The sequence below is a fragment of the Streptomyces sp. NPDC002676 genome, from assembly GCF_053592455.1.
This window is the reverse complement of the sequence record NZ_JBSFVT010000026.1, coordinates 1-57,671: the sequence shown is the minus strand read 5'-3', so window position 1 is coordinate 57,671 and position 57,671 is coordinate 1. Positions and strand designations below refer to the sequence as shown.

Below are 57,671 nucleotides of genomic sequence, written 5' to 3'. Positions count from 1 at the left end.
CGGCATCGGCGAGAACGCGGGCGTGGTGGACGTCGGGCAGGGTTACGCGGTCACCTTCAAGGTCGAGTCGCACAACCACCCGTCGTACGTCGAGCCCTACCAGGGCGCGGCCACCGGTGTCGGCGGCATCGTCCGCGACATCATCGCGATGGGCGCCCGCCCGGTCGCCGTGGTCGACCCGCTGCGCTTCGGTGCGGCCGACCACCCCGACACCAAGCGCGTCCTGCCGGGCGTGGTCGCGGGCATCGGCGGCTACGGCAACTGCCTGGGTCTGCCCAACATCGGCGGCGAGGTCGTCTTCGACTCCTGCTACCAGGGCAACCCGCTGGTCAACGCGGGTGCCATCGGCGTGATGCGGCACGAGGACATCCACCTGGCCAAGGCCTCCGGCGCCGGCAACAAGGTCGTCCTGTACGGCGCCCGGACCGGCGGCGACGGCATCGGCGGCGCCTCGATCCTCGCCTCCGAGACCTTCGACGACGCCAAGCCCTCGAAGCGCCCGGCCGTCCAGGTCGGCGACCCCTTCCAGGAGAAGCTCCTCATCGAGTGCACCCTGGAGGCCTTCCGGGAGAAGCTCGTCGTCGGCATCCAGGACCTGGGTGCGGCCGGCCTGTCCTGCGCCACCAGCGAGCTGGCGTCGAACGGCTCCGGCGGCATGCGCGTGACCCTGGACGACGTCCCGCTGCGCGACTCCACGCTCTCGCCCGAGGAGATCCTCATGAGCGAGTCGCAGGAACGCATGTGCGCGGTCGTCGAGCCGGAGAAGGTCGAGCGCTTCCTGGAGATCTGCGAGAAGTGGGACGTCATCGCCACGGTCATCGGTGAGGTGACGGACGGCGACCGGCTGGAGATCTTCTGGCACGGCGAGAAGATCGTGGACGTCAACCCGCGCACGGTCGCGCACGAGGGCCCGGTCTACGAGCGCCCGTACGCCCGCCCGGACTGGCAGGACGCCCTCCAGGCCGACGACGCGAACAAGCTGCCCCGGCCCGCCGATGCGCAGGAGCTGAAGCAGCAGGTCCTGAAGCTGGTCGGCTCGCCGAACCAGGCCTCCAAGAAGTGGATCACCCAGCAGTACGACCACTTCGTGCAGGGCAACACCGTCCTCGCCCAGCCGGAGGACTCCGGCATGATCCGCGTGGACGAGGAGACCGGTCTCGGCGTCGCCATCGCGACGGACGGCAACGGCCGCTACGCCAAGCTGGACCCGTACGCGGGCGCGCAGCTGGCGCTGGCGGAGGCCTACCGCAACGTGGCGACCACGGGCGCCAAGCCGCTCGCCGTCTCCGACTGCCTGAACTTCGGCTCGCCCGAGGACCCGGCGGTCATGTGGCAGTTCGCGGAGGCCGTCCGCGGCCTGGCGGACGCCTGCCAGCAGCTGGGCACCCCGGTCACCGGCGGCAACGTCTCGCTCTACAACCAGACGGGCGAGGTGGCGATCCACCCGACTCCGGTTGTGGCGGTCCTGGGCGTCATCGACGACGTGGCCCGCCGCACGCCGGTCGCCTTCCAGGAGGAGGGCCAGCTGATCTACCTCCTCGGCGACACGCGCGAGGAGTTCGGCGGCTCGGCCTGGTCCCAGGTGGTCCACGACCACCTCGGCGGTCTGCCCCCGCAGGTCGACCTGGAGCGCGAGCGCCTGCTGGCCGAGATCCTGATCTCCGCCTCCCGCGACGGCATGATCGACTCCGCGCACGACCTGTCCGACGGCGGTCTGGTCCAGGCCGTGGTCGAGTCCGCCCTGCTGGGTGGCAAGGGTGCCCGCCTGGTCGTCCCGGACGGCCTGGACGCCTTCACCTTCCTCTTCTCCGAGTCGGCCGGCCGCGCGATCGTCGCCGTGCCGCGCTCGGAGGAGGTCCGCTTCAACGACATGTGCGGCGCCCGGGGCCTCCCGGTCACCCGCATCGGTGTCGTGGACGGCGACGCGGTGGAGATCCAGGGCGAGTTCGCCCTCTCCCTGACGGAGCTGCGCGAGGCCCACGAGGGCACGATCCCGGCGCTGCTGGCGTAAGTCCCTTGTAGCCAGGGAGATATGAAGGCCCCACCCGGATTCACGCTTCCGGGTGGGGCCTTCTCGGCCTGCCGGCTCGGCGGACGTAGTTCTTGAGGATCTCGGTGTCGAGCTCGATGTTCATCGGGTCGGGGAGGGACACCTTCTCGCCGAACTTCGCGGTGTGGATGTCGCGATAGCCACCGACCCTGCCGGTCCGGACCGCCGTCGGTCGGTGTCCGAGTCGTACGAGGTGACCTCGACGCTTCGCCCTGCCCTCTCGGTACGCATCGACCCGGCTCGGCGCTCATGCTCCCGCCGGAGGCCTGGGCAGATTTCGTGCGAGGCGTTTGTCAGTGACCGTCGGTCCGCCCGCCGGTCACTGCGAGGCTGGGCTGGTGGAAGGCAGCCGGGGGCCCTCAACCGGTGACTCCGGCTCCGAAGCGGGGCGTACCCCGTGGGACCTCGGCAGTCGCAGGGCGAGGAGCAGGCACAGGGTCATCAACCCGGCTCCGCACAGGAACACCGTGTCCATCGCGGAGACGTACGCCGTCACGCCCGCCGCGCGCTCCGGGCCGCTGAGGCCGGCGAGGGAGCCCACGTCGCCCGGGCCGTCGTAGAGGCGGTTGAGGAGGGTGCCGAAGAGGGCGGCGCCGAGGGCGGTGCCGAGGGTCTGGAAGAAGCGGATCGAGGTCGTGGCCACGCCGAGCTGGTGGCGCGGGGCCGCCTGCTGAACCAACTGGATCAGCTGGCCCAGGAGTTGGCCGAAGCCGAGGCCGACCAGCAGGAGGGCCGCGCGCAGCTGCCACAGGGAGGTGTGGGTGCCGGTGGTGGCCAGCAGCAGGAAGGCGGCCGTACCGACGACGCAGCCGCTGATCACGAACGTCCGCTCGGACCAGCCGCGTTCGGTGAGCCGGCCGGTGGCGATGCCGACCGCCATGATGCCCGCCGCCATCGGGATCAGATACAGACCGGCGGAGGAGCTGGTGATGCCGCGGACGAGCTGGAGGTAGACCAGCACGTAGTAGATCGCGCCGGTCATGGCCGCGCCCATCAGGCCCTGGACCGCGAAGCCCAGGCGCAGCTCGGGGATGCGGAAGAGCGAGGGCGGCAGGATGGGTTCGGCGGCGGTGAACTGGCGGCGCAGGAAGAGACCGAGTGCCAGGACGGAGGCCAGGACCACGCCTATGACCTGCGGGGACGTCCAGGCATACTGCTTGCCGCCCCACTCGGTGACCAGCAGCAGCGCGGTGGAGAACGTGGCGGCTAGCGCGGCGCCGGTGAAGTCGACCGCGCGGCCGGCGGCCTGGCGGGGGAGCTTCAGGACGACCACGGCGGTGGCGAGCGCGGCGATGCCGAGCGGCAGGTTGACGTAGAACGCCCAGCGCCAGCTCGCGTGGTCGGCGAGGAAGCCGCCGAGCCAGGGGCCCACGGCGATGCCGCCGCCCGCGACGATCCCGCCGGTGCCGGCGCCCTTGCCCGTCCTGTCGCTGGGGCCCGCGAGCTGGGCGATGACGACCATCGTCACGCTCATCAACCCGCCCGCGCCGAGGCCCTGTACGGCCCGGGAGGCGATCAGCCAGCCCATCGAGGGAGCCGCGCCGCACAGTGCCGAGCCGGTGAGGAAGGCGCCGAGGGCGCCGAGGAAGACGGGCTTGGCGCCGATGACGTCGCAGAGCCTGCCGTACAGCGGGAGCATCGCGGCCGAGGCCAGGGAGAACGCGCTGACCAGCCAGGGGATCTTGTCGATGCCGTGGCCGGGGTCGAGGTCCCGGACGATCGGGACGGTGACGGCGGACACGATCTGCGTGTCCAGGACGGCCAGGACGATCGTGATCAGGCAGACGAGGAAGCCGATTTTGCGCTGGGTGTCGGTCATGGGCAGCACCATGCCCCCCATGCGTGTACCGAGTCAATGTTTTTTCTCGGCTCAGATTTCATCCTGGCCTAAATTTCGCCTTGGTAAGGTGCCCGCATGGCTGAGGTGATGGGGCTTCGGGAGCGCAAGAAGCGGCAGACCGCGCTGCGGATCTACCGGACCGCCATCGGTCTGTTCGCGGAGAAGGGGTTCGACGCGGTCTCGGTGCAGGAGATCGCCGATGCCTCCGAGGTCTCCAAGATGACTGTCTTCAACTACTTCGGCAGCAAGGAGGACCTGGTCTTCCGGCCGATGGAGGAGCACTTCTCCGATGCCGCCCGTGCCGTGCGCGAGCGGGCGCCGGGCGAGTCCGCGGTGGCGGCCGTACGCAGGCAGTTCCTGGAGATGATCGAGGCGCGGGACCCGTCGGTCGGTCTGAACGCCGAGCCGTTCGCCCGCCGGATCCGCGAGGTCATCTTGGCCACGCCGGTCCTGAGGGAGCGTGCGTACGTCGCCTCCGAGCGCGGCGCACGGGAACTGGCCGTCGTGCTCACCGAGGAGACCGGCGACCCCACGCTGGCCCTGATCGCCGCCGCCACGCTCAACATCACCCGCACCGCGCTCGTGGAGGAGCACCACCGCCGCATCGACGACGGCGAAACCCCCGACCAGGTCGCCGCCGACGCCGCCGAACGGGCCCGGCGCGCCTTCGACTTGGTGGAAAACGGGCTGAAGGGCTACGCCGTGAAGGCATAGGCTCGCCCGTATGCCCCCGGCCAGGAAGCGTGCCCGCAGTTACGACCCCGCCAAGACCCGCGCGGCGGTCCTCGCCCAGCTCGGCAACGTACGGGAGGCCGTCCGCGGCCTCACCCCGGAGCAGCTCGCGCTGCCCACCCGGCTCGGGGAGTGGACCGTACGGGAGCTGGCCGTGCACATCGGGATGGCGGTCACCGCCGTCCACCGCGCGCTGGACGCGCCGGCCCCGGCGAAGCAGGACGTCACGCTCGTCGAGTGGCCCTCCGGCACCGCCGTCAACGCCGCGGCCATCGACGACTTCACGCGGAACCTCGCCGCGGACCACCCCGACGTCGACGCGTACCTCGCCCACGTCGAGAGCAGCCTGCGGGCCCTGCTCGACGAGCACCCCGGCACCCGGCTGCTGGCCACCAGCGTCGGCGCGATGCCCCTGGACGACTACCTGGTCACCCGGACCGTCGAACTCGTCGTCCACACCGACGACCTCAACGCCGCCGTCCCGGGCCTCGACGTGCCGTTCGACCGGCAGGCCCTGGCCGCCGCCACCCGGCTGCTCGCCGACGCGCTCGCCCTCAAGGCGCCCGGCGGCTCCACCGAGGTGCGCGTGCCGCCGTTCGCCGTCGTGCAGTGCGTCGAGGGGCCCCGGCACACCCGCGGCACCCCGCCCAACGTCGTGGAGACCGACCCGCTGACCTGGGTGCGGCTCGCCACCGGGCGCGTGGCCTGGAAGGACGCACTGGACGAGGCCAAGGTCAGCGCCAGCGGGGAGCGTGCGGACATCGGGGGGCTGCTGCCGCTGATGGCCTGAGGGAACCGGCGTCCCAAGGGGTACGTCGAATGCGTATGAAGCGGTACATACGATGCGCAGTTCCGATGGCGGCGGCGCTCCTTCTCCCGCTCGTGGTGGCCTGCGGCGGCGGAAGGGCGGACAGTGGTGCCGTGGCCGTACCCGAACCCGTGACCGGCGTGGAGTGGCGGGTCGACAGCGTCACCGCCGACGGCGTCATCCACCCCGCGCCCGCCTCCGGCTCCCCCCGCCTCCGCATCGACGCCGACGGCCAGGCGGCCGGCAACCTCGGCTGCAACCTGTTCAGCGCCCAGGCCGCCGTACACGGCGACCGGATCACGTTCGGGGACCTCCGTACGACCAAGATGGCCTGCGGCCGGGAGCGGATGGACTTCGAGCGCGCCCTCGCCCGCACCCTCACCACCGGCACGCTCACCGCCCGGGTCGACGACGGCAAGCTGACGCTCACCGACAGCGACGGCGACCTCGTCCACCTCAGCCATGGCGCGCCCGAATGATGTGCGACGCCTCACTCATGCACGCGGCGAAGACGCCCGGCAGGACGTTGCAGAGGGTGCCCCGTGGGGGGTCCGCCCGCTGATTCACCCCATCTGACCTGCGGAAACCGAGAAACCGCCAAGATGGTCACCGAGTCGTGATCCGTTACGGGTGCGTATCCCCAATTCGGACCAGTGGTCGACCTCGCCTACACTCGGTGCCGTGCCACGTGGTGACGGTCGACTCAATCACGATCTGCTTCCCGGCGAGAAGGGCCCCCAGGACGCTTGCGGCGTCTTCGGTGTCTGGGCTCCGGGCGAAGAGGTCGCAAAGCTCACGTACTTCGGGCTCTACGCCCTCCAGCACCGGGGTCAGGAATCCGCGGGAATCGCGGTCAGCAACGGCTCCCAGATCCTTGTCTTCAAGGACATGGGCCTCGTGTCCCAGGTCTTCGACGAAACCTCTCTCGGTTCGCTCCAAGGTCATATCGCGGTCGGTCACGCCCGCTACTCGACCACCGGCGCCTCCGTGTGGGAGAACGCCCAGCCGACGTTCCGCGCCACCGCGCACGGTTCGATCGCGCTCGGCCACAACGGCAACCTGGTGAACACGGCGCAGCTCGCCGAGATGGTCGCCGAGCTGCCGAAGGACACCAACGGCCGCTCCACCCGGGTCGCGGCCACCAACGACACCGACCTGCTGACGGCCCTGCTGGCCGCCCAGGTCGACGAGGACGGCAAGCCGCTGACCATCGAGGAGGGCGCACACGCGGTCCTCCCGAAGGTGCGGGGTGCCTTCTCGCTCGTCTTCATGGACGAGCACACCCTCTACGCCGCCCGCGACCCGCAGGGCATCCGCCCGCTGGTCCTCGGCCGCCTGGAGCGCGGCTGGGTGGTGGCCTCCGAGTCCGCTGCCCTGGACATCTGCGGCGCCAGCTTCGTCCGCGAGATCGAGCCGGGTGAGTTCGTCGCCATCGACGAGAACGGTCTGCGCACGTCGCGATTCGCGGAAGCGAAGCCCAAGGGCTGTGTCTTCGAGTACGTGTACCTGGCCCGCCCGGACACCGACATTGCCGGCCGGAACGTGTACCTCTCCCGCGTGGAGATGGGCCGCCGGCTCGCCAAGGAGGCCCCCGCTGAGGCCGACCTGGTCATAGCGACCCCGGAGTCCGGCACCCCGGCCGCCATCGGCTACGCGGAGGAGAGCGGGATCCCGTTCGGCGCGGGTCTCGTCAAGAACGCCTACGTCGGCCGCACCTTCATCCAGCCCTCGCAGACCATCCGCCAGCTCGGTATCCGGCTCAAGCTGAACCCGCTGAAGGAAGTCATCAAGGGCAAGCGCCTGGTCGTCGTGGACGACTCGATCGTGCGCGGCAACACCCAGCGGGCCCTCGTGCGCATGCTGCGTGAGGCCGGGGCCGCCGAGGTCCACATCCGGATCTCCTCGCCGCCCGTGAAGTGGCCCTGCTTCTTCGGCATCGACTTCGCCACCCGCGCGGAGCTGATCGCCAACGGCATGACCATCGAGGAGATCGGCACCAGCCTCGGCGCCGACTCCCTGGCGTACATCTCCATCGACGGCATGATCGAGGCGACCACCATCGCCAAGCCGAACCTGTGCCGCGCCTGCTTCGACGGCGAGTACCCGATGGAGCTGCCGGACCCCGAGCTGCTCGGCAAGCAGCTGCTGGAGACCGAGCTGGCCGCCGGGCCGGCCGCCACGGCCGCGGCCGACGCGATCCGTCGCCCGTAAGCCCCGTAGAAACCAACCCGAAAGATCCCAGGCAATGTCTGAGAGCCGTTCCACCGGTGCTTCCTACGCGGCTGCCGGAGTCGACATCGAGGCGGGCGACCGCGCCGTAGAGCTGATGAAGGAGTGGGTGAAGAAGACCCAGCGCCCCGAGGTCCTGGGCGGCCTCGGCGGCTTCGCCGGGCTCTTCGACGCCTCCGCCCTCAAGCGTTACGAGCGTCCGCTGCTGGCCTCCGCCACGGACGGCGTCGGCACCAAGGTCGACATCGCCCGGCAGCTGGGTGTCTACGACACCATCGGCCACGACCTGGTCGCCATGGTCATGGACGACATCGTGGTGTGCGGTGCCGAGCCGCTGTTCATGACGGACTACATCTGCGTCGGCAAGGTGTACCCGGAGCGGGTCGCGGCCATCGTCAAGGGCATCGCGGAAGGCTGTGTGCTGGCCGGCTGCGCCCTGGTGGGCGGCGAGACGGCCGAGCACCCGGGCCTGCTGGGCGCGGACGACTTCGACGTCGCCGGCGCCGGTACGGGCGTCGTGGAGGCCGACCGGCTGCTGGGCCCGGATCGTATCCGCAAGGGTGACACCGTGATCGCCATGGCGGCCTCCGGGCTTCACTCGAACGGGTACTCCCTGGTCCGCCACGTCCTGCTGAACACCGCGGGCCTGTCCCTGGACGCGGAGATCGCGGAGCTGGGCCGCACCCTCGGTGAGGAGCTGCTGGAGCCGACGAAGATCTACTCGCTGGACTGCCTGGCGCTGACCCGCACGACGGACGTGCACGCGTTCAGCCACATCACCGGCGGCGGGCTGGCGGCCAACCTGGCGCGTGTGATCCCGGACGAGCTGCACGCCACCGTGGACCGCTCCACCTGGACCCCGGGCGCGATCTTCGACCTGGTCGGCCGGACCGGGAACGTCGAGCGCCTGGAGCTGGAGAAGACCCTCAACATGGGCGTCGGCATGATGGCGATCGTCCCCGAGGAGTCCACGGACGCGGCCCTGGCCACACTGGCCGACCGCGGTGTCGACGCCTGGGTGGCCGGCGAGATCACCGAGCGGGGCGACAAGGAGACGGGCGCCGAGCTGGTGGGGACGTATTCAATCTAAAGGCGCCGCCGCCTGATCCGGCGGACGGTGACCGTGCAGACAGCACAGAAACCGGTCGGTGGCTCTGCCACCGACCGGACTGGTCACTGCAAGGTCAAGCGCCGCGACGATGCTGTTGGTGAGGATCGTTGTCGTCCTCTTCCTCGTCGTCGTCCTCGTAGAGGTCGGCGTAACGAGAGTAGAGATCGTCCTCGTCGTTCTCATCGTCCTCGAACGGCTCGCCGTTCGGCGGCTGGTTCGAAGTCGATGCGCCCAGTTCACTGGCCAGACGTGACAGGTCAGTCCCACCGCTGTTGTACTTCAGCTGGCGGGCGACCTTTGTCTGCTTGGCCTTGGCCCGGCCGCGCCCCATGGCTCGACCCCCTCGGTGACAGGGGCTCGATGGCCCCAGAGTCTGACACGCGTTCATGATCCGGAACGGACCCTCCGTAGAGAGGCCGGTCCGTAGGGCTTCCACGGTACCTGAGCCCGCGCCCATACGGTACGTCGCCCGCACTACGCGCGTGTGCACAGGACCGTCAAGGCGCCCTGTCCTTGCTGGTCAGTGCCGATTTTAACCACTTCTTGGGGCCCGACCCGCCGGTGGAAGTGAGAGTTCTCTCTAAGTTCCCGCCGGCGGGTACCGCTCAGCTGTACGAATCAGCGCGCGGCGCGGGCCTCCGCCATGCGCTGCTCGGCGATCCGGTCGGCCGCGGCGGCCGGCGGAATCCCGTCTTCCTTCGCACGTGCGAAGATCGCCAACGTGGTGTCGAAGATCTTCGCGGCCTTCGCCTTGCACCGGTCGAAGTCGAACCCGTGCAGTTCGTCGGCGACCTGGATGACACCGCCCGCGTTCACCACGTAGTCCGGCGCGTAGAGGATCCCGCGGTCGGCGAGGTCCTTCTCCACACCCGGGTGGGCGAGCTGGTTGTTGGCCGCGCCGCAGACCACCTTGGCGGTGAGCGCCGGCACGGTGTCGTCGTTCAGGGCACCGCCCAGGGCGCAGGGGGCGTAGATGTCGAGCCCCTCGACGCGGATCAGGGCGTCGGTGTCGGCGACGGCCGTGACCCCCGGGTGCTGGTCGAGGATCCGCTGCACGGCGTCCGCACGCACGTCGGTGATCACGACCTCGGCACCCTCGTCGAGCAGGTGCCGGACCAGGTGGTGGCCGACCTTGCCGACGCCCGCGATGCCGACCTTGCGACCGCGCAGCGAGGGGTCGCCCCACAGCTGCTGGGCGGAGGCGCGCATGCCCTGGTAGACACCGAAAGCGGTGAGCACCGAGGAGTCGCCGGCGCCGCCGTTCTCGGGGGAGCGGCCGGTGGTCCAGCGGCACTCGCGGGCCACGACGTCCATGTCGGCGACGTAGGTGCCGACGTCGCACGCGGTGACGTAGCGCCCGCCGAGCGAGGCGACCATGCGCCCGTAGGCGAGGAGCAGCTCCTCGGTCTTGTCGCGCTCCGGGTCGCCGATGATCACGGCCTTGCCGCCGCCGAGCTCCAGGCCGGCCATGGCGTTCTTGTACGACATTCCGCGCGAGAGGTTGAGGGCGTCGGCGATGGCCTCCGCCTCGGTCGCGTAGGGGTAGAAGCGGGTGCCGCCGAGGGCGGGGCCCAGGGCGGTGGAGTGGATGGCGATCACGGCCTTGAGGCCGCTGGCGCGGTCCTGGCAGAGCACGACCTGCTCGTGGCCGCCCTGGTCCGAGTGGAACAGGGTGTGCAGGACGTCGGCAGGTGCGCCAGTTACGTCGGTCACTGTGGTGACTCCTGAGTAAGTAGCGGCGGGTGGGGAGCGGCTCCCGTACAGGTGGCGGAGGCCGTGGCATGAGCGTAGAGCCTGCGGTCACCCGCCATGGGCCCAGTGTTCAGGATCACCCTCGCGAGCCGCTTGTGCACGCATGACCGTGGCACGATCTGCAGTGGTTGAGCGGCGGGTCCGGTGGGGAGGGAGCAGGCGTGCCCAAGGTGTCCTCGGTGATCGTCCCCTATGCCGCGTACCTGCGCGTCTACGAGCCGCTGGCCGCCTTCCCGGAGCCGGAGCGCACCCACTGGGCGCGCTACGCCCGCCGCGTCGACCGCCCCTCGTACCAGGACGAACTGCGCCGCTCCCTCGCCGACTTGCTGCCCACCCCGCCGATCGCGGTGCCGGTGCAGGAGAGCGGCGACGCCTTCGTGCTGGAGACCGACGGGGTGGTCTGTGTGTGCCCCTGGCGGACCCGGCTGCGCGGCTGGCTGGCGCTGGAGGACCTCACCGCGGAGCTGCCGCCGCCGCTGCTGGACGCGGTGCTGCCGGAGGTGGTGCGCAACCAGGCCGCGCAGGACTACGAGCGCTGGCTCGCCCGGAACCCGGACGCCCGCCCGTGGATCCGCACCGCCACCTGGCAGGTGCCGCTGAACTGGTTCGTGCTGGTCTCCGACGAGGAGCGCCGGTACGAGAAGGGGACCGGCGAGGTGCCGCCGCTGCTGCGGTACCGCACGCCGATGGTGCAGGCCCGGCGGCGGGTGGCGCGGGCGCTGCGCACGCTGAAGGACACGGTCGGGGAAGGGCCGCTGATCGACGGCCTGGTGGACGTCGGCCGCTGGCTGGAGGAGTTCCACCCGCGCGCGCTCGTGGAGCTGGACTACGGCGGCCTGGTGCACGTGGTGCCGGCCGGCGAACTGGAGGACGACCACTCGGCGGCGGATGTGGCCGCCGGCATCGAGGCGTTGAGCCAGGGCGACGGCACGGCCGCGGGGGAGGCGTACGCGCGGCTGGTGGAGCGGTGGCGGGCGGTGCGGGACCTGCGTTCCGCGAACTGAGTCGAACTGAGTCGCGCAAAGTGACGTGCATCACGGTCGAAATGGCATCGAACGGCGTACCGTCTACGCACTTAGACCACCTGACGGGACGTAGGTCCCGATCCGGGCTTTTGTCTCAAGGGTGATGGACGGCACTTACGCGGCTCTTGCGCCTCTTGCCGCCCCTCATGCCAAAATAGGACAAGGGGCCCGGGGAGGGTCCCGTCCGTCCAACTATGCTCCACCATGGGCGGAATCTCAGCATTGCACGCTTTGGGGGGTCTGGTGACTCCTGATCGTCCTGTGACTGATCGTCACAGTGGCGTGACTGTCCGCTATGGCATGGTCCATCGGCTTCCGTCGCTGATGAACACCTGGGAGGGCAATTCCATCGGTTTGGCCGACGCGGCTGGACAGATGGTGTAGTTGTAGTGCCGAGGACAAGCCGTTCGTCCTATAACCGACTCGACTCGCGTCCGCCATTTCGGGCAACGCGGGTCAAGGTGCAGAATTTAGAGGAAAGAACCGAGAAGGTTCGGTTCTCCCGAGGAGGCCGCTCATGACCGCTCGCACCCCTGATGCCGAGCCGCTGCTGACCCCGGCTGAGGTCGCCACCATGTTCCGCGTCGACCCCAAGACGGTCACGCGGTGGGCGAAGGCCGGCAAGCTCACGTCCATCCGTACGCTCGGCGGGCACCGCCGCTACCGCGAGGCCGAGGTTCGCGCTCTGCTCGCGGGTATCCCGCAGCAGCGCAGCGAGGCCTGAACAACCGAATAACCGGGCAAAGCGGCTGGTCCCCCATCCGGCCGAGGCGCCCGAAACCCTAGCTCCAAGCGACGCGGGAACTGCCCCAACAGGACCCACGCCCGAGCCGAACAAGACTTTCAAGGCAAGCGACACAGGGTGCGTCGTCGATCGCGCTGGACTCCGCCGGGTCCAGCGCGATCTTTTTGTGTGCCGGGCCTGCGCGTTGGGCGTGTGTGCTGGTGACGGGAGTGGCGGGTGTGGCAGGGGATGCCGCGAGCGCCGTGCAATTGCACATATTAAATTGACCTGTTGTAGGGCAGGGGTAAAAGCGGGAGTTTCAAAAACTGGTTCGGTGACTCCCGTCACACGAGCGGCGCCTTGCTGCCTCTGCCTGACGTGCGCTAGTGGAACCGCGCATTCCAGCGTCCCACGCACACAAGGGTGTTGGGGCCGCCGTCCGCTCACGCGCTACGCGGACTCTCGTCCCCGCCGGCCTCCCCCTCGGGGCGCTCCGGGGCGTGCGGGACGGAGTCCATCGCCAGCCGCTGCAGGTGAAGGCAGATCGGGCAGCGGCGGGTCAGGTGCCGATAGGACGAGGCGGCCGACAGATGGGCCCTCAGGAGCGCCCGCGTCTCATGCCTGACCGATGCCGCCATACGCCACCTCCGGGGGCCGCACAGGGGAACGGGGGGCCTGGTTTCTAGGTACCGAGCGAACGTGCCACCGTCAACCCCGAGGACGGCTGCGCCGGGAACAGCAGAAGGGCCCCCGATTCGGGGGCCCTTCCTTACTGTGCGGTCCTGACGGGATTTGAACCCGCGGCCTCCACCTTGACAGGGTGGCGAGCACTCCAAACTGCTCCACAGGACCAGGTTTCGCGGCGCTTGGCTTGCTGCGTTGCGCTGCGAGAAGGACTGTACAGGAGGGTGAGGGCCCTGGTCGAACTCACCCCCTGTACACGGGTGATTACGGGACGGCCGCGTCGATCGCCTTCACGATCCGCTTGTCCGAGACGGGGTACGCCGTGCCCAGCGCGTGGGCGAAATAGCTGACCCGCAGTTCCTCGAGCATCCAGCGGATGTCCAGCACCTGCTGCGGCACCGGCCGTCCCTGCGGCAGCTGTTCCAGGAGCCAGGCGTACTCGTCCTGCATCTCGTGGACCTTCTCCATGCGGGTGGTGTCCCGCTGGACCCCGGTCGGCATCTGCTGCAGGCGCCGGTCCGCGGCCACCAGATAGCGCATCAGGTCGGGCAGGCGGCGTATCCCCGCCCACGTCACGAAACCGGGCTTCACAAGGGCGTCCAGCTGCTTGCGGACGTCCGTGAGGTTCGCCAGCAGCGCGGGGCTGCGCACGGCCTTCAGACGGCGCTCACAGGCCTGCCAGGCCGCCAGGACCTGCTGCACCTGGGCGACCGTACGGACCGTCGTGTCCACGATCTCCGCGCGCACCTTGTCGTACAGCTTCCGGTACGACTCCTCGTCCCACACCGGCCCGCCGAAGTCGGCGATCAGCTTGTCCGCCGCCGCCATCGCACAGTCGTCGAACAGCGCCTGGATCGAGCCGTGCGGGTTCGAGGACAGGGCGAGCTTCTGGGCGTTCGTCAGCTTCTCCGAGGCGAACTTCGCCGGGTTCACCGGGATGTTGCGCAGGATCAGCCGGCGCGTGCCCTTCCACATGGCTTCCGCCTGCTCCGCCTCCGTGTCGAAGAGGCGTACGGAGACCGTGTCGCCGTCGTCCACCAGCGCCGGGTACGCCTTCACCGGCTGCCCGGCCCGGCGCGTCTCGAAGACCCGGGTGAGGGTCCCGATCGTCCAGTCGGTCAGGCCCTTGCGCTCCAGGGACTCCCCGCCCTGGCGTTCAGCGGTCGCTGCCGCCGCCTGGGAGAGAGCCTGCCTCGCCTTCGGCTTCAGGCGCAGCTTCAGCGCCTCCAGGTCCTTGTCCTCCGCGAGCTTGCGGCGCCGCTCGTCGACGATCCGGAAGGTGATCCGGAGGTGGTCGGGGACCCTCGCCCAGTCGAAGTCGTCCGCCTCGAAGGGCACGCCGACCATGCGCTTCAGTTCCCGCGCCATCGTCACCGTCAGCGGCTCCTGAAGGGGCACCGCCTTCTCCAGGAACGACTTCGCATAGTTGGGCGCGGGCACGTAGTTACGGCGGATGGGCTTGGGGAGGGAGCGGATCAGCTCGGTGACCAGCTCCTCCCTCAGGCCCGGGATCTGCCAGTCGAAGCCCTCGTCGGTGACCTGGTTGAGGACCTGGAGCGGGACGTGGACCGTTACACCGTCCGCGTCCGCGCCCGGCTCGAACTGGTACGTCACCCGGAACTTGAGCTGCCCCTGCCGCCAGCTGTCCGGATAGTCGGCCTTCGTGACCGCCTCCGCCGACTCCCGGATGAGCATCTCCCGCTCGAAGTCCAGGTAGTCCGGCTGCTCGTGCCGCTTCCGCTTCCACCAGGAGTCGAAGTGGGCGCCGGAGACGACATGTTCGGGCACCCGCTGGTCGTAGAAGTCGAAGAGCGTCTCGTCGTCCACGACGATGTCCCGGCGGCGGGCCCGGTGCTCCAGCTCCTCGACCTCGCTGAGGAGCTTCCGGTTGTCCGCGTAGAACTTGTGGTGCGTACGCCAGTCGCCCTCGACCAGCGCGTTGCGGATGAACAGCTCACGCGAGACCGCGGGGTCGATCCGGCCGTAGTTCACCTTGCGCTGGGCGACGATCGGGACGCCGTACAGCGTCACCTTCTCGTACGCCATGACGGCCGCCTGGTCCTTCTCCCAGTGCGGTTCGCTGTACGTCCGCTTGAGGAGGTGGTCGGCCAGCGGCTCGACCCACTCGGGCTCGATCTTGGCGTTGACCCGCGCCCACAGCCGGCTCGTCTCCACCAGCTCCGCCGACATCACGAACCGGGGCTGCTTCCGGAACAGCGCCGAGCCCGGGAAGATCGCGAACTTGGCGCTGCGGGCGCCCAGGTACTCGTTCTTGTTGCCGTCCTTCACGTCCTTCATCCCGATGTGGGAGAGGAGGCCGGCGAGGAGGGAGGCATGGATGCGGTCGGCGGGGGCGTCAGTACCCGCCGAGGGCTCCTCGATGTGGATGCCCATCTGCTTGGCGACCGTACGCAGCTGGGTGTAGATGTCCTGCCACTCACGGATGCGCAGGAAGTTCAGGTACTCCTGCTTGCACATCCGGCGGAAGGAGCTGGAACCCCGTTCCTTCTGCTGCTCGCGGATGTACCGCCACAGGTTCAGGTACGCCAGGAAGTCGCTGGTCTCGTCCTTGAAGCGGGCGTGCTGCTGGTCGGCCTGGACCTGCTTCTCGGCCGGGCGCTCGCGCGGGTCCTGGATGGACAGCGCGGCGGCGATGACCATGACCTCGCGGACACAGCCGTTCTTGTCGGCCTCCAGGACCATGCGGGCCAGGCGGGGGTCGACGGGCAGCTGCGCCAGCTTGCGGCCGGTGTCGGTGAGGCGCTTGCGCGGGTCCTTCTGGGCCGGGTCCAGCGCGTGCAGCTCCTGGAGCAGCTGGACGCCGTCGCGGATGTTGCGGTGGTCCGGCGGGTCGATGAAGGGGAACTTCTCGATGTCGCCGAGTCCGGCCGCGGTCATCTGCAGGATGACGGAGGCGAGGTTCGTCCGCAGGATCTCGGGGTCGGTGAACTCTGGGCGGGCGAGGAAGTCGTCCTCGGAGTAGAGCCGGATGCAGATGCCGTCGCTGGTACGGCCGGAGCGGCCCTTGCGCTGGTTGGCGCTGGCCTGCGAGATCGCCTCGATGGGCAGCCGCTGGACCTTGGTGCGGTGGCTGTAGCGGCTGATGCGGGCGAAGCCGGGGTCGATGACGTACTTGATCCCGGGGACCGTCAGAGAGGTCTCGGCGACGTTGGTCGCCAGAACGATCCTGCGCCCGGTGTGCGGCTGGAAGACCCGGTGCTGCTCGGCGTGGGAGAGCCGGGCGTAGAGCGGCAGGACCTCGGTGCCCTGCCAATTAGCGCCTCCGGCGCGGGGGTACTTCTTCTTCTCCAGGGCGTCCGCGGTGTCCCGGATCTCCCGCTCGCCGGAGAGAAAGACGAGGATGTCGCCCTTCCCCTCCGCCATCAGCTCCTCGACGGCGTCGGTGATGGCGGTGATCTGGTCCCGGTCGGCGTCCTCGGAGTCCTCTTCGAGGAGCGGCCGGTAACGGACCTCGACCGGATAGGTACGCCCGCTGACCTCGACGATCGGGGCATCGCCGAAGTGCCGGGAGAAGCGCTCGGGGTCGATGGTCGCGGAGGTGATGACGACCTTGAGGTCGGGCCTGCGCGGCAGCAGCTGCGCGAGGTATCCGAGCAGGAAGTCGATGTTGAGGGACCGCTCGTGGGCCTCGTCGATGATGATCGTGTCGTAGGCGCGCAGCTCGCGGTCGGTCTGGATCTCGGCGAGCAGGATGCCGTCCGTCATCAGCTTGATGAAGGTGGCGTCCGGGTTGACCTGGTCGGTGAAGCGGACCTTCCAGCCGACGGCCTCGCCGAGAGGCGTCCGCAGCTCCTCCGCCACGCGCTCGGCGACGGTCCGGGCGGCGATACGGCGGGGCTGGGTGTGCCCGATCATGCCGCGCACGCCGCGGCCCAGCTCCATGCAGATCTTCGGGATCTGCGTGGTCTTTCCGGACCCGGTCTCGCCGGCGACGATGACGACCTGGTGATCGCGGATGGCCTCGGCGATCACGTCCTTCTTCTGGCTGACGGGCAGCTGCTCGGGGTACGTGATGGCGGGCACGCGGGTGCGGCGCCCCTCCATCTGTGCCTCGGCCCTGCCGACCTCGCCCTCGATCTCGGCGAGGACGGCGGCACGGGCCTCCGGCTTGCGGATCTTGCGCGCACCTTCGAGCCGCCTGCCGAGCCGGTGTGCGTCGCGCAGCGACAGCTCGGTCAGGCGGGAGGCAAGGGTGCCGAGGGCGGGGGCGGGATGCGTAGACATACGCGTTCCAGGATCTCACCTCAGGGAAATCACTGGCGAACGATTTGCTCCCGGCCCGTCGGCCAGGGCTTACGAGGTCCGCTGGGCGGGCGGTGCGTGCCCCTGCGGCGGAGGCGGCACGTGCTGCTGCTGCCGTGCCGATGTGTCGCCGAGGGCGATCGACCTGGCGGTGTTGGAGACGGCCTTGATGCCCAGGTAGGCGGTGGTCATGCTGCTCACGGCGGTGAAGGCGGCAGTCAGCACGCCGACGATCACGGACCTGTCCCCGTGGAGCCGCCACACGCCGAAGATCGCGACCCCGGCGATGGCGAGATTGCTGACGACGACCGCCAGCAGCCCGTACCGGGCCCTGTCCTTCTCCAGATCGGTGTCCCGAATGGCCCTGGTCTCGTCCCGGCTCATCGTCCCCCGCCTCGCAGCTCCGCGACACGCACGTCCACCTGCGTACGGTCATACCCGCGCCGGACGATGTCGAAAGCAGGCGGCGCCTCGGGTGCCGTTCCTGCGGCCAGCTGCGACAGATACGCGTCCACCTGCGCGCGGTCGTAACCCCGGCGGACGATCTCGAAGCCGCGGAAGTCCTCTGCCATCACTGCCTCCCCCGTGCCGAAACTCCGTGCCTATACGGCGAAGGCCCCGTTCGGATGAACGGGGCCTTCTGGTTGTGGCTGGGGCCGGGGTCGAACCGGCGACCTATCGCTTTTCAGGCGATCGCTCGTACCAACTGAGCTACCCAGCCACGAGGTTTCACGTGAAACCTCAGCGGTCCTGACGGGATTTGAACCCGCGGCCTCCACCTTGACAGGGTGGCGAGCACTCCAAACTGCTCCACAGGACCAAGCTTTCGTACGACAGTGTCGCACAAGGTGTTGCGTGCCCCCAACGGGATTCGAACCCGTGCTACCGCCTTGAAAGGGCGGCGTCCTAGGCCGCTAGACGATGAGGGCTATCGGCCCGCCTGGGCGCTTCCTCAGCGCGTCGGGGACGTGAGAAGCATATGGGATGGCGGGGAGGATCGCCAAAACGGTTTACGACCCCGGTGGCGAAGGCGGGGTGGGGGGCCGGGTCGCACCTGGCAGGTTCTCCTCCGGGAGGTGGCGGCTGACCTCGGCTGTCGTCAGGCCCAGGCCGCCCAGTCTGATCTCGTCCCAGGCCTGGAGGCGGCGGGTGTCGCGGTCGAAGTAGAGGATCGAGGCCTCGATCGGGTCCGGGTACTTGCCCTCCACCGCGCGCAGGCCGCTGCCGCCCGTCGAACCCTCCATCCGCAGCCGGGTGCCGTACCGCAGCATCTCGGTGCCCTGGTGGTGCAGATGTCCGCACAGGACCAGCGGCACCGTGCCGTCCGTCTCGCGCGCCGCCGACGGTTCGTGGGCGATCGCCACGTCCACCGGGGTGCCTGCCGCCCGCTGGTCCCGCAGGCCGGCGGCCAGGCGGTCGCCCGCCAGCTCCTCGGCCGCGTTCCCGCCGGGGGTCACCGAGCGGTCCGGGGTGTACTGCGGGTCGCCCATGCCCGCGAAGCGCAGGCCCGCGACCGTCTCCGCCCGGCCGTCGTCCAGGACGTGCACGTTCCTCATGCGCGCCAGGTAGCGCTGGGTGGCCGCGGAGTCGTGGTTGCCGCGGACCCAGACGTACGGCACGCCCAGGTCCGCGACCGGGTCCAGGAAGCCGTTCTCCGCCGCCGCACCGTGATCCATCGTGTCGCCGGAGTCGACGATCACGTCCACCTTGTACTGCTCCACGAGCGAGCCGATGATCTTCCAGCTCGCCGGGTTGAGGTGGATGTCCGACACGTGCAGGACCCGGATGGTGCTCGGGTCCGGCTGGTAGGCCGGGAGCGTGGACGTGACGTCGTACAGCTTCGTCACGTTCGTCACCAGGCGGGCCAACTCCTTCTGGTAGACGTCGAATTCGGTGACGATGCTGCGCGCGTTGCCGATCAGGGACGGCGCCGAGGACAGCAGCCCGGAGTACCGCGGCTCCAGGACCGACTCCGGGTTCCAGGTGGCGTACGCCGACGCGCCCGAGGCGGCGAGGAGCGCGAAAGCCAGTCCGCCGGCCGCGAGCGCCCGGCGCGGGCGGCGGTAGACGGCGAGACCGAGGGCCGCCGCGCCGGAGACGACGGCGACGCAGGAGCGTACGGCCAGGTCGAGCGTGCCGTGCTCGACGTCCCGGGCGACCTCGTCCTGGAGGCCGGAGAGCCGTTCGGGGTGGTCGACCAGGGCCTGGGAGCGCAGCGGGTCGAGCTGGTCGACGTTGACGTCCAGACGGACCGGGGCGACATGGCTGTCCAGGGTCAGCGCGCCCAGCGGGGAGACGTTGATCCTCGTGCCGCCGGTGAGGGAGGGGCGCAGCGCCATGGTCGTGTCCATGGGGCCGACCGACGCCCGTACGTTCCCGACGATCAGCAGGCCCAGCCAGGCACCGGCGAGCACCACCGCGGTCAGGCCCAGCGCGCTCAGCCAGGGGCGGGCGCGGGCGGCCGGTTCCAGGTCCGGGAGGCCGTTCGCGGGGCGCCTGCGGGGCCGGGTCCCGCGGTTCGGGGGCCGGCCCGGTTCAGCAGGCTGCTCAGGGCTGCGAGGGAGGTGCGGGCCATTGGTCGCGTATGCCCAAGTCCCACGGTGGATATGCGGCATCCGTACCGGACAATGGCCCTGTGCTGGAGATGACGCGCGAGGAGTTCGAGGAACTGGTCGCCGAGGCGCTCGACCGGATTCCGCCGGAGCTGACACGGCTGATGGACAACGTCGCGGTGTTCGTCGAGGACGAGCCGCCCGCCGAGGATCCCGAGCTGCTCGGGCTCTACGAAGGGACCCCGCTGACGGAGCGCGGCGAGTGGTACGCAGGTGTCCTGCCGGACCGGATCACCATCTACCGGGGGCCGACGCTGCGGATGTGCGGCAGCCGGGAGGACGTCGTCGCCGAGACCGAGGTGACCGTGGTCCACGAGATCGCCCACCACTTCGGCATCGGTGACGCGCGGCTGCATGCGCTGGGGTACGGGTGAGGCGACCCGGGTGCGCGATGTGGGCGGGGCGCGTGTCCTCTTGCGTGCGGCGGGAGTTGGGGAGGTTGAATCCTCTCCTTGCCTCCGGAGGTGGCCGCCGTGCGCCCCTTGTACGTACCCGCCCGTCTCGCTGTCGCGATACTGGCCGTCGCCACTGCCGCAGGATGCGTGAACGTGGGCGATGACGCCGGCGGGGCCAAGCCCCCGCACTCGTCGGGGCAGCACGGCGGGGTGGCGCCGGACGACGGCCCGGTCGGCGGCGGAGGGGGTCCCGGGGGCGGCGGGGCGGACGACGGCAGGCACGGGCACGGCGGGAAGAGGAAGCCCGGGGAGTCGGCCTCCGCCTCGGCGAGCCCGTCGGGGACGGACAGCGCGTCGGCGGCCCCCGGAAAGCCGGGGAAGCCGAAGTCGGGGAAGCCCGTCCAGCCGGGGGACCCGGCACCGGCCCAGCCCGACCCGACGCCCCCGACCTCCTCCACCCCGCCCCCCGAGCCGCCCGCGCCCACCCCGCCCCCGGCCAGCACGGAGCCGCCGTCGGCCGAGCCGTCCTCCTCGGCCCACGAGGCGACGGGACCGCAGCTGGTCGAGCGGGAGCCGGCGCCCGCGGCGGGCGTCCCGGCGTGAGCGGGCGGGCGCGCCGACGCAGGAGGGCGGGCGTGCCGACCTGCGGAGTGAAGGAAGTCTCACCTGTGGGCGGGGGATCGGGTTTGCCTTCGGGGGTGGTGGGTGCGTATGGTGGTAGATCGTTTGATCCCATTTGCCCGGCGCCACCGCAGAGCGCGCCGTGTGGCGCGTACTCTCCTTTGCCGTGGCGGACCGCATTGAGGCGGTCGTATGCGAAGCACGGAGTTGACGGGCGCGTGCCGAAGAGACTCCGGAAGGTTTCGCATACGCATGTCCGTGTCCAGTACTGATCAGATCGTCATGCCCGAGAACGACAACGAGCTCGTGGACGTGACGACCGAGGTCACCGAGGCCGTCGAGGCCGCTGACACCACCCCCCAGATCACCTTCGCCGACCTCGGCCTGCCCGAGGGTGTCGTGCGCAAGCTCGCGCAGAACGGCGTGACCACCCCCTTCCCGATCCAGGCCGCGACCATCCCGGACGCCCTGGCCGGCAAGGACATCCTCGGCCGTGGCCGCACCGGCTCCGGCAAGACCCTCTCCTTCGGCCTGCCGACCCTGGCCCAGCTGGCCGGCGGCCGTACCGAGAAGAAGCGGCCCCGCGCCGTCATCCTCACCCCGACCCGCGAGCTGGCCATGCAGGTCGCCGACGCCCTCCAGCCGTACGGCGACGTCGTCGGCCTGAAGATGAAGGTCGTCTGCGGCGGTACGTCGATGGGCAACCAGATCTACGCCCTGGAGCGCGGCGTCGACATCCTCGTCGCCACCCCGGGCCGTCTGCGCGACATCATCAACCGCGGCGCCTGCTCCCTGGAGGACGTGCAGATCGCCGTCCTCGACGAGGCCGACCAGATGTCCGACCTGGGCTTCCTGCCCGAGGTCACCGAGCTGCTCGACCAGGTCCCCGCGGGCGGCCAGCGCATGCTCTTCTCCGCCACCATGGAGAACGAGATCCAGACCCTCGTCGACCGCTACCTGAACAGCCCCGTCTCGCACGAGGTGGACGCGGCCCAGGGTGCGGTGACGACCATGTCCCACCACATCCTCATCGTGAAGCCCAAGGACAAGGCGCCGGTCACGGCCGCGATCGCCTCCCGCAAGGGCCGCACGATCATCTTCGTCCGCACCCAGCTGGGCGCCGACCGCGTCGCCGAGCAGCTGCGCGAGGCGGGCGTGAAGGCCGACGCGCTGCACGGCGGCATGACCCAGGGCGCCCGCACGCGCACGCTGGCCGACTTCAAGGACGGTTACGTCAACGTCCTCGTCGCCACGGACGTCGCGGCCCGCGGTATCCACGTCGACGGCATCGACCTCGTCCTGAACGTCGACCCGGCCGGCGACCACAAGGACTACCTGCACCGCGCGGGCCGCACCGCGCGTGCCGGTCGTACGGGCACGGTCGTCTCCCTGTCCCTGCCGCACCAGCGCCGCCAGATCTTCCGCCTGATGGAGGACGCGGGCGTCGACGCCGGCCGCCACATCATCCAGGGCGGCGCCGCCTTCGACCCGGAGGTCGCCGAGATCACCGGCGCCCGCTCCATGACCGAGGTCCAGTCCGAGTCCGCCGCCAACGCCGCCCAGCAGGCCGAGCGTGAGGTCGCCCAGCTCACCAAGCAGCTGGAGCGCGCCCAGCGCCGCGCCGCCGAGCTGCGCGAGGAGGCCGACCGGCTGGTCGCCCGGGTCGCCCGCGAGCGCGGCGAGGACCCGGAGGCCGCGGTGGCCGAGGCCCAGGCGTCCGCGGCGGAGGCCGTGACCGAGGCGTCCGTGGCGGAGGAGCCGGCCGAGCTCGAGGAGCGTCCGGCGGCTGAGGGGTCGTACGAGCGCCGGGAGCGGCGCGGCTTCGAGCGCCGCGAGGACCGCGGCGGTGACCGTGGCGGCCGTGGCTTCGAGCGCCGTGACGACCGTGGCGGTGACCGTGGTGGCCGTGGTTTCGAGCGTCGTGACGACCGCCGTCCGTTCGACCGTGACCGGGACCGCGACCGTGGCTTCGAGCGCCGCGACGACCGTGGTGGCCGCACCTTCGAGCGCCGCGACGACCGTCGTGACGACCGCCGTCCGTTCGACCGTGACCGTGACCGCGACCGCGGCTTCGAGCGCCGTGACGACCGCGGTGGCCGTGGCTTCGAGCGCCGCGACGACCGTGGCGGTGACCGTGGTGGCCGTGGTTTCGAGCGCCGTGACGACCGCCGCCCGTTCGACCGTGACCGCGACCGTGGCTTCGAGCGTCGTGACGACCGCGGCGGCGACCGCGGCGGCGACCGCGGCGGTTTCCGCCGGGACGAGCGCGGTGGGCACCGGGGCAGCGACCGGCCGTTCAACCGCGACCGCCGCGACGACCGTCCGGGCTTCCGCTCCGGCGGCCACGAGCGCCCCTACGGCCGTCGTGACGACCACCGCGGCTCCGGCTCCTTCGGCCGCCGCGAGGACAAGCCGCGCTGGAAGCGCAACGGCTGACACCGAGTGACCTGACAAGGGCCCGTACGACTCCGGTCGTACGGGCCCTTTGCGCTAGCATCCCTCCACTTGGCATGGACAGCGCGGCCGACTGGGGGACTTCGCCGCCGCCATGCCTTTCCCGCTTCCCCGGGGAGGGAACCTTGTCTCGGCGTGTGCACGCGCGCTCCGCCCTGGTCCGGCGCGGCCGGATCGCCCTGACCCTCGCGAGCCTGGCTGCCCTGGGCGCCGGCTCGCTGACCACCGCCGGCCCGGCAGCCGCGGACACCGCACCCACACCCGTCCAGACGGACGGGGTGTGGGGCATCGACTACGCGGGCGGCTTCCTGACGACCGTCGAGACGCGCCCGAACGGTCTCCAGTACGTCGTCGGCCGGCAGATCTCACCCGACGGCTCCACGGTCCTGGAGCAGACCACCCGCGGTTTCGCCGGCACCTCCGCGAACGACGCGCATCTGGAGCGGGTGCCCTGCGACGCCGGGACCTGTGTGCCGCTGCGCTCCACCGGCAACGGAAACGTCGGCTACTTCCACGTGGACCCGACCGGCAGCGAACGCGCCGAGATCTGGACGTCCCCGAACACGTACCACTCGTGGAACGAACCGGCGGTCACCGGCGGCCGGTTCGTGGACACCACCGGCCGCTACTTCGTCTACGACGCCGCCTCCACCGGCAAGCAGTACGTCGACGCCGTGAGCACGTACCGCACCGAGGATGTGCGGCTGACCCGTGCCGTCACCGCCGCCTCCGTGTGGGGTTCGCTGCTGTGGACCCCCGGTCCGGGCAGCGGGGCCGTCACCGCGTACGACCTGGAGACGAAGAAGACGGTTCAGACGGTCTCCACCGGCGCGCCCTGCACGGTCAAGGAGTTGCAGGTCGTCGGCCGCTGGATCTACTGGAACTGCGGTCCGGCCGGCGTGGCGGGTGTCTACGACCGCACGGCGAAGAAGAACATCAAGGTGCCGTCCGGCCCCGCCCTCGTCGGCGACGGATACCTCGTCCAGCACGACCGGAGTGCCGGCAAGCTGATGCTGACGGACTTCCACACCGGAACCGCCGCGGCCGCACGCGCGGTCGCCGACCTTCCGGGCGGAACCACGGCCGACCAGCGGCGGTTGACGTGGACGGTGGACAAGTTCGGCGGCGACATCGCGTACGTCGGCCCGGACCAGGCGATCCGGATTGTGCCGAGCGGGGTGCCCACCCAGCCGCTCGCGAAGATCGAGTCGGACCTGGACGACGAGTACGCGGATGCCAAGGGTCGCAACGGCGCGAACACCACCTGGGACAGCGTCTGGCAGCTGAACAAGCCGGCCGACTGGACCTTCAGGGTGAAGGACGTCACGGGCCGCACCGAGCGCACGATCAAGGGCAGCGGCGCGGCCATCGACCTGTCCTGGGACGGAAAGACCGACTCGGGCGCGTACGCGTACAACGGCCTCAAGACCTGGACCCTGACCGCCACCGCGGCGGAGGGGACCGGCACGTACACCACCGGCGGGACGATCTCGTTCATCGGCGGTCGCATGGGCCACCACGACCTGTCGGGCTACAGCTACGGCGATCTGCTCACCCTCAACTCCTCGGGCGGGCTGACCTTGCACTACACCGAGGGCAAGGGCACCTTCGACTGGAAGAGCACGGGCGCAGGCTGGCCCGCGGGCATCCTCGCCGTCCCGTTCGGCGACATGGGCGCCGACCGCTGCGCCGAGCTGCTGGTGCGTATGCCGAGCGGCGAGCTGCGCCGCTACGTGGGCAAGTGCTCCGGAACGTACACGCCGTCGAACAGCCACACCTCCCTCGGCACGGGCTGGGGCGCCTACAACGTGCTCACCGCCCCCGGCGACCTCACCGGCGACGGCCGCACCGACCTGCTGGCCCGCAAGGCATCGACCGGCGACGTGTATCTCTTCGCCGGCGACGGCGCCAGCGGGCTCAAGGCGGGCGTGAAGATCCGTTCGGCGTGGACCGGCTACACGAAGATCGTGGGCGCCGGTGACCTGAACGGTGACGGCTACGGCGACGTCTTGGCCCGGGACAAGGCCGGGACGCTGTGGCGTTACGACGGCACGGGGACGGGCCTGTTGAAGGACCGGGTGAAGGTCTTCTCGGACTGGGGTGCCTCCTACAACGTGATCGTCGGCATCGGGGACATCACCGGTGACGGGAAGAACGACCTGGTCGAGCGGGACTCCGCGGGCAATCTGTACCGCAACGACGGGGACGGGAAGGGGTCGTTCAGCGCCCGGACGCGGATCGCGACCGGCTGGGGCGGCTACAAGGGCATCTTTTAGTCAGCTTCTAGCTGTATGTGATGCATGTCACGCCCCCGGCGAGGGAATTGCTGGGGGCATGACAGATGACGCCAGAGTGAGTGGGCTGTCGGACGAGGATCGGCTGGCCCAGCTCGGTTACACCCAGGTTCTCGCCCGCCGGATGTCGGCGTTCTCGAACTACGCCGTCTCCTTCACGATCATCTCGGTCCTGTCCGGCTGCCTGACCCTGTACCTCTTCGGGATGGTCACCGGAGGCCCCGCGGTGATCACCTGGGGATGGGTGGCAGTGGGCCTGATGACGCTGTTCGTCGGTCTCTCGATGGCCGAAATCTGCTCGGCGTACCCGACCTCGGCCGGCCTGTACTTCTGGGCCCACCGGCTGGCGCCGCCCCGCTCGGCGGCGGCCTGGGCGTGGTTCACGGGCTGGTTCAACGTGCTCGGGCAGGTGGCCGTGACGGCGGGCATCGACTTCGGTGCCGCCTCCTTCCTCGGCGCCTACCTGGACCTCCAGTTCGACTTCCGGGTGACCCCGGGCCGCACGGTCCTCCTCTTCGCCGCGATCCTCCTCCTGCACGGCCTGCTGAACACCTTCGGCGTCCGGATCGTCGCCTTCCTCAACAGCGTGAGCGTGTGGTGGCACGTACTCGGGGTCGCGGTGATCGTCGGGGCGCTGGCGTTCGTCCCCGACCACCACCGGTCGGCGTCCTTCGTCTTCACGAAGTTCGTCAACGAGACCGGCTGGAGCAGCGGCCCCTACGTCGTGCTCCTCGGCCTCCTCATGGCCCAGTACACCTTCACCGGCTACGACGCCTCCGCCCACATGACGGAGGAGACCCACGACGCGGCGATCGCGGGCCCGAAGGGCATCGTCCGCTCGATCTGGACGTCGTGGATCGCCGGGTTCGTGCTGCTGCTGGGCTTCACCTTCGCGATCCAGTCGTACGACAAGGAGCTGGCGTCCCCGACCGGCGCGCCGCCCGCCCAGATCCTCCTGGACGCGCTCGGCGCGACGACCGGCAAGCTGCTCCTGCTGGTCGTGATCGGCGCCCAGCTCTTCTGCGGCATGGCCTCGGTGACCGCCAACAGCCGCATGATCTACGCCTTTTCCCGCGACGGCGCGCTCCCGTACTCCCACGTATGGCACACCGTCAGCCCGCGCACCCGCACGCCCGTCGCGGCGGTCTGGCTGGCCGCGCTGGGCGCCCTGGTGCTCGGCCTGCCGTACCTGATCAACTCGACGGCCTACGCGGCGGTGACGTCGATCGCGGTGATCGGCCTCTACATCGCGTACGTCATCCCGACCCTGCTGCGGGTCCGAAAGGGGGACGAGTTCGAACCCGGGCCGTGGCACCTGGGCCGCTGGTCGCGCCCGGTCGGGGTCGTGTCGGTGACCTGGGTCGCGGTGATCACCGTCCTCTTCATGCTCCCCCAGGTCTCCCCGGTCACCTGGAAGACCTTCAACTACGCCCCGGTCGCCGTCCTGTTCGTCCTGGGCTTCGCGGCGGCCTGGTGGCTGGCCTCGGCCCGCCACTGGTTCATGCACCCGGCGCGCACCGCCAGAACCTCCCCCGAGCCGGCCGAAAACTGACCACACCCGCCCCATCCTGCACTCTGACGCGGCCGTGTCCCCGATACCCGATCGGCGACACGGCCGCGTCCGGCTATGCTCGGACAGGCAACATCGCCTGGGCCCTTAGCTCAATTGGCAGAGCAGTGGACTTTTAATCCATTGGTTGTGGGTTCGAGTCCCACAGGGCCTACGGCTGCGGGAGAGGGGACACCCCCTCTGACCTGCTACGCAGCGCCCGGGTCGGCTTCGGTCGGCTCGGGCGCTGCTTCGTTCAAGAGGCGACGATGCCGATGCCGTCGCCGAGCAGCTTGAGGCCGAGGACGAAGAAGAGAACCGCCATGACGGCGACGTTGTGGCGCGTGGCCCAGTCTCGCCAGTTGCTGAGCACGCCTTTCGCTCGTTCGCCCATGAGCAGGTAGACGGCGAGCGGTGCGAGTACGCCGACCGAGGCGATGACCACAAAGACGGCGAGTGCGCCGATCTGTTGCGGGAGGGGGATTCCGGCCGAGCTGATCGAGGCACCGGCGGCAAGGGTCAGGGGGGCGTTCTTGGCGTTGGCCGCCGACAGCAGGAGCCCGAGTCCGAGGATCTTGAGCGGGGTGAAGCGGTCGATCGCGGCCATCCACTTCGGCAACTGCGCCTGGGAGGGGTCGGCGGGGCGCCGCCGCCACTGCCGGGCGCCGAACAGAACCAGGAGCAGGCCGAGGGCGAGTTTCAGGGCCCCTACCCAGGTGGCCGGGTGCTTGTGGGTGGAGGCGCTGCCCGAGCCTCCCACGGCGAGCATGACCCCTCCCAGGACAGCGAGGCCGAGGACCCAGCCGAGGGCGAAGAGCGGACCGTTGAGACGACCGCGGGGCGTGGCCAGGATGAGGATGATCGCCACGATGGGCAGGGGACTGACCGCGACACCGGCTGCCAGGCCCAGCACATCACCGACAGCGTGTCCCAAGGCGGCCTCCGTTGGGTGTGGGTCTGACAAGTGCGGGTCGGACGGATGGCGACGAGGTGACGGCTCTGCCTTGTCAGAGGCAGCCCGAGCTTCTGGCCGAAGAGGCCGGAGACGTGCTGATGCGCCCATCGTTACGTGGCGCGGCTCTCTGTGCGCGCTGCGTGCGCCGAACGAGTTGTGATCCGGGCGGCCACCGAGCCGGAGGAGTTCGCTGCCCTTCCCTGCGCAGGAAGGCACTGGCCGTCCGGGAGAAGCTCCAGAGCCTGCTCGACGAGATCCGCTGACGGCCGATCAGCCTCTCCGGCCGGGTAGGTGTTTGCCTACCCCAGAAGTAGGTCTCGGCCCATGGTGCTTGCCGGACCCCTCGCAGCAGCATGATCTCCAGGCCACGGCGCGTGGCCAGGAAGACGAGGCGAGGGGCGGATATGTGGCCGTTTCCGGTGGGCGGGGCGCCCTGGCCGGCGGGCGTGATCGTGGTGTTGACCGCGGTCTGCGCCGTGCTGGCGTTCAGGGCGGAGCAGGCGCGGGACCGGCCGGCGCGTGCCGCGCGACCGGCCGGGCGGATCGGCTGGCCGGTCGTGGCGGGGCTGGTGGGTACGGCCGCGTACGGCAGTGTGCCGACCCTGCTGTTCGCTCTGCACAACTCCGCCGGACCGGGCGGCTACGTCGTCACCGTGCCGGATCTGCAACCCGACGGGCTGCTCCCGGCGGCGCTGCTGATGGCCGGCCTGCTGGCCACCGCGCTGCTCACCTCGGCGAGCGTGCCCAGGCGGTGGGTGCTGCCCGTGGTCGCGGCGGTGACCGGCGAACTGCTGGAATGGACGTACTGGCTCACGCATTCCTCTGCCGGCTATGGGCAGACACTGCTGAACGTCCTGGTGGGCTGTGTGTGCGTGCCGGTGCTCGCCGCCTTCGCCGGTGCGGCTCTGCTCCGGCCGGCGAACGGCAGGCCCGCGCGTCTGGCCGGAGCCGGCGCGTCGAGCTCCGCGCGCTGGGCCCTGCTGCTGCCCGCCGTCGTGGTGATGACCGGTGACCTGCTCGGTCTCGATCTGTGGCAGTTCGCGTCACCGGGCACCGGGATCGGGCCGGCAGTGGTGGGTTACCTGGTGGGGCTGGCGCTGCTGGCGGCCGTCGTGGCCGGGCTGGTGCGGTGGCCCAGGGCGGCGGCGAACCTGGCTGTCCTGGGGCTGGTGGGGATCGGGGCGTACGACGTCGCCCAGAGCGGGTTCGGACAACACCTGGTGGTGGTACGGAAGTTCGGCTCCCCGCCCGGGCCGGCGCCGTCCCTCCCCCTGGAGATTGCCCACCATGCGTCGGTCCTCGGCGGCATCCAGGGGGCGGTGCTGCTGGCCCTCGGGCTGTGGCTGCTGCCGAGGACCGTGCTGGTGGATGCCGGTCGGCTGCTCGGTCGGGGGCCGGACCCGGCGCTGGCCCGGCGGGTGGTGGAGCTGACCGAGACACGGGCCGATGCGGTCAGCTCCGCGGCCGCGGAGCTGCGCAGGATCGAGCGGGACCTGCATGACGGCGCACAGGGACGGCTGGTCACCATCGGGATGAACCTCCGGGTCGCCGAGGAGATGATCCACAGCGATCCGCACGAGGCCGCCGCACTCGTCGTGGAGGCCCGTGTCGCCTCGGCGGCGGCACTGGAGGAACTTCGCGGCCTGATCAGGGGGATGCACCCGCCGATGCTGGCCGACCGGGGCCTCGGGGAGGCGGTCCGGGCGCTCGCACTGGACCTGCCCCTGCCGTGTGAGACCGAGATCGATCTGCCCGGGCGGCTCGCCGCCCCGCTGGAGTCGGCCTGCTACTTCGCCGTCGCCGAGGTGGTCACCAACGCCGTCCGGCACGCCTCGGCGCATGCCCTCCAGATCCGCATGGTCCACGCGGACGGGCTGCTGCGCATCGAGGTGGTCGACGACGGGGTGGGCGGCGCGGATCCCGCCCGGGGCACCGGGCTGGCGGGGGTGGAACGACGGCTGGCGGCCTTCGACGGCATCCTGGCGGTCAGCAGCCCGCCCGGGGGCCCGACGATCGTGGTCATGGAGGTCCCGTGCGCGTAGTCGTCGCGGAGGATCTCTTCCTGCTCCGGGAGGGGCTGGTCAGGCTCCTGAAGGCGCGTGGGTTCGAGATCGTGGCGGCCACCGACAGCGCGCCGGGCCTGCTCGACGCGCTGCTGGAGTTCCGGCCGGACCTCGCGATCGTGGACATCAGGCTGCCGCCCACCCACACCGACGACGGACTCCGTGCGGCGCTGTCCGCCCGCGAACGGATACCCGGGCTGCCGATTCTGCTGCTCTCGCAGTACGTCGAGCAGATCTACGCCCAGGAGCTGCTCGCCGACCAGGCCGGAGGGGTCGGCTACCTGCTCAAGGACCGGGTGTTCAGCGACGACCAGTTCGTCGACGTGATCCGTACGGTCGCCGCGGGCGGCACGGTCATGGACCCCGAAGTGGTCACCAAGCTGCTCGGTCGCCGCAGCCGTGCCGAACGCGAACCCCTGTCCGGGCTCACCGAGCGGGAACGCCAGGTGCTCGAGCTCATGGCCGAGGGACGCTCCAACAGCGCCATCGCGAACCGGCTCTTCATCAGCGAGAAGGCCGTGTCCAAGCACAGCACCAGCATCTTCACCAAGCTGGAGCTCGCGCCCTCCGACGACGACAACCGTCGCGTGCTGGCCGTGCTCGCCTACCTCATGTCCGTGCCCAGGCGCCGGGCGTAGCCCGGTTCTGTCCGAAGACCCAGGGAGGGTCCGTGACCACCACGCCGTTCATGAACCGAGAAGGCCGAGAAGGCCGAGAAGGCCGAGATGGAACGACGCGCCGTCGCATGCTCGGAGCCGCGCTGGCAGTCGGTGCCGCCCTGCCGATGGGCATCGCACGCCAGGCGTCGGCGGCTTCGACCGCCCCGGGCCCGGTTCAGCTCACCCTGCCCGTGCCCACCGGGCCGTACCCGGTGGGCACGGTGCCCCTGCACCTCGTCGACACTTCACGCCCTGATCCCCTGGCCGGTCCCGGGCACCACCGCGAGTTGATGGCGAGCGTCTGGTACCCCGCCCGGGGCGTCGAGCGGTATCCGCTCGCCCGCTGGACGCCCCCTGCCGTGACGCGGGCCATCCTCACCACGTCGGCGGGCTGGCCGGCCGATGTCGCGGTGGCGCCGCTCACGGCCGGCCACGAGGGCGCCCCGGTGCTGCGAACGGGCGGACGGCTGCCGGTCGTCGTGTTCTCGCACGGCGCGCACGATCACCGTGCGGACACCACCGTCGTGGTGCAGGAGCTCGCCAGCCACGGGTACGTGGTGGTCACGGTGGATCACACGTACGACGCGTTCAGCGAGTTCCCCGACGGCCGGCTCACGGTCCCGCTCGACCAACCCGCACTGACACCACGGGACTTCGCCACCGACGTCCGGTTCGTGCTCGACTGCATCGAGGACCTTGCCACCGGGCGCAACCCCGACGCCGGACACCGACCGCTGCCGCCCGGCCTGCGTGGCGCCCTCGATCCGCATCGCATCGGCATGTTCGGCTGGTCGAAAGGCGCGACGGCGACGGCCTTCGTCATGAGCGAGGACCAGCGCGTCCGGGCCGGGCTGAGCCTCGACGGCCCGATGCAGCCGATGGTCACCACCGACCTGGACCGGCCGTTCATGCTGATGACTGCCGCGTTCCCCCGGGCCACGCAGCCGAGCGTCGCCGAGTTCTGGTCCCACCTGCGCGGGTGGCGGCTCAACGTCCAGGCCGAGGGCGCCACCCACTGGTCGTACGGTGACGACCAGGTGCTGGTCCCGCAGCTTGCGAAGGCGGTCGGGATGAGCGACGAAGAACTCCGGGGCTGGATCGGCACCCTCGCTCCGGCCCGGGCGGTACGGATCCAGCAGGCGTACCCCCTTGCATTCTTCGACCTGCACCTGCGGCACCGACGCGGGCACCTGCTCGACGGCCCGTGCCCGGCCTTCCCGGAGGTGAAGTTCCTCCCCTGAAGCGGCGGACCGGCCGTCAGCCCGCGTTCATTCCGGTCAGTTCGGTCAGCTCGGTCAGGGGCAGTGTGTGCTGGGTCTGGAGGACCTTCGCCCGCAGATACCGGACGTTGTGCGCGGTGGTGAAGACGCCGGTCGGCACCCGGTCCCGTACGGCGACTCCCAGTGTGCGCAACTGCTCAGCCTTGTCGGGGTTGTTGGAGAGCAGGTCCAGTTCCCCGATGCCGAGGGCGCCCAGCATCTGCGCGGCGGCCGTGTAGTCGCGGGCGTCCTCCGGGAGGCCGAGGGCGGCGTTCGCCTCGTAGGTGTCGAGGCCCTGGTCCTGGAGGGCGTAGGCGTCGAGCTTGTTGTACAGGCCGATGCCGCGGCCCTCCTGGCGGAGGTAGAGCAGGACGCCGCCGCGGTCGGCGATGCGCTCGACCGCCTCGCGCAGCTGAGGTCCGCAGTCGCAGCGGGCCGAGCCGAAGACGTCGCCGGTCAGGCACTCGGAGTGCAGGCGCACCAGGGGGACGGAGCCGGGCGCGGGGTCGCCGAGGACGACGGCGACATGCTCCTGGCCGTCGGCCAGCCCGTGGAAGGTGACGAGTTCGGCGTCGGCGCTGTAGCCGTCGTGGAAGCGCAGCGGTACCCGGACGCGGGCGCGCGGTGTGGCGGCGGGGGTGTCGGGCATGCGGATCCCTCCGAGGCGGTTTGCTTCATATTTGAAGCAGTCGTTCGTAGGGACCCTACCTCATGCTTAAAAGTTAAAGCAATCATGGAGTTGGAGTTGTCGGTGATGTGGACGACGTGCATGACGAACGGCGCCGCCACGGGACGTCACCCGCCCCGGCCTCGGCGTCGTCGCCCTGCAGCCCGCCCGCGATCTGCGTGCAGATCTCCTCCAGCTGCCGTACCTGCTCCGGGGTGAGCCGGTCGAAGAGGGCGGCGCGCACCGTGTCGACGTGCCCGGGTGCCGTGCGCTCCAGTACGGCCATCCCCTCCTCCGTCAGCACCGCGAGGCTGCTGCGCTTGTCCGAGGGGCAGTCCTCGCGGCGCACCAGCCCGTCCCGCTCCAGCCGGGTCACCGCGTACGTCAGCCTGCTGCGCGTGATCTTCAGCGTCTCGGCGAGATCGGTCATGCGCAGTCGCCGGTCGGGCGCGTCGGAGAGGTTGGCGAGCACGGAGTAGAACAGATGGGGCATGGCGGCGTCCTGCTGGAGCTGCCGGTCGATCGTGTCCTCCAGGAGCCGGGCGGCGGCCATGTAGGCGCGCCAGGCGCGCTGCTCTTCGGGGGTGAGCCAGCGGGTCGTCATGCCGCCAGTGTAAGTTTGTTTCAAACTTGAACCAAGACGAGCCCTGCCGTCAGCCTCAGCAAGTCAGCTTCCGGAATGAGGACGCCGATGCCCCTGCCGTACGTGCTGCTGTCCGCCGCCGTCTCCCTCGACGGCTACCTGGACGACACCGGCCCCGAGCGGCTCCTGCTGTCCAGCCCGGCCGACTTCGACCGGGTCGACGAGATACGGGCCTCGGTCGATGCCATCCTGATCGGCGCCGGCACCATCCGCGCGGACAACCCGCGGCTCCTGGTCAACTCCCCGGAGCGCCGCGCGGCCCGTGTCGCCGCGGGCCGGCCGGAGTATCCGCTGAAGGTGACCGTCACCGCCTCCGGCGACCTCGACCCGGGCGCCAGGTTCTGGCACACCGGCGGCCAGAAGCTCGTCTGCACCACCGACAAGGGCGCCGAGCGGGCCCGCAGCCTCGGTATCGCCGCCGACCTCGTCGCCCTCGGCCCCGACCTCGACTGGCGCGCCCTGCTGGAGCACCTGCACGACGTACGCGGCGTACGGCGCCTGATGGTCGAGGGCGGCGGCACCGTCCACACCCAGCTCCTCCAGCAGGGCCTCGCCGACGAGCTCCAGCTGGTCCTCGCCCCGCTGCTCGTCGGGGACCCGAAGGCGCCCCGGCTGTTCGGCCCGGGCGCGTACCAGGCCGGTCGCCTCCGCCTCACCGAAACCCGCAGGATCGAGGACGTCGTACTGATGCATTACGAGCCCACCGCACCCGGAACGGGGCAGTCGGTCACGGCCGCCGACCGGCATTGGATGAGGATCGCCTGCGAGCTGGCGGCGCTGTGCCCGCCCTCGGAGACGGCGTTCAGCGTGGGCGCGGTCGTGGTCGCCGAGGACGGGACCGAGCTGGCGCGCGGCCACTCGCGCGAGGGTGACGACCCGGTCGTCCACGCCGAGGAGGCGGCCCTGGCGAAGATCGACCCGGCCGACCCGAGGCTGCCCGCCGCCACGGTCTACAGCAGCCTGGAGCCCTGTGCCCGCCGCGCCTCACGGCCGGCTCCCTGCGCGCGGCTGATCCTGGCGGCGGGGGTACGGCGGGTGGTCACGGCCTGGAGCGAACCGGACACGTTCGTGGCGGCGGCCGACGGGAGCGGACTGCTGTCGGCGCAGGGCGTGGAGGTCGTCGTACTGCCCGAATACGAGGAGCGTGCCATGGCGCCGAACCGCCATCTGCTGACCGGCGAATAAGACCGCCTACTGACCGGTCAGTAAACCGATGTGCTTTCTGCCCCGCACATGGCGTACAGTAGAGACATCGACGCGGGGTGGAGCAGCTCGGTAGCTCGCTGGGCTCATAACCCAGAGGTCGCAGGTTCAAATCCTGTCCCCGCTACTGAAGGCTCAGGGCCGGAATCCAGAATTGGGTTCCGGCCCTGAGTGTTTGCAGTGTTCAACGGCCTGTGGGGCGCACTACTCAGGGTGATCGGGCGACCGCCCTCCGCATAACATCTGAGTCACCATCAAAAACGCTGTGACTCCTGAACCCCGGTCAAGTTGCCCGGTTTGAGCCGGTAATGGCGTGTATCGCCGCCCTGGAAAGCATTAATGATCAAGCCGAACGGCTTGGAATCTGACAGTCGGGTCTATTAACGTTCGATAACGCAGCGCGGTCGTCCCAGCCGTCACAAGAGGCGGCTCCGTGCTCATGCGCCGAATCCCGCGAGGGAACCGGGGAACCACCACCTTGGGGTGAATCGCGCGGACGCCGTCGTGAACTCGCTGAGTACACGGCAGTGCCACGCGTAGGAGACCTTCCTGCTCCGAACCCGTCAGCTAACCCGGTAGGCGGAGGAAGGAAAGGAGTACGCCCGCGTGGCGTCCAACCGGCCTGCCCAAGAAGCCCCGTTCATACCGGCTCAGCGCGAGACCGAAGCCTTCGGCTACGGTTCCTTCCCGGCCGAGGAGGGCCCCTGGGAGGAGTGGAACCCCACCGAGGACTCCGTCCGCCCGGTCCGCGGCCGGCACCGCGTCGCCAAGCAGCGCGGCGGGCTCGCGCGCAGCTCCACGGTCCTCGGCGTCGGCGTCCTGGCCGCGGTCGGCGCGGGCGGCATCGCCAGTGCCAACTCCGGCAAGCCCCCGGTCGCCATCTCGATGCCCGACCTGCCCGACCTGCCTTCCTCCGTCGACTCCCTGCTTGACGACGGTTCCGCGGACGCGCCCAAGGCCGCCTCCGCGGACACGCTCAGCAGGGTCGGCATGACCTCCGAGGACGCGCAGAACACGGACGCGGGCGAGGCCCTGCGCAACCGGATCATGGCGCAGGCCGACCAGCAGCAGGGCCAGGCCGACAGCAAGGCCACCGCCGCCGCGGTCGCCGCCGCCGAGCAGCAGAGCGCCGCCGCGGCTGCGAAGGCGGAGAAGGCCGCCGCTGCCAAGGCCGCCGCCGCCAAGGAGCAGGCCGAGGCCATCGCGAAGAAGAAGGCCGAGGCGGAGCGCTTGGCCAAGCTGGCCAAGCAGTTCAGCCTGCCGGTCGTCTCGTACACCCTCACCGGCACCTTCGGGCAGCCCGGTGCGATGTGGTCCTCCGGCTACCACACGGGCCTGGACTTCGCCGCTCCCACGGGCACGCTCATCAAGGCCGTCCACAGCGGCACCGTCACGCAGGCGGGCTGGGCCGGTGCCTACGGCTACCGGACCGTGCTGACCCTGGACGACGGCACCGAGCTGTGGTTCTGCCACCAGTCCTCGATCAACGTCAGCGTCGGCCAGAAGGTCAACACCGGCGACGTGATCGGCCGTATCGGCGCCACCGGCAACGTCACCGGCCCCCACCTCCACCTGGAGGTCCACCCCGGCGGCCAGCCGACCGCCATCGACCCGATGACCTGGCTCCGCGAGAAGGGCCTCAACCCCTGACCCGGCCTGTCGGCCTGCTGTCCTGCTGCGCGGAATGTGATCACTGGTACGGGCGTTGAAACAGGGCATGGCTCCTCTGCGCACACTCGGTTCCTCCGATCTCCAGGTCTTCCCCCTCGCCCTCGGCGGCAACGTCTTCGGCTGGACCTCCGACGAGGAGACGTCCTTCGCCGTCCTCGACGCCTACACGGCGGCCGGCGGCAACTTCGTGGACACCGCCGACTCCTACTCGGCCTGGGCCGAGGGCAACAAGGGCGGTGAGTCCGAGACCGTCATCGGCAAGTGGGTGAAGGCCCGCGGCAACCGCTCCGACGTCGTCATCGCGACCAAGGTCAGCCAGCACCCGGAGTACCAGGGCCTGTCCGCGGCCAACATCAAGGCCGCCGCCGACGCCTCCCTGCGCCGCCTCGGCACGGACTACATCGACCTCTACTACACGCACTTCGACAAGCCCGAGGTCCCGGTCGAGGAGATCATCGGCGCCCTGGACGAGCTGGTGAAGGCCGGCAAGGTCCGGCACATCGCGGCCTCCAACATCACTCCCGAGCGCCTCCAGGCCTCCCTCGACTTCTCCGACCGCGAGGGCCTCGCCCGCTACGTCGCCCTCCAGCCCCACTACAACCTGGTCTCCCGCGACACCTACGAGGGTCCGCTGCGCGACCTCGCCGCCCGCGAGGGCCTCGGGGCCGTGTCGTACTTCTCGCTGGCCGCGGGCTTCCTCACCGGCAAGTACCGCCCCGGCACGACGGTCGACAGCCCCCGCGCCGGCTCGGCCGCGCAGCACCTGAAGTCCGAGCGCGGGCGCCGGGTCCTCACCGCCCTGGACGAGATCGCCGCCGCCCACGACGCCCCCGTGGCCACGGTCGCCCTCGCCTGGCTGGCGGCCCAGCCGACCATCGTGGCACCGATCGCCTCGGCGCGGACGGTGGAGCAGCTGCCGGCACTGCTGGGCGTGGCGGAGCTGAAGCTGACGGACACGGAACTGAAGCAGCTGACGGAGGCCTCCGCCTGAGGCTTCCTTCCGCTCTTTCCACCGCGACGGCGTGATCCGGCGGTGCCTACGTCCGGTACGGGTTGTACGCGGGATACGGCACCGCCGGGTACCCGGCCGGATAGCCGTACGGCGCCCAGTGCACCGGCACCGGAACGGAGGCCCTGGCCGCGTACTCCAGCGCCGGCCGGGAAACCTCCCTCCGCTTCCACAGCTCCGCCAGCAGCTCGCGCTCCCGTACGGCGAAGCCGGCCCCGGCCTTGCCCTTGCGCCCGCGGTGCCGCAGGAACGCGAGCGAGGTGGCGCAGGCCTCGTACTCCGCGACCGCGCGTGCCGCCGGCCGCCCCCCGAAGTACCGCCGGGCGTGGTGGCGGGCCAGCCGCCGCGCCCGCATCGACCCCAGGGCGAACGGCTCCGCCGGCCCCAGCCACCCGGCGTACACATACGCGGGCAGCTCCTCGCGCACGGTCCGCAGCTCCCGTTGCCGCGTCCAGATCGCGAGCCAGGTCAGCAGCCCGAACGCGGGCAGCATGAAGGTTCCGTAGACGGCGAAGAATCCGTACTCGCCGAAGGTCGAGGAGCCGTTCCAGAAGGCGTGCACGCCCATCGCGAGCAGCAGACCGCAGAGCGGGACCAGCGCCCGCCGGACGCGCTGCCGCTCGGCGGACAGCGCGGCGATGCCGAAGCCGATGCCGGTGAGCACGGTGAACAGGGGGTGCGCGAACGGGGACATCACGATGCGCACGAAGAAGGTGGCGGCGGTGACGGAGGCGATGCCGCGGTGGCCGGTGAGCTGGTCGGTCCCGAAGGCCGTGCCGAGGTAGAGGATGTTCTCGGTGAACGCGAACCCGGTGGCGGTGATCCCGGCTATCACCACCCCGTCCACGATCCCGGTGAAGTCCCGTCTGCGGAAGAGGAAGACCAGCAGCACGGCGGCGGCCTTCGCGGACTCCTCGACGATCGGCGCTATGACGGTCGCGCCGAGGGTGTTGGCGCTCGCCGGATCCGCGGTGGCGGTGGCTATCCACTTCGTCGCGAAACTGTTGGCGACGATGGCGATGAGCGCCGCCGCACACGCGCCCCAGGCGAACGCGAACAGCAGGTTCCGCCAGGGGCCCGGCTCCACCCGGTCCAGCCAGCGGAAGGCGGCGATCAGCCACGGCACCGGCAGCACGGCCAGACCGAGCCCGACGAGGAACCCGTCCGTGCCCGTCTGCCGGCGCACCAGCGCGAGGATGACCAGGCCGGACAGCGCGAGCAGGGTGACCAGCGCGCCGCAGCGCACCCAGGTGCGCTGCCACCAGTGCGGGTGCCGGAGCGCACCGTCGCCGGGGGCGGGGTACGTCGGGTACGGCGGAGGACTGGTGGCCACGGCATCGACCCTAACGGTGACGGGACGAGGGACGAGGGACAGCGTGGATGTTCGGTGCCGGTACGGCTGTCGGGCCCGGTACGGCTGTGGGGCGTGGTGCGGCTATCGGTCCTGGTGCGGTACGCGCCGGAAGAGCAGGTCGTTCACCACATGTCCCTTGTCCAGTCCCTGCCCCTCGAAACGGGTCAGCGGCCGGAACCCGGGGCGTGGCGCGAAGCCGCCGTCTGCCTGGGTGTTCTCGAAGTCGGGATGAGCGGTGAGCACTTCGAGCATCTGCTCGGCGTACGGCTCCCAGTCGGTCGCGCAGTGCACGATCGCCCCGGGCTTGAGCCGGGTCGCGGCGAGGGAAAGGAACTCGGGCTGGATGAGCCGCCGCTTGTGGTGCCGCTTCTTGGGCCAGGGGTCCGGGAAGTAGACGCGCAGCCCGTCCAGCGAGTCGGGCCGCAGCATCTCCCTGAGCAGGATGATCGCGTCGCCGTTGGCGACCCGGATGTTGGACAGCGCGTTCTGGTCGGCGAGGTTGAGGAGGTTTCCCTGCCCCGGGGTGTGCACGTCCACGGCGAGGATGTTGGTGCCGGGGTCCGCGGCGGCCATCTGCGCGGTGGCCTCGCCCATGCCGAACCCGATCTCCAGGACGACGGGGTGGGTGTTCCCGAACAGCTGGACGGGGTCGATGGTCTGCTGTCCGTCGATGTCCAGCCCCCACTTGGGCCACAGCCGCTGCAGGGCGTCGGCCTGCCCGGCCGTCACCCGGCTCCGGCGCGGCTGGAAGCTCCGGATCCGCCGCTCGAAGTGCGACCCGGCGGGATCGGCCTGGGGCCCGTCCGGGAACCGCGGCTCACCCTTGGCCCGGCTGTGCCGGACGGACACACCGGGGACGTGCGCCCGGGGCGCGTCGGCAGCGGGCTGGGGGGCTTCGGGGGTGCTCAGGGAGTCAGACACAGTAGGACCGATTTTACGGCGCCTTCCCGGCTTGCCGAGTCGCGTGGCGGGTGGGCACCGGCCGGCGCCCCAGAGGGCGGGCCCCCCTGGGACGGCACTACAGCGAGCCGAGCATGCCCAGCGCGCGTCGCCCGACCTCCCTGCCGATGGGCAGGCTCGCGGTAGCCGCAGGAGAGGGCGCATTGAGGACATGCACGGCCCTGTTCCCCTCCCGGATGAGAAAGTCGTCCACCAGCGTCCCGTCCCGCAGCACCGCCTGCGCCCGCACCCCGGCAGGGGCCGGCACCAGGTCCGAGGCCTCCGCCGCGGGCAGCAATCTGCGCACCGCCTCCAGGAACGCCCCCTTCGACACCGAGCGGCGCAGCTCCCCCGCGCCGTACCGCCAGTGCCGCCGGGCTATCACCCAGGACCCCGGCCAGGCCACCGTCCCGGCCAGCTCCCGGGGCCGTACGACCCCCCAGCCGTACCCCTCGCGGGCCAGCGCCGGCACCGCGTTGGGCCCGATGTGCACGCCGCCGTCGATCCCTCTGGTCAGATGCACCCCGAGGAACGGGAACGCCGGATCCGGCACCGGATACACCAGCCCGCGCACCAGCTCCGGCCGCGCCAGCTCGTAGTACTCCCCGCGGAACGGCACGATCCGCACCCCGGGCTCGTCCCCGGTCAGCCGGGCCACCTCGTCGCAGTACAGCCCGGCGCAGTTCACCAGCACGCGCGCGCGGACGACGTCCCCGGCCGAGGTGAGCACGGCCACGCCCCGCTCCGGCCGCCGGTCCACGCGGACGACCCGTGCCCCGTAGCGGACCTCGGCCCCGGAGGCCTGCGCGAGCTGCCGGGCCACGCCCACGAAGTCGCACACGCCGGTCGTACCGACGTGTATGGCCGCGAGTCCGCGCACCTCCGGCTCGTACTCGGTGATCTGCGCGGGCCCCAGCTCGCGCACCGGGATGCCGTTCTCCCGGCCGCGCTGGACGAGTGCGTGCAGCCGGGGCAGCTCCTCCCGCTCGGTGGCGACGATCAGCTTGCCGGTGACGGCGTGCGCGATGTCGTACTCGGCGCAGAACTTCACCATCTCGGTGGCGCCCCGCACCGCGTACCGCGCCTTCAGGGAGCCCGGCCGGTAGTAGATCCCGCTGTGGATGACCCCGCTGTTGCGCCCCGTCTGATGCCGGGCCGGACCCGGCTCCTTCTCCAGCACGGTCACCCGTGTGCCCGGCGCGGCACGCGTGATCGCATACGCCGTGGACAGCCCGACGATCCCCCCGCCGACCACCAGCACGTCACAGTCGTACGCACCCGCGCGCATCCGCACCACCTCCCACCTCGATAGTGCACTGCGCCACTGACAACGCCTTCAAACGTGTGGCCTGTCTCTCAGGCCCAGCCGTGTGCGGTGTCTCTCAGGCCGGAGCCATCAGCAGCGGCCGGGCCCGCTCCCGCAGCTCCACCACCCGCGGCTCGTCCCCGTACGGCTCCAGTCGGTGCAGCAGATCCCTGACGTACTCCGTCGTCCGCGCGGACGAGATCCGCCCGGCCACCTCCACGGCCCGCACGCCCTGCTCGCAGGCCGCGTCCAGGTTCCCCGACTCCAGCTCGGCGACCGCGGAGACGACCAGCCGCAGCCCGTGCGACCGTACGAACTCCTCCGTGGGCTTCGACAGCGCCTGTTCGGTGAAGCGGCGGACCTGCCGGGGTGCCTTCAGATCGCGGTAGCACTCCGCCGCGTCGGCGGCGAACCGGTCGTAGGAGTAGAAGCCGAGCCAGGACGGGTCGTGGTCGCCGTCCCGCGACCGCTCCAGCCACCCCTCCGCCGCCTTCAGCGCGGCTCCGGCCGCCTGCGCGTCGCCCGCGCGCGCGTGCGCCCGCGCCTCGACCAGTCGGAAGAAGCTCATCGTGCGGGCGGTGGCCAGTCCCCGGTTGCGCTCCAGGGCGGCCTGGGCGAGGTCGACGCCCTCGTCACCGAAGCCCCGGTACGTCGCCTGCAGCGACATGGAGGCCAGCACATAGCCCCCGAGGGGGACGTCGGCGGCGGCACGCGCGAGACGCAGCGCCTGGATGTAGTACCGCTGTGCGGCCTCCTGCTGGCCGGTGTCGAAGGCCATCCAGCCCGCGAGCCGGGTGAGTTCGGCGGAGGCGCCGAACAGTGCGCGGCCGACCTCGTCGGAGTACGCGCCGAGCAGCAGCGGTGCCGCCTCCACCCTTAAACACTCCGGCACCATGGACGAACGCCAGTCGCCGCCTCCGTACTTGGAGTCCCAGCGCCTGGCGTCCTCGGCTGCCTCCCGCAGCTTCCGCACATCGCTGTGGCCGACTTTGATCGGTGCGCCGGAGCCCTCGGCAGAGTTCGCCTCCCGCGCGACCGAGCTGTCGGCGGGGGTTATCAGCCATCGTGAGGCGGGCGTTGCGTATGCGCTCACTGCGAACGATCCGGCGAGCGACTGCCAGATGCCGCCGGAGCCGGCCCGGCGCCCGGCCAGGTCGAGACGGTACAGCTCCGTCGCCGACTTCACCGCCTGTGCCACGTCTCTGGGGAAGGCGAGACCCACTTCGGGGGCGGGATCCGCGTCCGCCAGGCCGATCTCGTGGAGCGGCACCGGACGGCCGAGCTTCTGGCCGATGGCGGCCGCAATGAGATGCGGTGCCGCACCCTGCGGCACCATCCCCTTCGACACCCAGCGCGCCACCGAGGTCTTGTCGTAGCGAAGAGTCAAACCGCGTTGGGCGCCAAGGTCGTTGACGCGTCGCGCGAGTCCTGCGTTGCTGATTCCCGCGAGGGCGAGAACGGCGCCGAGCTTTTCGTTCGGCCCGCGTTGCTCCCTGGACATGCGCCACCCCTCGACACAGACGGCTGCCGCGCTGGCATAACCACGCGGCATTCGTAAACCCAGCGTAGTTCGCCGCATCCCAAGCGTTAAGGGGCATTGTTCCGGATGGCGGGATTGTGGTCCGTACGGAAGTACGGCCCTGTACGCACCGTGCACGGACCCTCGCGGTGTGCCCCCGGCCGTGTGGCCGTGCGCCCGTCCGTGCGCTCTTCTCCGGCCATCTGGGGACCGGTTCCATGGCGGGTGCGTGGGTCGGCCCGCTGTACTGGATCCAGCGGGCTGGGGGACACCGCCACCTTCATCCCCGCGGGTGGCGGACCGGTCCGGGAGGCGATGCCCGCCTCCCGGACCGTGCGCGTCCGGCGCCGCCACGCGTTCCGCAGGCCTGTACGGAGCGTGCTCAAAGCCCGCTTCCCTCCGCTGAATTGGCCGAAAATCGACCCTGCCCGTCGAGGGTGATGAGCGCTCTCACCACGGCAGTTGAGGGCGCGAAGGGCGTTCTGGGGGAGCGCATCGGGGGCGCATTCACATCGTACCGACCTTGGCCCGCCCGGCGGTTGGGCCACCCCGCCCGCGCGGCCGGCCGCGCGCACCCCTCCGGCTTCCCGCTGACTTCCCTCGATCGAAGAGGGTGTCACCGCCCCTCCGTGGCGCGTTCTTCATGGCAGCATGGGGATCCGGTTCGTGCGGTGCACTGGTTGTCCACAGTCTGTGGAGGCGTCGATGCGGTGGTTGGTGGGTTGGAGCAGCACCGCCGCGGGCGCCGCCGGGATCGGTTCCGCGGGCGGCAACGGGTACGGGGGCGCCAACGGGTACGCGGGCGCGGCCGGTTACGACGGCGAGACCCTGCACCCGGTCGGCTCCCAGCTCCTGTGGGGCGACCCCGATCCGCTGTGGGCCGTCGGCGACTGGCGCCCGGACGAGGTGCGCGTGGTGAAGGCCGACACGCAGAACCGGATCGCCGTCCTCGGCATCTGCGGCGCCTCCGACGAGGAACTGCGGCGCGGCCTGTACACCGCGCGCGGGGGCGCACTGAGGCATCTGACGGTCTGGCCCGGCAGCTACACGGCCGTCGTCCAGGTCGGCCGTCGCATCACGGTCTGCGGCGATCTCGCGGGCGCCCGCCCGGTGTTCTGCACCCCGTGGGCCGGCGGCACCGCCTACGCCACGGCCGCGCTGCCCCTCGCCGACCTCATCGAGGCCAACCTCGACTTCGGACACCTGGCGGCCCTGCTAGCCGCCCCCGACGTACCGGCCGCGCTGCGCGACAGCACCCCCTACGAGGGCGTACGGCGCGTTCCGCCGGGGCATGCGCTGGTCCTGCGTGCCGGGGCGCGCGAGATCACCGGGTACGAGCCGGTCGCATCCCTCGCGGTGTCCGCGCCCTCCGCCGACCCGCACCACGCCGTGGACGGCGTACGGGACGCCCTCGTGGAGGCCGTCCGCACCCGGCTGTCGGCACCCCGGCACGTCCCCGACATCGACCCGGGGCCGGTGCCCGGCATGGGCCCCGCCGAGCGGCGGGCCGCGCGCGGGATGCCGGTGCCGGGGATCGGCGCCGACCTGTCCGGCGGTCCCGCCTCCGGCACGCTCGCCCTGCTGGCCGCCGGGCTGCCCGGCAGGCCGGGCACGCTGCTGGGCCACGGCACGGGTGCGGGCGAACGGCTGCTCGCCGTCACCTTCAACGACCTGGCCGTCGGCGGCCGGGAGGCCGAGGTCGAGCGCGCGGGAACCCTCGCGGCCAACCCCCGCCTGCACCACGTGGTGGTGACCGGCGGCGAGGAGGCGCTGCCCTACGCCGACCTGGACATCCCCCTCACCGACGAACCCGGCCCCTCGCTCGTCTCCGCCGCCCGGCACCGCGCCCGGCTCGCCGCGGGCAGCGCCGACCACTTCACGGGGCACGGCGCCCGCCAGGTCCTCGACGCCCACCCGGCGCGCCTCGCCGACCTCCTGATGGACCGCAAACGGCGCCACCTGGTCCGGCCGGTCGCCGCGCTCGCGCGGGCCGACGGCTCGGTGATGGTCTCCGCGCGTGTGTACGGCGCGGCCCGGCGGCTGGCCCGCACCCCCTACCGGGCGGGCCTCGAAGGGCTGGCCGAGCGGCTGATGCGGCGCCGCTTCGAGGAGCCGGGGGGCGCGGTCGGCGCGTCCCTCGCCGCGCTTTCCTGGGCCAGACCGGGGCCGGCGGCGCGCTGGCTGACGGGGGAGGCGCTGGCTGAAGTATCGGTTCTGCTCCAGAGTGCGGCGGACCGCTCCGCGGCGGGTCCCGGCCAGCGGCCCGGAGACTACCGCGCGCGTGCCGTGCTCGCCCGGTACGCCGCCGACCTGCGCGTGCTGGAACAGGCCGCCGAGATCCGCTCCCAGCGCCTGCACGCGCCCTTCCTCGACAACCAGGTCGTCCGCGCCTGCCGCGCCCTCCCCGAGGCCCTGCGCGTCCAGCCCGGTGCCCGCTCCGCCGTCCTGCGTACGGTCCTGGAAGGCGCCGGCGTCACCGACCTCCCGCCCGGCTGGGGCGCCCCCTCCCACGCGTCCTCGGCGGCGGCCACACGCGCGGGGCTGCGCCTGGCGGCCGACCCCCTGATGGACCTCTTCTCCACGCCCCTCCTCGCGGAGGCCGGCCTGGTCGAGGCCCGTGTGGTCCGCAAGGCCCTGCGCGCGGCGGCCTCCGGGGCCTCCCTCCCCCTGGACGGCCTCGCCGACCTCGTCTCCCTCGAACTCTGGCTCCACCGCCTCCTCGCCCGCCGCGGCACGTGCTGGACGGGAACACCGGCACGCGCGCGTGCGGTGCCTTCCGGGATCCAGCCGAGGAAGGGGGCTTTGGCTTCGGGGGCGTGAGGTTCCCCAACCACCCGTGGCGCCGCGGGCAGTCGTGCCTCCCCCAAGGCAAACCCCATCGCCAGTACCGACATCGGCCGCAACAATGACCTGGTGCGGTACAGAATCCTCGGTGTAACCCAGGCGGCCAACGACCAGGGCACCCCCATACCCATCGGCGGCCAACGACTCCGCACGCTCCTCACCGCCCTCGCCCTGCGCCCCGCCCGCACCGCCACCCCCGAAACCCTCATCGACGAGGTCTGGGCGGACGATCCGCCCCAGGACGCCACCGCCGCCCTCCAGGCGCTCGTCGGCCGTCTGCGCCGCACCCTCGGCCGGGACGCCGTCACCTCCACCCCGGGCGGCTACCGCCTGGAAGCCACCGAGGACGACGTGGACCTGCACGTCTTCGAGCGCCTCACCCGCACCGGCACCCGGGCCCTCACCGCAGGCGACCCGGCCACCGCGCACCGCACCCTCACCGAGGCCCTCGCCCTCTGGCACGGCCCCGCCCTCGCCGACCTCCCCGACCGCACCGCGGCCACCCGCCCCGAGTCCCTGCGCCTGGAGGCGGCCCGCGCCCGCGCCGCCGCCGCCCTCGACCTGGGCCGCGCCGGGGACGTCGTACCGGAACTGACGGAGCTGACGGCGGCCCACCCGTACGACGAACCCCTGCACGCCCTCCTCATCCGCGCCCTGCGCGACACCGGCCGCCCCGCCGACGCCCTCGCCGCGTACGAGTCGGCCCGCCGCACCCTCGCCGACACCCTCGGCACCGACCCCGGCCCGGAACTCCGGGCCTTGCACACGTCGTTGCTGAAACAGGAGAGCCAGGCACCGGCGCCGAGGCAGGCGGGGCAGCCTGCGCTCGCTCCGCCCCCCGAGCGCACCGGCAACCTCCGCCCCCGTCTGACGTCCTTCGTCGGCCGGGAACCAGAACTCGAGGCCATTCGTTCCGACTTGCACAGGGCCCGCCTGGTCACCCTCACCGGACCGGGCGGCTCCGGAAAGACCCGCCTCGCCGAACAGGCCGCCGCCGGGCTTCCGCAGGCCTGGCTGGTCGAGCTGGCCCCGCTCGACCAGCCTGAGGCGGTGCCCGGCGCGGTGGTCAGCGCGCTCGGTCTGCGCGAGACCGTGCTGCTGACCAACGAGCTGGCGATGCCGCAGGCCGACCCCACGGCCCTGCTGATCGAGTACTGCGCCCAGCGCAGCCAACTCCTGATTCTTGACAACTGCGAACACGTCATCGGCGCGGCAGCCGACCTCGCCGAGACCCTCCTCACCCACTGCCCCGGGCTCACGATCCTCGCCACCAGCCGTGAACCCCTGGGCGTCCCCGGTGAGTCGGTGCGCCCGGTCGAACCCCTCGTGCCCGAGCAGGCGCACCGCCTCTTCGCGGAGCGCGCGAAGGCCGTCCGTCCCGACGCCGACGCCGTGCTCCGCGGCACCGCGGCCGTGGCGGAGATCTGCCGCCGCCTGGACGGCCTGCCGCTCGCCATCGAGCTGGCCGCGGCCCGGCTCAGGCTGCTGACCCCGCGGCAGATCGCCGACCGGCTCGACGACCGCTTCCGCCTGCTCACCTCCGGCAGCCGTACGGTCCTGCCCCGCCAGCAGACCCTGCGCGCGGTGGTCGACTGGTCCTGGGAGCTGCTGGACGAGCGGGAGCAGACCGTGCTGCGTGAGGTGTCGGTGTTCGCCGGCGGCTGGGACCTCGCGGCGGCCGAGGCCGTGTGCACCGGCCCGGCGGCGGACCTGATCGGCGCCCTGGTCGACAAGTCCCTCGTCGTGGCCACCCCGGACGGCACGTTCGGCACGGAGGGCCCCGGCGGTGTCACGGACGGCTCCGGCGGCATGCGGTACCGGATGCTGGAGACCATCCACGAGTACGCCACCGAGCGCGCGGCCGAGGTCCCCGAGCTGCGTGCGGCGGCCGAGCGCCGGCACCGCGCGTGGGTGCGCGCGCTGGTAGAGGAGGCCGACCCGCAGCTGCGGTCCGCGGCGCAACTGCCGTGGATCTCCCGCCTGGAGAGCGACCTGGACAACATTCGCGCGGCCCTGGACCGCGCGGTGTCCGCCGGCGACGAGGCGGAGGCCGCCGCGATCGTCCTGGCCATCGGCTGGTTCTGGTGGCTGCGCAACTACCGCCAGGAGGCGGTGACCTGGGTGCGACTGGTGCTGCGCCTGGGCGCCGCCCTGGACGCCCTGCCTGCGGGGGCACCCGAGGGCGAGCTGATGCCGCTGGTGGCGTCGGCCGACCCGGTGGGCTCCTTCCTCGCCGCGCCCGACGGCGAGTCCGGGCATCCGCTGCGCGCCCGGCGCATGGACCTGCGGATGCTCGACCTGTTCCTGACGGCGGAGTCGAACGCGGATCATCTCTCGGGGGACGAGCGGGCCCCGGAGTACATCGCGCGCGTGCGGTCCCACTACGAGCCCGGCGGCCCGCAGTCCGCCCGTGTGCCGGGCATCGTCTGGCCGCTGACCGACTACTACCTGGGCAGCGTGACGGACATGGGGGCCGACCTGGCGGAGGCGGTCGCCAACTGCCGGGCGTACGGCGGCGACTGGGAGGTCGGCGTCGCCCTGATGTACCGCACTCATGTCGTCGTCGACTCGCCGGGCAACCTGCGGGGCGTGGACGAGGACCTGGCCGAGCTGCGGACGCTCAGCCGGCGGGTCGGGGACCGCTGGATGCGGGCGCAGGTGTGCAGCGCGGCGGGCGAGGCAGCCATGGTCCGCGGCCGGTACGCGGAGGCCCGCGCCGAGTACGAGGAGGGGCAGCGGCTCGCCTACGAGGTGGGCGCCTACGCCGAGACGCCGTTCCTGAAGGCGCGGCTCGCCGAGATCGCCTACCGCTCCGGCGACCCGGCCACGGCGCTGTCCGTCCTGGACGAGGCGGGCGCGGCGGCCGACCGGTACGGGGTGGCGGAGTCGCGGGCCTTCGTGCTGCTGATGCGGGCGCACATCGCCCGGGACGAAGGGGACCTGGTCCGCGCGCGCGAGCTGTACGAGGAGACCTGCGCGGTATCGCGAGGCGGCACCCTGCCGCCGCAGTTCGCGGCGGGACTGCGGGCGGTCGAGGTCCTCGTCACGGCCGGCGAGTCGGGTCCCGCGCACGGGCTGCCGATCGTGGCAGACGCGCTGCGGGAGGCGGTGGAGCAGCGGTGCGCGGAGTCGGTCACCGCGGGGCTGGTGGACATCGCCGCGGACCTGCTGGCCCGGCTCGGCGATCTGCCGGGCGCGGTACGGCTGTTCGCCGCCGCCGACCACTGGCGCGACGGCAATCCGCGCCCCGAGCCGGAGCGCACCCGCGCCGCACACGTGGACGCCGGCGCCCGCGCGGCGCTGACCCCGGAGCGCTACGAGGCCGAGCGGGCCCGGGGCGCGTCCCTCGACACGGACGACGTACTGCGGGAGCTGGCGACGGCGACGGCAGCGACGGTGGCGGCGGCGACCGCGGACGGCCGGTGAGCGGGGCTACCGGCAGGCGAACTTGGCGTCCGCCCAGTCCGCCAGCGCGGCCTGGTCGAAGGCGTTGCTGTGCGGCTCGACGACGAGCCGTACGGTCTTGTGCCCGGTCAGGTTCACATGGACGGGAATGGCCTGGTCCCGGCCCTTGACCATCTCGGACTGCCACAGCCGGACTCCGTCGGCGTAGACGGAGAAGATGACCTTGCCGAGCCCGAGGGTCATGTCGTCCACGCCGACCATCGCGTCGTAGGCGGTGCACTGCCGGTTGAGGTCGATGGTGACGGAGGACGTGCCGCCGACGGTCACCCCGCGTGCGTACTGCTTGCCGTCGACGGACAGGCCGTGGCGCTGCCACACCCAGCTGCTCTCGGCCATCCGCATCTCGGGCCGGGTGCCGTCGCCGTTGACGTCGTAGTTCAGTTCGCTCCACTCGTAGTCGGCGGGAGCCGGCGGGGGAGGGGGCTTCGGGGTCGGCTTCGGCGTGGGCTTCGGAGTCGGAGTCGGAGGCGGAGTCGGGGCCGGCGTGGGGGTGGATCTGGGCTTCGGCTTCGGCTTCGGCTCGGCGGCCGGCGTCGGCGTGGGCTTCGGGGGCGGGGTGGGCGTCGGCGTGGGCGCGAACTCCACCGGCTTCGGAGGCTGGGGAGTCGGCTTCGGCCGTGCCGGCTTGGGCGGCTCGGGTTGCACGGCCGGCGGGGACGGCGACGGCTGGGCCACCACCTTCGCCGGGTGGCTGTCGTTCATCAGGGCCATGGCGAGCGCGGCGCCGGCCACCGCGACGACACCGGCCGCGATGCCCGCCTTCACGGGCGCGCCGAGTCCCTCCGCGGCGGCGGCCCCGCCACCCGAGGTCGCCCCGCCGCTCGTGCCGGCCGCCGCGGCGGCTGCGCCCGCGGCCCCGGCGCTGCCGGCGATGATCCCGAGCGCCTTGGCGTATCCGGCGGCCCCGAACCAACCGATGACCGCGACCGGGACGACACCGGGGATGCCGCTCGCGACCTCTTCGATCTGCGCGGCGGCCAGCCGGCACCTGGCGCACTCCTCCAGGTGCTTGCGCAGGCCCCGCTCGGCGCGGATGCGCAGCTTGCGGCGGGCGTAGGTGCCGAGCCGGTCGGCGTAGCGGGCGCACTCCTCGTCGTCGGTGAGGGTGGTGCTGACGTGGGCCTGGAGGTAGGCCTGCTTCAGTCCCTCGCGGGCGCGGCTGGCCAGCACCCGAGTGCCGTTGGCATCGAGCCCGAAGAGAACGGCCACCTCGCTCGGCGACTCGTCCTCCACCTCGGTGTGCCACAGCACGGCCTGCCAGCGCTCGGGCAGCGTACGGAAGGCCTGCATGGTCATCGACTGCTCGGCCTCGTGCATGGCGAGCACATCGGCGCCCAGGACCAGGCCCGCTCCCAAGGAGCCCATGGACGCGGGGTCGGCGGACACCTCGGTTCCGCGCGAGGCCTGCTGGGCGAAGGCGGCGAAGTCGTCGACGAGGTGCTCACGCCGGGCGGACTTGATCCAGTGCGCGGCGACGCGCCGCACGGAGGTCAGCAGATAGGCACGTACGGCGTGCTCGGGCCCGGACCCGCCGCGTACGGCCTGCAGCATCCGGGCGAACACCTCGGCGGTGAGGTCATCGGCGGTGTGCCCGTCCCGGCAGCAGGTACGCGCGTACCGCCGCACGGCATCCGCGTGCCGCCGGTACAGCTCCTCGTAGGCGGAGTCGTCACCGGCACGCATCCGCTCGATCAGCTCGCCGTCGGCGGCCGGCAGTTCCCGGGGCGTCGGCAGCACACTCCGGTTCCGCTGGGCGGGCACACTCTGGCCGCCCGGGGCAGGCACATCGGCGCGGCCCCCCTGACTCGGCACCTGTGGCGAAGTCAGCCCACCGGCCTCCGCGTCATCGTCACCGCGTGACTCGGCCCACCCGTCAACGCCCATCGCGGAAAGCCCCCGACACCGGCCCAGCCCAACCCGTTACGGGCACAGGGTGCCACATTGTCTTTCGTTCAAGGACCTCCATCCACCCCATCCACTCATCCGAGCGGACTTGTCACCAAGGCCTCCCACGGCACCCACCCGCACCCGCCGACGGCGAGAGGCCCCCGCAAGGGCCACCCGCACCCGACCGCGAAAGCTGCACGGCCGGTGCGGGTGGGAAACCATCCCCGCCGAAGGCGTAGCCGAGGCGGCAGCCGGTCGTGCCCCGCAGGGTTACGCGGGACGCGAGCGCAGCCCGTCCAGCAGGATGTCGAGCAGCCGCGCCGACGCCGCCGCCTGCTGCGCAGCATCCGGCAGGGACGGCGCCGCCGTGGCGATCACCAGCAGCACGTCGGACACCGAGACGTCCGGTCGCAGTTCACCCGCCGCCCGCGCCCGGTCCACCAACTGCCCCACCACGTCGAGCAGCGCAGCCGCCCCCGCGTCGTACTCCTCGGCCGTCACCGAAGGCTCCGGCACCAGCCGCAGCTCCCCCGCCGCCGGCTGCGCCCTCTGCTGCGGCACCCGAGCCTCGTCGGCAGAGCCGACCGACCCGGCCGTACCGGCGGAGCCTTCCTCGGCGACCCCGACCCGCAGCACCTGCGGCGGCAGCAACCGCCCCGCCCCCGAGGCCACGGACGTCCGCAGGAACCGCGACAGCGCCGACCACGGCTCGTCCTCCTGCCCCAGCGCGGCCCGCGCCTGCTCGGTCAGCCGGGCGGTCTCCTCCTCGGCTATCCGCCGGACCAGCACGTCCTTGCTCGGGAAGCGCCGGTACACCGTGCCGACACCGACCCGCGCGCGCCGCGCCACGTCCTCCATCGGCGCGCCGTACCCCAGCTCGCCGAAGACCTCGCGCGCCGCACGCAGCACGTGCTCCAGATTGCGCTGTGCGTCCACCCGCAGCGGGGTCGTACGCGCCTGGTCCGCGCGTCCGTTGCCCACCGTCCCGCTCACCGCTCCGCCGCCGGCTGCGACTGCGGCTGCCGGTGCCCAATGAGTGTCCTGAACATGCATGTGTTTTCCCCCGGTAATGACGTCTCCCCCCGGAGACGCTCCCCGCCAATCAAAGCGGAGTGCGCGGCTGCGGCGCCGGTCAACATGCGGGACCCGCCCGTCGCGGACGCGTTCGACCACAATCCCTACACCCCGTCTGCACACGAACATAGTTGAGGGAGCGTCAATTCAGAAGGGGCAGGTTCCGCACAGTGCGCCCCCCGATCGGAGTACGGGGTGCGTATGTCCCGATTCTGCCCTATCGTTCCCGCCCGTCCGCCCCCGTTGACCTGCCCGCTTTCGTTCCGCTCCGCCTCCGCCCCACCCACCGCGCACACCTGGCCGCCGGTCACACAATTTGCCGGGGCTGTGGACAAACAACAGCGCCGGGTGCGTCATGGGATGGTGAAGGAACGTGCGCGCATTCTCGTTGTCGGCGGCGGCTACGTCGGGATGTACACGGCCCTGCGCCTCCAGCGGAAGCTGAAGCGGGAGCTGAAGCAGGGGAGCGTCGAGATCACCGTCGTCACCCCCGACCCCTACATGACGTATCAGCCGTTCCTTCCCGAGGCGGCGGCCGGTTCGATTTCTCCTCGGCACGTCGTCGTACCCCTGCGCCGCGTGCTGCACCAGTGCCACATCGTCATCGGCGAGGTGACCTCCATCGACCACGCGGTGCGCACCGCCGCCCTCACCACGCTCGCCACCGAGGACGAGGGCAGGACCACCGAGTTCCTCGGCTACGACGAACTCGTGCTCGCCCCCGGCTCCGTCTCCCGCGCGCTGCCCGTCCCCGGCCTCGCCGAGTACGGCATCGGCTTCAAGACCGTCGAAGAGGCCATCGGCCTGCGCAACCACGTGATCGAGCAGATGGACATCGCCTCCTCCACCCGCGACCCCGCGATCCGCGACGCCGCCCTCACCTTCGTCTTCGTAGGCGGCGGCTACGCGGGTGTAGAGGCGCTCGGCGAACTGGAGGACATGGGCCGCTACGCCGCGCGCTACTACTACAACGTCCGCCCCGAGGACATGAAATGGATCCTCGTGGAGGCCTCCGACCGCATCCTCCCCGAGGTCGGCCCGGAGATGGGCCGCTACACCGTCACCGAGCTGCGCCGCCGCAACATCCAGGTGCTGCTGGAGACCCGCCTGGAGTCCTGTGCCGACCGCGTCGCCGTCCTCAGCGACGGCCAGCGCTTCCCGACCCGTACGGTCGTGTGGACCGCCGGCGTCAAACCGCACCCGCTGCTCGCCGCCACCGACCTGCCGCTCACCGAGCGCGGCAAGCTCAGGTGCACCGCCGAACTCACCGTGGACGGCACGGAACACGCCTGGGCCGCGGGCGACGCCGCCGCCGTCCCCGACGTCACGGCCGCCGAACCCGGCACCGAGACCGCGCCCAACGCCCAGCACGCGGTCCGCCAGGCCAGGGTCCTCGGCGACAACCTCGTCCACGCGCTGCGCGGCGAGCCCCTGGAGACGTACGCGCACAAATACGTCGGCTCCGTCGCCTCCCTCGGCCTGCACAAGGGCGTCGCCCAGGTCTACGGACGCAAGCTGAAGGGCTACCCTGCCTGGTTCATGCACCGCGTCTACCACCTCAGCAGGGTGCCCACCTTCAACCGCAAGGCCCGCGTGCTCGCCGAGTGGACCCTCGCCGGGCTCTTCAAACGGGAGATCGTCTCGCTCGGTTCGCTCGAACATCCCCGAGCGGAGTTCGAACTGGCTGCCGGGGGAAAGCCTCCTCACAGCCCCTCGGACGACCCGAAGGGGTCGTCCTGACCTGACCTGGGAACTCCCCGGCCCGCTCCGGCGTCTGACGGATGTCGCCGCGGCCCGCCCTTTGCCAGACTGCCCCACGACCTCGGACGGGCCACCCGCCCGCCCTCAGCACCCACGAGGCTTTCCCCACTGTGAACTTCACGCGCTGGAGCGCCCGGCTCCCCGGAACGCAGCGCCGCGCCGCCGCGCGGACCGAAACCGCGGTCTCCCCGGACCGCCGAGGGGAAGGCTCCGTGCCCGCGGCCCGCGTCGAACAACAGACCGATGGAACGGCACCGGTGCCCGCCGTCGACGAACTGTGCGGGCGCGAGGTCCTCGACCGCGTCCCGGCACTCGTCGCCCTCGTCCACGGCCCCGAGCACCGCATCGCCTACGTCAACGACGCCTACGCGGCGGCCTTCGGCGCACGCCCTGCGGGCGCACCCGCCCGCGAGGCCCTCCCGGAACTGGCCGAACTCGGCCTGCTCCCCCTCCTCGACCAGGTGCTGCGCAGCGGCAAGCCCCGCACCCTGAAGTCCCGCAAGGCCGTCGACGGCCGTTCCTACACCTTCACCTGCACCCCCGTGACCGAGGACGCCGACCGCACCGGCGGCGACGGCGCCGTGCTCGTCTTCGCCACCGACGTCACCGACCACGCCGAGGCCGCCGAACGCCTGCGCGCCAGCGAGCGCCGCCAGCGCGAGACCGCCGTCACCCTCCAGCGCTCCCTGCTCCCGCAGGAACTGGAACAGCCCGACGACCTGCGCATCGCCGCCACCTACCAGCCCGGCGGCACCGAGGCCGCGGTCGGCGGCGACTGGTACGACGTGATCACCCTCGGCGGCGGACGCACCGCGCTGGTGATCGGCGACGTGATGGGCAGAGGAGTCCGGGCGGCGGCGGTGATGGGCCAGCTCCGTACGGCCGTACGCGCGTACGCCCGCCTCGACCTGCCCCCGCACGAGGTGCTCCAGCTCCTCGACGGACTCGCCACCGAGATCGACGCCAACCAGATCGCCACCTGCGTCTACGCCGTCCACGACCCCAACGAGGGCCGCCTGGTGTACGCCTCCGCCGGGCACCTGCCGATCCTGGTCCGCGACGAGAGCGGCACCGTGACGCGCGCCGACGAACCCACCGGCCCGCCTCTCGGCACCGGCGGCTGGATGCACGCCTCCGGCTCGGTCCCGCTCGGCCCCGGCGCCACCGCCGTCCTCTACACCGACGGCCTGGTGGAGCGCCGGGACGAGGACCTGGACGAAGGCATCGCCGCACTGGAGGGCGCCCTCGCCGGCGCCACGGGCACCCCGCAGGTCATCTGCGACCGCCTGGTCCGCTCGGCCGGCGTCACCGCCGACCACGACGACGACGTGGCCGTCCTCGTCCTCCAGCACCCCGCCCGTACGGGCCCCGAGGGCGACCTCTTCCGCAACGCCGCCCTGGAACTCCTCGGCGGCGTGGAGGCGGCCCCGCGCGCGCGTGCCTTCGCCTCCGGTGTCCTCACCAGCTGGCGCTTCCCCGCCGACCTGCACGACCTTGGCGTCCTCGCCGCCAGCGAGCTGGTAGCCAACTCCCTCCAGCACGGCACCCCGCCCATGCGCCTCCGCCTCCGCCGCACCGACCGCCGCCTGATCATCGAGGTCACAGACGGCGACGACCACCTCCCCCGCCGCCGCCGAGCAGAGCCGGGCGACGAATCGGGGAGGGGCATCGCCATCGTGGCGACGATCGCGTCGAACTGGGGCTCGCGGAGAACCCCGGGCGGCGGCAAGGCGGTGTGGTGCGAGTTCGCACTCCCGGCGTCCTCGTAGCCGCGGGCAGTCGTGCCCTCCCCCAGTGCCTTAAGGGCCTGGGGGACCCCAGGCGGCACGGGTGGGCGATGGGGGAGGCACCCCGCGAGCGCGGACAAGCGAAACCCACCCCCGCCCAGCCCCAGCGCCGGGCGCCTTACGCCTCCGCCGGCACCGGCTCCGCAGGAAGGCCGCCACGCGTGACCACCCGGCTCCGCGCCGGCGAGGGCCTGTCCTGCACCGCCGTGAGCCCCCGCCCCAGCCGCAGCGCCAGCACAGTGATCCCCAGTGAGAACAGCAGAAACGTCACGATGTACGGCCCAGGCAGCGAGGCCCCCAGCGGCCCGCCCACCGCCGGCCCCACAGCCAACGCCAACTGCTTGACCAGCGCGAACGCCGAGTTGTACTGCCCGGCCATCCCCTCCGGCGCCAGATCCGCCACCAACGGCGCGACCGTCGGAGACAGCATCGCCTCACCCAGCCCGAACAGCGCGTACGTCGAGACGAACGCAGCCGTCGCCATCTCCTGGCTGCCGTGCCCGAGCCCGGCGTACCCCGCGGCCACCCAGGCCACCGCCCAGATCAGACCGACAGCGGCGATCACCCGCGAGCGCCGGCGCCGCTCCACGAACTTCAGCACGGCGAACTGCGCGACCACGATCATCAGCGTGTTCGCGGCCAGCGCCGTCCCCAGCGCGGAGGTGGATATCCCGGCCGCTTCGACGCCGTACGCGCTCAGGCCGGACTCGAACTGGCCGTAGCAGGCGAAGAACAACACGAAGCCGAGCACGCACAGCTGCACCATCGCCCGGTTCCCGAGCAGCTGCTTCCAGCTGCCCTTCGCCGAACCGGCCGGCGCCTCCTCGATCCGCGGCGCCCGCGGCATCCGCACCGTCGACATCACGACGACCAGCAGCAGGAACGTCGCCGCCTCGATCGCGAACAGCAGCGTGAAGGAGGAGACCCGCGTCGTGTCGACGAGGTGACCGCCTATGAGGCCACCGACACCCAGTCCAAGGTTCTGCAGGAAGAACTGCATGGCGAACGCCCGCGACCGCGTGTCCGCCGTCGAGCAGTCCACGATCATCGTCGCCAGCGCCGGCTGCATCACGGCCTGCCCCGCCCCGAGCGCGGCGGCGGACAGCAGTACGGCCGCGGCGTTGCCCGCGAGCCCCAGGCTCAGCGCGCCCAGCGCGGCGGTGACCAGGGCGGCGAGCAGGACCGGCAGCGGGCCGCGCCGCACGATCGCCCGACCGGCGAACGGCAGCACGATCAGCGCGGCCACGGCGAAGACGGCGAGCACGAGACCCGCCGTCATGGCCCCCAGACCCCGCACCTGCGCCACGTAGACGTACAGGTACGGGACCGTGAAGCCGAGCCCGAAAGCGCTGAGTGCGTTACCCACGTGGATCCGGCGCATCGCTGCGCCCATCGCCCTGGTCACGTTCACCTCTCTCACTAGTTAGGAGTGAAGACTTCAACTCTAAAGTTCGAAGCTAAAGAGTACACAGCGAAGGACTTCAAGGCAAAGCGGCTCCGTGCGATACTTCGGCCATGGCCGACACCCCCGGCGTCACGGAGCCGACACTCGAAGAACAGATCGCCGCCTACCAGCGCGAGTTCCAGGGCCTCGACCCCCAGGTCGAGAAGATCGTGTCGGCGCTGTCCCGGCTGAACCGCCGGATGAACGTGGCGTACGGCCGCCAGACCTCGGCCCTCGGCATCAGCACCACCGAGTGGGAGGTCCTCAAGGCCCTCGTCCTCGACGGCGCCCCTTACCGCATGGGCCCGAGCGACCTCGCCAAGCGGCTAGGCCTCACCCCGGCCGCGATGACCCACCGCATCGACCGAATGGTCGCCGAGGGTCTGGTCACCCGGGAGCGTGACGAGACCAACCGCGTACGGGTGATCGTGGAGCTGACTCCCGAGGGCCGCGAGAAGTGGCTGGAGGCGATGCGCCTGGCGACCGTCTTCGAGGAGGACCTCCTCCAGGACCTCACCCCCGCCGAGCGCATGGCGCTCGGCGAAGTCCTCACCCGGCTCCTGCGCCGTGTGGAGCACGCCCAGCCGGACGCCGGCGGCCGGCTGAGCGACCTCGACTGAGGCTCGGAAAAAAATCTTGACAGGGGCGCTTGACACCCCCATGCCCGATCCGTAAAGTTCTCCGAGTTGCCACGGAGCCGTAACGGTTCTCCGGCAGCACCTCAGCCGCTTCGAGCGGCACCCCCCTCAAGCAACAGCACGATCACCCATCCGGGTTGATTTCGGCGTGCCCGAATTCAATTCGAATAGGGACTCGGTGGTCCGATTGGGAATCGCCGGGAGGATCCGCTAGGGTTTGAGACGTCGGAACGGCCCAACAGCCGGGAAGACAAGCCCAACTGACTGGGAGTCAGGCCCGAAAGGATCTGATAGAGTCGGAACCGCCGGAAAGGGAAACGCGAGAGCGAGAACCTGGAAAGCACCGAGGAAATCGGATCGAGAAAAGATCTGATAGAGTCG

General features: G+C 71.4%; 42 protein-coding genes, 6 tRNA genes and 1 riboswitch (1 of these 49 running past the window's edge). Of the genes, 26 read left to right on the top strand and 22 right to left on the bottom strand.

Annotated features, from left to right (window positions below):
• Window positions 1-2,011: the 3' portion of a phosphoribosylformylglycinamidine synthase subunit PurL gene (gene purL / locus ACWD3E_RS38540; RefSeq protein ID WP_451392159.1), read on the top strand. Its footprint begins 248 nt before the window's first position; only the last 2,011 of its 2,259 coding nucleotides appear in the window; the start codon falls outside the window, past its left edge; it ends in the stop codon at window positions 2,009-2,011.
• 358 nt (window positions 2,012-2,369) lie between these two features.
• Here purL and ACWD3E_RS38535 read toward each other — a convergent pair whose 3' ends face one another.
• Window positions 2,370-3,869, bottom strand: a complete 1,500-nt coding sequence (locus tag ACWD3E_RS38535; protein WP_451392158.1) for an MFS transporter — start codon at window positions 3,867-3,869, stop codon at window positions 2,370-2,372.
• A gap of 96 nt (window positions 3,870-3,965) precedes the next feature.
• On the opposite strand from ACWD3E_RS38535, the gene ACWD3E_RS38530 reads away from it, so the two are divergent.
• From ACWD3E_RS38530 to purM, 5 genes are all read left to right on the top strand, one after another.
• Entirely contained in the window at window positions 3,966-4,604 is a 639-nt protein-coding gene (locus ACWD3E_RS38530) for a TetR/AcrR family transcriptional regulator (RefSeq protein ID WP_451392157.1), read from the top strand.
• A gap of 10 nt (window positions 4,605-4,614) precedes the next feature.
• The gene (locus ACWD3E_RS38525; RefSeq protein WP_451392156.1) at window positions 4,615-5,412 is read left to right on the top strand and encodes a sterol carrier family protein; all 798 of its coding nucleotides are present in this window, start codon (window positions 4,615-4,617) and stop codon (window positions 5,410-5,412) included.
• Window positions 5,413-5,543: 131 nt separating this feature from the next.
• On the top strand, window positions 5,544-5,909 hold the full coding sequence (locus tag ACWD3E_RS38520) for an META domain-containing protein (protein WP_451392155.1): 366 nt from the start codon (window positions 5,544-5,546) through the stop codon (window positions 5,907-5,909).
• A 202-nt stretch (window positions 5,910-6,111) separates the two neighbouring features.
• Window positions 6,112-7,641 carry an amidophosphoribosyltransferase gene (gene purF / locus ACWD3E_RS38515; protein ID WP_451392154.1) on the top strand — a complete coding sequence of 510 codons (1,530 nt, stop codon included), beginning with the start codon at window positions 6,112-6,114 and terminating at the stop codon, window positions 7,639-7,641.
• Window positions 7,642-7,675: 34 nt separating this feature from the next.
• Entirely contained in the window at window positions 7,676-8,749 is a 1,074-nt protein-coding gene (purM, locus tag ACWD3E_RS38510; protein WP_451392153.1) for a phosphoribosylformylglycinamidine cyclo-ligase, read from the top strand.
• A 94-nt stretch (window positions 8,750-8,843) separates the two neighbouring features.
• Here purM and ACWD3E_RS38505 read toward each other — a convergent pair whose 3' ends face one another.
• Window positions 8,844-9,101, bottom strand: coding sequence for a DUF3073 domain-containing protein (locus tag ACWD3E_RS38505; protein WP_451392152.1), 258 nt, complete (start codon window positions 9,099-9,101; stop codon window positions 8,844-8,846).
• A gap of 287 nt (window positions 9,102-9,388) precedes the next feature.
• On the bottom strand, window positions 9,389-10,483 hold the full coding sequence (locus ACWD3E_RS38500; RefSeq protein WP_451392151.1) for a Leu/Phe/Val dehydrogenase: 1,095 nt from the start codon (window positions 10,481-10,483) through the stop codon (window positions 9,389-9,391).
• 200 nt (window positions 10,484-10,683) lie between these two features.
• Here ACWD3E_RS38500 and ACWD3E_RS38495 point away from each other — a divergent pair, with 200 nt between their 5' ends.
• Complete coding sequence (locus tag ACWD3E_RS38495; protein WP_451392150.1) at window positions 10,684-11,526, top strand: hypothetical protein; 843 nt, start codon at window positions 10,684-10,686, stop codon at window positions 11,524-11,526.
• Between the two features lie 538 nt (window positions 11,527-12,064).
• Entirely contained in the window at window positions 12,065-12,271 is a 207-nt protein-coding gene (gene bldC, locus ACWD3E_RS38490) for a developmental transcriptional regulator BldC (protein WP_003949541.1), read from the top strand.
• Between the two features lie 443 nt (window positions 12,272-12,714).
• Here the strand turns inward: bldC and ACWD3E_RS38485 are convergent, their stop codons facing one another.
• From ACWD3E_RS38485 to ACWD3E_RS38445, 9 genes are all read right to left on the bottom strand, one after another.
• Window positions 12,715-12,909, bottom strand: a complete 195-nt coding sequence (locus tag ACWD3E_RS38485; protein ID WP_451392149.1) for a DUF6274 family protein — start codon at window positions 12,907-12,909, stop codon at window positions 12,715-12,717.
• A gap of 139 nt (window positions 12,910-13,048) precedes the next feature.
• A tRNA-Asp gene (locus ACWD3E_RS38480) sits at window positions 13,049-13,123 on the bottom strand.
• 96 nt (window positions 13,124-13,219) lie between these two features.
• On the bottom strand, window positions 13,220-17,200 hold the full coding sequence (hrpA, locus tag ACWD3E_RS38475; protein ID WP_451392148.1) for an ATP-dependent RNA helicase HrpA: 3,981 nt from the start codon (window positions 17,198-17,200) through the stop codon (window positions 13,220-13,222).
• 69 nt (window positions 17,201-17,269) lie between these two features.
• Window positions 17,270-17,602 carry a hypothetical protein gene (locus ACWD3E_RS38470; protein ID WP_451392147.1) on the bottom strand — a complete coding sequence of 111 codons (333 nt, stop codon included), beginning with the start codon at window positions 17,600-17,602 and terminating at the stop codon, window positions 17,270-17,272.
• On the bottom strand, window positions 17,599-17,790 hold the full coding sequence (locus ACWD3E_RS38465) for a DivIVA domain-containing protein (protein ID WP_451349751.1): 192 nt from the start codon (window positions 17,788-17,790) through the stop codon (window positions 17,599-17,601). Before ACWD3E_RS38465 ends, ACWD3E_RS38470 begins: the two co-directional genes overlap by 4 nt.
• A 75-nt stretch (window positions 17,791-17,865) precedes the next feature.
• Window positions 17,866-17,939 (bottom strand) — tRNA-Phe (locus tag ACWD3E_RS38460).
• A 24-nt stretch (window positions 17,940-17,963) separates the two neighbouring features.
• Window positions 17,964-18,038 (bottom strand) — tRNA-Asp (locus ACWD3E_RS38455).
• Window positions 18,039-18,074: 36 nt separating this feature from the next.
• Window positions 18,075-18,147 (bottom strand) — tRNA-Glu (locus tag ACWD3E_RS38450).
• An 81-nt stretch (window positions 18,148-18,228) separates the two neighbouring features.
• Window positions 18,229-19,833, bottom strand: coding sequence for a metallophosphoesterase family protein (locus ACWD3E_RS38445; protein ID WP_451392146.1), 1,605 nt, complete (start codon window positions 19,831-19,833; stop codon window positions 18,229-18,231).
• Window positions 19,834-19,853: 20 nt separating this feature from the next.
• Here ACWD3E_RS38445 and ACWD3E_RS38440 point away from each other — a divergent pair, with 20 nt between their 5' ends.
• The 6 genes from ACWD3E_RS38440 to ACWD3E_RS38415 all read left to right on the top strand — a co-directional run bounded on the left by ACWD3E_RS38440 (window position 19,854) and on the right by ACWD3E_RS38415 (window position 27,318).
• On the top strand, window positions 19,854-20,204 hold the full coding sequence (locus ACWD3E_RS38440) for a metallopeptidase family protein (RefSeq protein WP_451392145.1): 351 nt from the start codon (window positions 19,854-19,856) through the stop codon (window positions 20,202-20,204).
• 174 nt (window positions 20,205-20,378) lie between these two features.
• Window positions 20,379-20,828 carry a hypothetical protein gene (locus tag ACWD3E_RS38435; protein ID WP_451392144.1) on the top strand — a complete coding sequence of 150 codons (450 nt, stop codon included), beginning with the start codon at window positions 20,379-20,381 and terminating at the stop codon, window positions 20,826-20,828.
• Between the two features lie 270 nt (window positions 20,829-21,098).
• Entirely contained in the window at window positions 21,099-23,282 is a 2,184-nt protein-coding gene (locus tag ACWD3E_RS38430) for a DEAD/DEAH box helicase (RefSeq protein WP_451392143.1), read from the top strand.
• A 143-nt stretch (window positions 23,283-23,425) separates the two neighbouring features.
• Window positions 23,426-25,576: an FG-GAP repeat domain-containing protein gene (locus ACWD3E_RS38425; RefSeq protein WP_451392142.1), complete on the top strand. Its 2,151-nt coding sequence runs from the start codon at window positions 23,426-23,428 to the stop codon at window positions 25,574-25,576.
• A gap of 58 nt (window positions 25,577-25,634) precedes the next feature.
• Window positions 25,635-27,146, top strand: coding sequence for an amino acid permease (locus ACWD3E_RS38420; RefSeq protein WP_451392141.1), 1,512 nt, complete (start codon window positions 25,635-25,637; stop codon window positions 27,144-27,146).
• Between the two features lie 99 nt (window positions 27,147-27,245).
• Window positions 27,246-27,318 (top strand) — tRNA-Lys (locus tag ACWD3E_RS38415).
• 81 nt (window positions 27,319-27,399) lie between these two features.
• Here the strand turns inward: ACWD3E_RS38415 and ACWD3E_RS38410 are convergent.
• The gene (locus ACWD3E_RS38410; protein WP_451392140.1) at window positions 27,400-28,077 is read right to left on the bottom strand and encodes a GAP family protein; all 678 of its coding nucleotides are present in this window, start codon (window positions 28,075-28,077) and stop codon (window positions 27,400-27,402) included.
• A gap of 425 nt (window positions 28,078-28,502) precedes the next feature.
• Here ACWD3E_RS38410 and ACWD3E_RS38405 point away from each other — a divergent pair, with 425 nt between their 5' ends.
• The 3 genes from ACWD3E_RS38405 to ACWD3E_RS38395 all read left to right on the top strand — a co-directional run bounded on the left by ACWD3E_RS38405 (window position 28,503) and on the right by ACWD3E_RS38395 (window position 32,061).
• Window positions 28,503-30,140, top strand: a complete 1,638-nt coding sequence (locus ACWD3E_RS38405; protein WP_451392139.1) for a sensor histidine kinase — start codon at window positions 28,503-28,505, stop codon at window positions 30,138-30,140.
• Window positions 30,131-30,799: a LuxR C-terminal-related transcriptional regulator gene (locus tag ACWD3E_RS38400; protein WP_451392138.1), complete on the top strand. Its 669-nt coding sequence runs from the start codon at window positions 30,131-30,133 to the stop codon at window positions 30,797-30,799. The genes ACWD3E_RS38405 and ACWD3E_RS38400 overlap by 10 nt, the downstream gene beginning before the upstream one ends.
• Window positions 30,800-30,906: 107 nt before the next feature.
• Window positions 30,907-32,061, top strand: a complete 1,155-nt coding sequence (locus ACWD3E_RS38395; protein ID WP_451392137.1) for an alpha/beta hydrolase family protein — start codon at window positions 30,907-30,909, stop codon at window positions 32,059-32,061.
• A gap of 16 nt (window positions 32,062-32,077) precedes the next feature.
• Here the strand turns inward: ACWD3E_RS38395 and ACWD3E_RS38390 are convergent, their stop codons facing one another.
• Together ACWD3E_RS38390 and ACWD3E_RS38385 are read right to left on the bottom strand one after the other, a co-directional pair.
• Window positions 32,078-32,728, bottom strand: coding sequence for a GTP cyclohydrolase II (locus ACWD3E_RS38390; RefSeq protein ID WP_451392136.1), 651 nt, complete (start codon window positions 32,726-32,728; stop codon window positions 32,078-32,080).
• Between the two features lie 82 nt (window positions 32,729-32,810).
• Window positions 32,811-33,350, bottom strand: a complete 540-nt coding sequence (locus ACWD3E_RS38385) for a MarR family winged helix-turn-helix transcriptional regulator (protein ID WP_451392135.1) — start codon at window positions 33,348-33,350, stop codon at window positions 32,811-32,813.
• Window positions 33,351-33,437: 87 nt separating this feature from the next.
• Between ACWD3E_RS38385 and ACWD3E_RS38380 the strand changes: the two genes are divergently transcribed.
• From ACWD3E_RS38380 to ACWD3E_RS38365, 4 genes are all read left to right on the top strand, one after another.
• Window positions 33,438-34,574: a dihydrofolate reductase family protein gene (locus ACWD3E_RS38380; RefSeq protein WP_451392134.1), complete on the top strand. Its 1,137-nt coding sequence runs from the start codon at window positions 33,438-33,440 to the stop codon at window positions 34,572-34,574.
• A 71-nt stretch (window positions 34,575-34,645) separates the two neighbouring features.
• A tRNA-Met gene (locus ACWD3E_RS38375) sits at window positions 34,646-34,719 on the top strand.
• A 305-nt stretch (window positions 34,720-35,024) separates the two neighbouring features.
• A riboswitch (cyclic di-AMP (ydaO/yuaA leader) is annotated at window positions 35,025-35,189 on the top strand.
• Window positions 35,190-35,198: 9 nt separating this feature from the next.
• The gene (locus tag ACWD3E_RS38370; protein WP_451392133.1) at window positions 35,199-36,242 is read left to right on the top strand and encodes a M23 family metallopeptidase; all 1,044 of its coding nucleotides are present in this window, start codon (window positions 35,199-35,201) and stop codon (window positions 36,240-36,242) included.
• 67 nt (window positions 36,243-36,309) lie between these two features.
• The gene (locus ACWD3E_RS38365; protein WP_451392132.1) at window positions 36,310-37,254 is read left to right on the top strand and encodes an aldo/keto reductase; all 945 of its coding nucleotides are present in this window, start codon (window positions 36,310-36,312) and stop codon (window positions 37,252-37,254) included.
• 46 nt (window positions 37,255-37,300) lie between these two features.
• Here ACWD3E_RS38365 and ACWD3E_RS38360 read toward each other — a convergent pair whose 3' ends face one another.
• The 4 genes from ACWD3E_RS38360 to ACWD3E_RS38345 form a co-directional block, all read right to left on the bottom strand.
• Window positions 37,301-38,605 carry a PrsW family intramembrane metalloprotease gene (locus ACWD3E_RS38360; protein WP_451392131.1) on the bottom strand — a complete coding sequence of 435 codons (1,305 nt, stop codon included), beginning with the start codon at window positions 38,603-38,605 and terminating at the stop codon, window positions 37,301-37,303.
• A 102-nt stretch (window positions 38,606-38,707) separates the two neighbouring features.
• Window positions 38,708-39,547 carry a tRNA (guanosine(46)-N7)-methyltransferase TrmB gene (trmB, locus tag ACWD3E_RS38355; protein ID WP_451392130.1) on the bottom strand — a complete coding sequence of 280 codons (840 nt, stop codon included), beginning with the start codon at window positions 39,545-39,547 and terminating at the stop codon, window positions 38,708-38,710.
• Between the two features lie 97 nt (window positions 39,548-39,644).
• Window positions 39,645-40,862 (bottom strand): L-2-hydroxyglutarate oxidase, encoded by a 1,218-nt coding sequence (lhgO, locus tag ACWD3E_RS38350; protein WP_451392129.1) that lies wholly within the window; start codon window positions 40,860-40,862, stop codon window positions 39,645-39,647.
• 85 nt (window positions 40,863-40,947) lie between these two features.
• Window positions 40,948-42,372 carry an MFS transporter gene (locus ACWD3E_RS38345; RefSeq protein WP_451392128.1) on the bottom strand — a complete coding sequence of 475 codons (1,425 nt, stop codon included), beginning with the start codon at window positions 42,370-42,372 and terminating at the stop codon, window positions 40,948-40,950.
• A gap of 723 nt (window positions 42,373-43,095) precedes the next feature.
• Here ACWD3E_RS38345 and ACWD3E_RS38340 point away from each other — a divergent pair.
• Both ACWD3E_RS38340 and ACWD3E_RS38335 read left to right on the top strand, forming a co-directional pair.
• Window positions 43,096-45,210, top strand: coding sequence for an asparagine synthase-related protein (locus ACWD3E_RS38340; protein WP_451392127.1), 2,115 nt, complete (start codon window positions 43,096-43,098; stop codon window positions 45,208-45,210).
• 93 nt (window positions 45,211-45,303) lie between these two features.
• Window positions 45,304-48,660, top strand: coding sequence for a BTAD domain-containing putative transcriptional regulator (locus ACWD3E_RS38335; protein WP_451392126.1), 3,357 nt, complete (start codon window positions 45,304-45,306; stop codon window positions 48,658-48,660).
• A 6-nt stretch (window positions 48,661-48,666) separates the two neighbouring features.
• Here ACWD3E_RS38335 and ACWD3E_RS38330 read toward each other — a convergent pair whose 3' ends face one another.
• Together ACWD3E_RS38330 and ACWD3E_RS38325 are read right to left on the bottom strand one after the other, a co-directional pair.
• Window positions 48,667-50,583 (bottom strand): sigma-70 family RNA polymerase sigma factor, encoded by a 1,917-nt coding sequence (locus tag ACWD3E_RS38330; protein ID WP_451392125.1) that lies wholly within the window; start codon window positions 50,581-50,583, stop codon window positions 48,667-48,669.
• A gap of 273 nt (window positions 50,584-50,856) precedes the next feature.
• Window positions 50,857-51,639: a TetR/AcrR family transcriptional regulator gene (locus tag ACWD3E_RS38325; RefSeq protein ID WP_451392124.1), complete on the bottom strand. Its 783-nt coding sequence runs from the start codon at window positions 51,637-51,639 to the stop codon at window positions 50,857-50,859.
• 381 nt (window positions 51,640-52,020) lie between these two features.
• On the opposite strand from ACWD3E_RS38325, the gene ACWD3E_RS38320 reads away from it, so the two are divergent.
• Complete coding sequence (locus ACWD3E_RS38320; RefSeq protein WP_451392123.1) at window positions 52,021-53,400, top strand: NAD(P)/FAD-dependent oxidoreductase; 1,380 nt, start codon at window positions 52,021-52,023, stop codon at window positions 53,398-53,400.
• Between the two features lie 131 nt (window positions 53,401-53,531).
• The gene (locus tag ACWD3E_RS38315; protein WP_451392122.1) at window positions 53,532-55,190 is read left to right on the top strand and encodes an ATP-binding SpoIIE family protein phosphatase; all 1,659 of its coding nucleotides are present in this window, start codon (window positions 53,532-53,534) and stop codon (window positions 55,188-55,190) included.
• Between the two features lie 136 nt (window positions 55,191-55,326).
• On the opposite strand, the gene ACWD3E_RS38310 is transcribed toward ACWD3E_RS38315, so the two are convergent.
• Window positions 55,327-56,589, bottom strand: coding sequence for an MFS transporter (locus tag ACWD3E_RS38310; RefSeq protein WP_451392169.1), 1,263 nt, complete (start codon window positions 56,587-56,589; stop codon window positions 55,327-55,329).
• A 134-nt stretch (window positions 56,590-56,723) separates the two neighbouring features.
• Here ACWD3E_RS38310 and ACWD3E_RS38305 point away from each other — a divergent pair, with 134 nt between their 5' ends.
• Window positions 56,724-57,272 (top strand): MarR family winged helix-turn-helix transcriptional regulator, encoded by a 549-nt coding sequence (locus ACWD3E_RS38305; protein WP_451392121.1) that lies wholly within the window; start codon window positions 56,724-56,726, stop codon window positions 57,270-57,272.
• Window positions 57,273-57,671: the final 399 nt, after the last annotated feature.

What these genes read in the sequence shown, in the direction of transcription:
- ACWD3E_RS38535 (WP_451392158.1), bottom strand. Translation starts at nt 3,869, where the DNA reads ATGACCGACACCCAGCGCAAAATCGGCTTCCTCGTCTGCCTGATCACG.
- ACWD3E_RS38530 (WP_451392157.1), top strand. Translation starts at nt 3,966, where the DNA reads ATGGCTGAGGTGATGGGGCTTCGGGAGCGCAAGAAGCGGCAGACCGCG.
- ACWD3E_RS38525 (WP_451392156.1), top strand. Translation starts at nt 4,615, where the DNA reads ATGCCCCCGGCCAGGAAGCGTGCCCGCAGTTACGACCCCGCCAAGACC.
- purM (WP_451392153.1), top strand. Translation starts at nt 7,676, where the DNA reads ATGTCTGAGAGCCGTTCCACCGGTGCTTCCTACGCGGCTGCCGGAGTC.
- ACWD3E_RS38505 (WP_451392152.1), bottom strand. Translation starts at nt 9,101, where the DNA reads ATGGGGCGCGGCCGGGCCAAGGCCAAGCAGACAAAGGTCGCCCGCCAG.
- bldC (WP_003949541.1), top strand. Translation starts at nt 12,065, where the DNA reads ATGACCGCTCGCACCCCTGATGCCGAGCCGCTGCTGACCCCGGCTGAG.
- ACWD3E_RS38485 (WP_451392149.1), bottom strand. Translation starts at nt 12,909, where the DNA reads ATGGCGGCATCGGTCAGGCATGAGACGCGGGCGCTCCTGAGGGCCCAT.
- hrpA (WP_451392148.1), bottom strand. Translation starts at nt 17,200, where the DNA reads ATGTCTACGCATCCCGCCCCCGCCCTCGGCACCCTTGCCTCCCGCCTG.
- ACWD3E_RS38470 (WP_451392147.1), bottom strand. Translation starts at nt 17,602, where the DNA reads ATGAGCCGGGACGAGACCAGGGCCATTCGGGACACCGATCTGGAGAAG.
- ACWD3E_RS38465 (WP_451349751.1), bottom strand. Translation starts at nt 17,790, where the DNA reads ATGGCAGAGGACTTCCGCGGCTTCGAGATCGTCCGCCGGGGTTACGAC.
- ACWD3E_RS38445 (WP_451392146.1), bottom strand. Translation starts at nt 19,833, where the DNA reads ATGCCGCATATCCACCGTGGGACTTGGGCATACGCGACCAATGGCCCG.
- ACWD3E_RS38430 (WP_451392143.1), top strand. Translation starts at nt 21,099, where the DNA reads ATGTCCGTGTCCAGTACTGATCAGATCGTCATGCCCGAGAACGACAAC.
- ACWD3E_RS38420 (WP_451392141.1), top strand. Translation starts at nt 25,635, where the DNA reads ATGACAGATGACGCCAGAGTGAGTGGGCTGTCGGACGAGGATCGGCTG.
- ACWD3E_RS38405 (WP_451392139.1), top strand. Translation starts at nt 28,503, where the DNA reads ATGTGGCCGTTTCCGGTGGGCGGGGCGCCCTGGCCGGCGGGCGTGATC.
- ACWD3E_RS38395 (WP_451392137.1), top strand. Translation starts at nt 30,907, where the DNA reads ATGCTCGGAGCCGCGCTGGCAGTCGGTGCCGCCCTGCCGATGGGCATC.
- ACWD3E_RS38390 (WP_451392136.1), bottom strand. Translation starts at nt 32,728, where the DNA reads ATGCCCGACACCCCCGCCGCCACACCGCGCGCCCGCGTCCGGGTACCG.
- ACWD3E_RS38385 (WP_451392135.1), bottom strand. Translation starts at nt 33,350, where the DNA reads ATGACGACCCGCTGGCTCACCCCCGAAGAGCAGCGCGCCTGGCGCGCC.
- ACWD3E_RS38380 (WP_451392134.1), top strand. Translation starts at nt 33,438, where the DNA reads ATGCCCCTGCCGTACGTGCTGCTGTCCGCCGCCGTCTCCCTCGACGGC.
- ACWD3E_RS38365 (WP_451392132.1), top strand. Translation starts at nt 36,310, where the DNA reads ATGGCTCCTCTGCGCACACTCGGTTCCTCCGATCTCCAGGTCTTCCCC.
- ACWD3E_RS38345 (WP_451392128.1), bottom strand. Translation starts at nt 42,372, where the DNA reads ATGTCCAGGGAGCAACGCGGGCCGAACGAAAAGCTCGGCGCCGTTCTC.
- ACWD3E_RS38340 (WP_451392127.1), top strand. Translation starts at nt 43,096, where the DNA reads ATGCGGTGGTTGGTGGGTTGGAGCAGCACCGCCGCGGGCGCCGCCGGG.
- ACWD3E_RS38330 (WP_451392125.1), bottom strand. Translation starts at nt 50,583, where the DNA reads ATGGGCGTTGACGGGTGGGCCGAGTCACGCGGTGACGATGACGCGGAG.
- ACWD3E_RS38325 (WP_451392124.1), bottom strand. Translation starts at nt 51,639, where the DNA reads ATGCATGTTCAGGACACTCATTGGGCACCGGCAGCCGCAGTCGCAGCC.
- ACWD3E_RS38320 (WP_451392123.1), top strand. Translation starts at nt 52,021, where the DNA reads ATGGTGAAGGAACGTGCGCGCATTCTCGTTGTCGGCGGCGGCTACGTC.
- ACWD3E_RS38310 (WP_451392169.1), bottom strand. Translation starts at nt 56,589, where the DNA reads ATGCGCCGGATCCACGTGGGTAACGCACTCAGCGCTTTCGGGCTCGGC.
- ACWD3E_RS38305 (WP_451392121.1), top strand. Translation starts at nt 56,724, where the DNA reads ATGGCCGACACCCCCGGCGTCACGGAGCCGACACTCGAAGAACAGATC.